53 protein-coding genes and 1 pseudogene (2 of these 54 only partly in view) are annotated in these 57,008 nt (G+C 60.2%); 16 read left to right on the plus strand and 38 right to left on the minus strand.

Annotated elements, in window-relative coordinates:
• Both repB and FHT92_RS17740 read left to right on the plus strand, forming a co-directional pair.
• On the plus strand, positions 1-97 hold the final stretch of the coding sequence (repB, locus tag FHT92_RS17735; RefSeq protein WP_183827707.1) for a plasmid partitioning protein RepB. It extends 908 nt beyond the left edge of the window; the window shows 97 of its 1,005 coding nt (coding positions 909-1,005); its start codon lies beyond the left edge, outside the window; it ends in the stop codon at positions 95-97.
• 242 nt (positions 98-339) lie between these two features.
• Positions 340-1,467: an RHE_PE00001 family protein gene (locus FHT92_RS17740; RefSeq protein WP_183827711.1), complete on the plus strand. Its 1,128-nt coding sequence runs from the start codon at positions 340-342 to the stop codon at positions 1,465-1,467.
• 149 nt (positions 1,468-1,616) lie between these two features.
• Here the strand turns inward: FHT92_RS17740 and FHT92_RS17745 are convergent, their stop codons facing one another.
• The 13 genes from FHT92_RS17745 to FHT92_RS17805 all read right to left on the minus strand — a co-directional run bounded on the left by FHT92_RS17745 (position 1,617) and on the right by FHT92_RS17805 (position 13,363).
• On the minus strand, positions 1,617-2,609 hold the full coding sequence (locus FHT92_RS17745; RefSeq protein WP_183827713.1) for a dihydroxyacetone kinase subunit DhaK: 993 nt from the start codon (positions 2,607-2,609) through the stop codon (positions 1,617-1,619).
• Between the two features lie 59 nt (positions 2,610-2,668).
• Entirely contained in the window at positions 2,669-3,079 is a 411-nt protein-coding gene (locus FHT92_RS17750) for a hypothetical protein (protein ID WP_183827715.1), read from the minus strand.
• A 1-nt stretch (position 3,080) separates the two neighbouring features.
• Complete coding sequence (locus FHT92_RS17755; protein WP_183827718.1) at positions 3,081-4,661, minus strand: putative PEP-binding protein; 1,581 nt, start codon at positions 4,659-4,661, stop codon at positions 3,081-3,083.
• Positions 4,645-4,989, minus strand: a complete 345-nt coding sequence (locus FHT92_RS17760) for an HPr family phosphocarrier protein (protein ID WP_183827721.1) — start codon at positions 4,987-4,989, stop codon at positions 4,645-4,647. The genes FHT92_RS17755 and FHT92_RS17760 overlap by 17 nt, the downstream gene beginning before the upstream one ends.
• Positions 4,989-5,387, minus strand: a complete 399-nt coding sequence (gene dhaM, locus FHT92_RS17765) for a dihydroxyacetone kinase phosphoryl donor subunit DhaM (protein ID WP_183827724.1) — start codon at positions 5,385-5,387, stop codon at positions 4,989-4,991. Before dhaM ends, FHT92_RS17760 begins: the two co-directional genes overlap by 1 nt.
• Complete coding sequence (gene dhaL, locus FHT92_RS17770) at positions 5,384-5,998, minus strand: dihydroxyacetone kinase subunit DhaL (protein WP_183827727.1); 615 nt, start codon at positions 5,996-5,998, stop codon at positions 5,384-5,386. Before dhaL ends, dhaM begins: the two co-directional genes overlap by 4 nt.
• A 24-nt stretch (positions 5,999-6,022) precedes the next feature.
• Complete coding sequence (locus FHT92_RS17775; RefSeq protein ID WP_183827730.1) at positions 6,023-7,663, minus strand: dihydroxyacetone kinase subunit DhaK; 1,641 nt, start codon at positions 7,661-7,663, stop codon at positions 6,023-6,025.
• Positions 7,664-7,711: 48 nt separating this feature from the next.
• Positions 7,712-8,719, minus strand: coding sequence for an ABC transporter ATP-binding protein (locus FHT92_RS17780; protein WP_183827733.1), 1,008 nt, complete (start codon positions 8,717-8,719; stop codon positions 7,712-7,714).
• A complete protein-coding gene (locus FHT92_RS17785; protein ID WP_183827736.1) occupies positions 8,712-9,809 on the minus strand; it encodes an ABC transporter ATP-binding protein in 1,098 nt (365 codons plus the stop codon). Before FHT92_RS17785 ends, FHT92_RS17780 begins: the two co-directional genes overlap by 8 nt.
• A gap of 3 nt (positions 9,810-9,812) precedes the next feature.
• The gene (locus tag FHT92_RS17790; protein ID WP_183827739.1) at positions 9,813-10,025 is read right to left on the minus strand and encodes a hypothetical protein; all 213 of its coding nucleotides are present in this window, start codon (positions 10,023-10,025) and stop codon (positions 9,813-9,815) included.
• Positions 10,022-10,975 carry a carbohydrate ABC transporter permease gene (locus FHT92_RS17795; protein WP_183827742.1) on the minus strand — a complete coding sequence of 318 codons (954 nt, stop codon included), beginning with the start codon at positions 10,973-10,975 and terminating at the stop codon, positions 10,022-10,024. The genes FHT92_RS17790 and FHT92_RS17795 overlap by 4 nt, the downstream gene beginning before the upstream one ends.
• The gene (locus tag FHT92_RS17800; RefSeq protein WP_183827745.1) at positions 10,972-11,937 is read right to left on the minus strand and encodes a carbohydrate ABC transporter permease; all 966 of its coding nucleotides are present in this window, start codon (positions 11,935-11,937) and stop codon (positions 10,972-10,974) included. Before FHT92_RS17800 ends, FHT92_RS17795 begins: the two co-directional genes overlap by 4 nt.
• A gap of 100 nt (positions 11,938-12,037) precedes the next feature.
• Positions 12,038-13,363 (minus strand): ABC transporter substrate-binding protein, encoded by a 1,326-nt coding sequence (locus FHT92_RS17805; protein WP_183827748.1) that lies wholly within the window; start codon positions 13,361-13,363, stop codon positions 12,038-12,040.
• Positions 13,364-13,644: 281 nt separating this feature from the next.
• Here FHT92_RS17805 and FHT92_RS17810 point away from each other — a divergent pair.
• A pseudogene (locus FHT92_RS17810) lies at positions 13,645-14,036 on the plus strand (mismatch-specific DNA-glycosylase); the annotation flags it as partial.
• A 245-nt stretch (positions 14,037-14,281) separates the two neighbouring features.
• On the opposite strand, the gene FHT92_RS17815 reads toward FHT92_RS17810, so the two are convergent.
• From FHT92_RS17815 to FHT92_RS17825, 3 genes are all read right to left on the minus strand, one after another.
• The gene (locus FHT92_RS17815; protein WP_183827752.1) at positions 14,282-15,112 is read right to left on the minus strand and encodes a DMT family transporter; all 831 of its coding nucleotides are present in this window, start codon (positions 15,110-15,112) and stop codon (positions 14,282-14,284) included.
• Positions 15,109-15,702 carry a TetR/AcrR family transcriptional regulator gene (locus FHT92_RS17820; protein WP_312858775.1) on the minus strand — a complete coding sequence of 198 codons (594 nt, stop codon included), beginning with the start codon at positions 15,700-15,702 and terminating at the stop codon, positions 15,109-15,111. The genes FHT92_RS17815 and FHT92_RS17820 overlap by 4 nt, the downstream gene beginning before the upstream one ends.
• Positions 15,703-16,248: 546 nt before the next feature.
• A complete protein-coding gene (locus tag FHT92_RS17825) occupies positions 16,249-16,452 on the minus strand; it encodes a cold-shock protein (RefSeq protein WP_183827755.1) in 204 nt (67 codons plus the stop codon).
• 345 nt (positions 16,453-16,797) lie between these two features.
• On the opposite strand from FHT92_RS17825, the gene FHT92_RS17830 reads away from it, so the two are divergent.
• From FHT92_RS17830 to FHT92_RS17855, 6 genes are read left to right on the plus strand one after another with little or no spacing between them, the layout of a single operon-like run.
• The gene (locus FHT92_RS17830; RefSeq protein WP_183827758.1) at positions 16,798-17,859 is read left to right on the plus strand and encodes a LacI family DNA-binding transcriptional regulator; all 1,062 of its coding nucleotides are present in this window, start codon (positions 16,798-16,800) and stop codon (positions 17,857-17,859) included.
• Positions 17,856-18,806 carry a substrate-binding domain-containing protein gene (locus FHT92_RS17835; RefSeq protein WP_183827761.1) on the plus strand — a complete coding sequence of 317 codons (951 nt, stop codon included), beginning with the start codon at positions 17,856-17,858 and terminating at the stop codon, positions 18,804-18,806. The genes FHT92_RS17830 and FHT92_RS17835 overlap by 4 nt, the downstream gene beginning before the upstream one ends.
• A complete protein-coding gene (locus FHT92_RS17840) occupies positions 18,803-19,612 on the plus strand; it encodes an ATP-binding cassette domain-containing protein (protein WP_183827764.1) in 810 nt (269 codons plus the stop codon). Before FHT92_RS17835 ends, FHT92_RS17840 begins: the two co-directional genes overlap by 4 nt.
• Positions 19,609-20,613: an ABC transporter permease gene (locus tag FHT92_RS17845; RefSeq protein ID WP_183827767.1), complete on the plus strand. Its 1,005-nt coding sequence runs from the start codon at positions 19,609-19,611 to the stop codon at positions 20,611-20,613. Before FHT92_RS17840 ends, FHT92_RS17845 begins: the two co-directional genes overlap by 4 nt.
• Positions 20,613-21,683: a phosphotriesterase gene (locus tag FHT92_RS17850; RefSeq protein WP_183827770.1), complete on the plus strand. Its 1,071-nt coding sequence runs from the start codon at positions 20,613-20,615 to the stop codon at positions 21,681-21,683. The genes FHT92_RS17845 and FHT92_RS17850 overlap by 1 nt, the downstream gene beginning before the upstream one ends.
• Before the next feature lie 30 nt (positions 21,684-21,713).
• Complete coding sequence (locus FHT92_RS17855) at positions 21,714-22,484, plus strand: glutamine amidotransferase (protein ID WP_183827773.1); 771 nt, start codon at positions 21,714-21,716, stop codon at positions 22,482-22,484.
• A gap of 4 nt (positions 22,485-22,488) precedes the next feature.
• On the opposite strand, the gene FHT92_RS17860 is transcribed toward FHT92_RS17855, so the two are convergent.
• Positions 22,489-23,391, minus strand: coding sequence for a PfkB family carbohydrate kinase (locus tag FHT92_RS17860; RefSeq protein ID WP_183827776.1), 903 nt, complete (start codon positions 23,389-23,391; stop codon positions 22,489-22,491).
• A 26-nt stretch (positions 23,392-23,417) separates the two neighbouring features.
• Here FHT92_RS17860 and FHT92_RS17865 point away from each other — a divergent pair, with 26 nt between their 5' ends.
• The 3 genes from FHT92_RS17865 to FHT92_RS17875 are packed head-to-tail and all read left to right on the plus strand — an operon-like array spanning position 23,418 to position 26,166.
• Entirely contained in the window at positions 23,418-24,260 is an 843-nt protein-coding gene (locus FHT92_RS17865; protein WP_183827778.1) for a BtpA/SgcQ family protein, read from the plus strand.
• A gap of 5 nt (positions 24,261-24,265) precedes the next feature.
• Entirely contained in the window at positions 24,266-24,910 is a 645-nt protein-coding gene (locus FHT92_RS17870; RefSeq protein WP_210278520.1) for a TenA family protein, read from the plus strand.
• A gap of 11 nt (positions 24,911-24,921) precedes the next feature.
• Positions 24,922-26,166 (plus strand): Zn-dependent hydrolase, encoded by a 1,245-nt coding sequence (locus tag FHT92_RS17875; protein WP_183827781.1) that lies wholly within the window; start codon positions 24,922-24,924, stop codon positions 26,164-26,166.
• Between the two features lie 133 nt (positions 26,167-26,299).
• Here FHT92_RS17875 and FHT92_RS17880 read toward each other — a convergent pair whose 3' ends face one another.
• The 14 genes from FHT92_RS17880 to FHT92_RS17940 form a co-directional block, all read right to left on the minus strand.
• Positions 26,300-26,941 carry a CDP-alcohol phosphatidyltransferase family protein gene (locus tag FHT92_RS17880; protein WP_183827785.1) on the minus strand — a complete coding sequence of 214 codons (642 nt, stop codon included), beginning with the start codon at positions 26,939-26,941 and terminating at the stop codon, positions 26,300-26,302.
• Positions 26,938-27,333 carry a hypothetical protein gene (locus FHT92_RS17885; RefSeq protein WP_183827788.1) on the minus strand — a complete coding sequence of 132 codons (396 nt, stop codon included), beginning with the start codon at positions 27,331-27,333 and terminating at the stop codon, positions 26,938-26,940. Before FHT92_RS17885 ends, FHT92_RS17880 begins: the two co-directional genes overlap by 4 nt.
• Positions 27,333-28,280, minus strand: coding sequence for a phosphatidate cytidylyltransferase (locus tag FHT92_RS17890; RefSeq protein WP_183827791.1), 948 nt, complete (start codon positions 28,278-28,280; stop codon positions 27,333-27,335). Before FHT92_RS17890 ends, FHT92_RS17885 begins: the two co-directional genes overlap by 1 nt.
• Positions 28,277-28,921: a lysophospholipid acyltransferase family protein gene (locus FHT92_RS17895; protein WP_183827794.1), complete on the minus strand. Its 645-nt coding sequence runs from the start codon at positions 28,919-28,921 to the stop codon at positions 28,277-28,279. The genes FHT92_RS17890 and FHT92_RS17895 overlap by 4 nt, the downstream gene beginning before the upstream one ends.
• A 1,098-nt stretch (positions 28,922-30,019) precedes the next feature.
• Entirely contained in the window at positions 30,020-30,142 is a 123-nt protein-coding gene (locus FHT92_RS29650; protein WP_281413030.1) for a hypothetical protein, read from the minus strand.
• A 288-nt stretch (positions 30,143-30,430) separates the two neighbouring features.
• Positions 30,431-31,147: a Bax inhibitor-1/YccA family protein gene (locus tag FHT92_RS17900; protein WP_183827797.1), complete on the minus strand. Its 717-nt coding sequence runs from the start codon at positions 31,145-31,147 to the stop codon at positions 30,431-30,433.
• A 20-nt stretch (positions 31,148-31,167) separates the two neighbouring features.
• Entirely contained in the window at positions 31,168-31,935 is a 768-nt protein-coding gene (locus tag FHT92_RS17905; RefSeq protein WP_183827801.1) for an anti-sigma factor, read from the minus strand.
• A complete protein-coding gene (locus tag FHT92_RS17910; RefSeq protein ID WP_183828493.1) occupies positions 31,922-32,461 on the minus strand; it encodes a sigma-70 family RNA polymerase sigma factor in 540 nt (179 codons plus the stop codon). The genes FHT92_RS17905 and FHT92_RS17910 overlap by 14 nt, the downstream gene beginning before the upstream one ends.
• A gap of 149 nt (positions 32,462-32,610) precedes the next feature.
• Positions 32,611-33,861 carry an oxalate decarboxylase family bicupin gene (locus tag FHT92_RS17915; RefSeq protein WP_183827804.1) on the minus strand — a complete coding sequence of 417 codons (1,251 nt, stop codon included), beginning with the start codon at positions 33,859-33,861 and terminating at the stop codon, positions 32,611-32,613.
• 31 nt (positions 33,862-33,892) lie between these two features.
• Positions 33,893-37,015: an efflux RND transporter permease subunit gene (locus FHT92_RS17920; RefSeq protein ID WP_183827807.1), complete on the minus strand. Its 3,123-nt coding sequence runs from the start codon at positions 37,013-37,015 to the stop codon at positions 33,893-33,895.
• Between the two features lie 3 nt (positions 37,016-37,018).
• On the minus strand, positions 37,019-38,206 hold the full coding sequence (locus FHT92_RS17925) for an efflux RND transporter periplasmic adaptor subunit (protein WP_183827810.1): 1,188 nt from the start codon (positions 38,204-38,206) through the stop codon (positions 37,019-37,021).
• A 321-nt stretch (positions 38,207-38,527) separates the two neighbouring features.
• Positions 38,528-40,144, minus strand: a complete 1,617-nt coding sequence (locus tag FHT92_RS17930) for an MFS transporter (protein ID WP_183827813.1) — start codon at positions 40,142-40,144, stop codon at positions 38,528-38,530.
• Positions 40,141-41,292: an HlyD family secretion protein gene (locus FHT92_RS17935; protein ID WP_183827814.1), complete on the minus strand. Its 1,152-nt coding sequence runs from the start codon at positions 41,290-41,292 to the stop codon at positions 40,141-40,143. Before FHT92_RS17935 ends, FHT92_RS17930 begins: the two co-directional genes overlap by 4 nt.
• Before the next feature lie 8 nt (positions 41,293-41,300).
• Positions 41,301-42,134: a formate/nitrite transporter family protein gene (locus FHT92_RS17940; protein ID WP_183827817.1), complete on the minus strand. Its 834-nt coding sequence runs from the start codon at positions 42,132-42,134 to the stop codon at positions 41,301-41,303.
• A 525-nt stretch (positions 42,135-42,659) separates the two neighbouring features.
• Here FHT92_RS17940 and FHT92_RS17945 point away from each other — a divergent pair.
• Positions 42,660-43,130 carry a DUF992 domain-containing protein gene (locus FHT92_RS17945; protein WP_183747658.1) on the plus strand — a complete coding sequence of 157 codons (471 nt, stop codon included), beginning with the start codon at positions 42,660-42,662 and terminating at the stop codon, positions 43,128-43,130.
• A gap of 40 nt (positions 43,131-43,170) precedes the next feature.
• Here the strand turns inward: FHT92_RS17945 and FHT92_RS17950 are convergent, their stop codons facing one another.
• A complete protein-coding gene (locus FHT92_RS17950) occupies positions 43,171-43,467 on the minus strand; it encodes a hypothetical protein (RefSeq protein ID WP_183827820.1) in 297 nt (98 codons plus the stop codon).
• Here FHT92_RS17950 and traA point away from each other — a divergent pair.
• Positions 43,461-46,769 carry a Ti-type conjugative transfer relaxase TraA gene (gene traA, locus FHT92_RS17955; RefSeq protein WP_183827823.1) on the plus strand — a complete coding sequence of 1,103 codons (3,309 nt, stop codon included), beginning with the start codon at positions 43,461-43,463 and terminating at the stop codon, positions 46,767-46,769. The genes FHT92_RS17950 and traA overlap by 7 nt on opposite strands.
• 94 nt (positions 46,770-46,863) lie before the next feature.
• On the opposite strand, the gene FHT92_RS17960 is transcribed toward traA, so the two are convergent.
• Entirely contained in the window at positions 46,864-47,754 is an 891-nt protein-coding gene (locus FHT92_RS17960; protein ID WP_183827826.1) for a LysR family transcriptional regulator, read from the minus strand.
• Positions 47,755-47,832: 78 nt separating this feature from the next.
• On the opposite strand from FHT92_RS17960, the gene FHT92_RS17965 reads away from it, so the two are divergent.
• On the plus strand, positions 47,833-48,162 hold the full coding sequence (locus FHT92_RS17965) for a helix-turn-helix domain-containing protein (RefSeq protein WP_183827829.1): 330 nt from the start codon (positions 47,833-47,835) through the stop codon (positions 48,160-48,162).
• A gap of 287 nt (positions 48,163-48,449) precedes the next feature.
• On the plus strand, positions 48,450-48,743 hold the full coding sequence (locus FHT92_RS17970) for a hypothetical protein (RefSeq protein WP_183827832.1): 294 nt from the start codon (positions 48,450-48,452) through the stop codon (positions 48,741-48,743).
• 63 nt (positions 48,744-48,806) lie between these two features.
• On the opposite strand, the gene cueR is transcribed toward FHT92_RS17970, so the two are convergent.
• The 5 genes from cueR to FHT92_RS17995 form a co-directional block, all read right to left on the minus strand.
• Positions 48,807-49,199 (minus strand): Cu(I)-responsive transcriptional regulator, encoded by a 393-nt coding sequence (gene cueR / locus FHT92_RS17975; RefSeq protein ID WP_183827835.1) that lies wholly within the window; start codon positions 49,197-49,199, stop codon positions 48,807-48,809.
• A gap of 10 nt (positions 49,200-49,209) precedes the next feature.
• Positions 49,210-51,765 (minus strand): heavy metal translocating P-type ATPase, encoded by a 2,556-nt coding sequence (locus FHT92_RS17980; RefSeq protein WP_183827838.1) that lies wholly within the window; start codon positions 51,763-51,765, stop codon positions 49,210-49,212.
• A 109-nt stretch (positions 51,766-51,874) separates the two neighbouring features.
• The gene (gene treY, locus FHT92_RS17985) at positions 51,875-54,484 is read right to left on the minus strand and encodes a malto-oligosyltrehalose synthase (RefSeq protein WP_183827841.1); all 2,610 of its coding nucleotides are present in this window, start codon (positions 54,482-54,484) and stop codon (positions 51,875-51,877) included.
• Positions 54,485-54,543: 59 nt separating this feature from the next.
• A complete protein-coding gene (pbpC, locus tag FHT92_RS17990; RefSeq protein ID WP_183827845.1) occupies positions 54,544-56,625 on the minus strand; it encodes a penicillin-binding protein 1C in 2,082 nt (693 codons plus the stop codon).
• Positions 56,622-57,008, minus strand: the final stretch of a protein-coding gene (locus FHT92_RS17995; protein ID WP_183827849.1) for an alpha-2-macroglobulin family protein. 5,094 nt of this gene lie beyond the right edge of the window; 387 of the gene's 5,481 nt are visible here — the last part of the coding sequence; its start codon lies beyond the right edge, outside the window; its stop codon occupies positions 56,622-56,624. The genes pbpC and FHT92_RS17995 overlap by 4 nt, the downstream gene beginning before the upstream one ends.

A 57,008-nucleotide genomic window follows, 5' to 3' on the forward strand; every position in this document is an offset into this window, starting at 1 on the left:
TGACGCACCGGATTTTGGCACCTATCTTTCAAGCCGCCTCGACGAGCTTTATGAGGCCTACAAGGCCGAGAAGCAAAAGACAGGGGATACGCTGTAGCGCGGCGCGGCGAACCAGAGCGGGAAGCGGCTAAGCGCAAGGTCGATGGCCGGCTCCAGCTGATAGGCGGAGCGATTGTTCCGCCCGTACTGTCGTCGATACAGCAATGATCCCTAGAAAATACCGGCTTAAAAGGTTGAGCCTTCGGGAAACTGCGTTGCCCGCATGTTTTCACCATGCGATAACCGACGGAAGCGAATGCGGGTCTCGCTTCCTTTGACAAGAATCCATTAAGCCGAACAATGCGCTACGATATTGACGCCACCACGCTCCAGACGCTGCTTCCGGCCATTGCTGGGGCCGAGGATGCTTTGGCGCGGCTCGATGAGCGGGTAGCGCGCTCGCCGATAGGGCAGGGCTTTGCGGCGCGCAGTCATTTCTTCGATTCAGCCGGCGCGCTGTGGGTGGCGGGGGAACTTGTACATGTCGAGGATCTCGTCCTGCACGATGCGCATATGGACAGCCGCGCGCCGAGCCATGAGCTGACGATTGCCCATTCCGTTCTGCGGACACGGCGGCGGATCGAAACCGCCGATCCTGGCTGGGCGCTCTCACCGGCAGGCCTCGGCGCGCTGACCGCCAGCACGTTGGAAGGGGAGGAGAGGGCGCCGGGGGCGGGAACGAACGCGCCCATCGGAGAGGCTGGCGACGAGGATGACCAGGCGCCGCTTGCCGCCGAAATCGCCGAGCTCGACGCCCTGCTAGCCCGCTCGCAAAGACTTCTCGACCGGCATGTGGGGAAGGCCGTCGTGGAACCGCCGACCGAGGCCGCGCCCTCGCAGCGCAATGACGACCCGTTCGGCCTGTTCGGTGACGACGAATGGAACGAGGAAGAACGGATTCAGGAATGGCGTGGTCTGATCCCGCTCGTAGAGGAACTGCCACCTACCCTGGCGACCGCCATCCTCTTCGACGCCTGGGAACAGATCGAGCCGCTGCGCCGCCAGCATTGGCTGAGCGGCCTGCTGATTGCCAGCAGCCTGCGGGCGCGAGGCAAGGTCGCCTCGCATCTCTTTTCTTTTTATACCGGGTTGAAGCAGATTCGTCATGAGCGCCGGCGGGCGCGTAATCGCGTCACGCGCCTGCAGGCCTTTCTTGATGCCATGCGGGAGAGTGCCGTCATCGGCCTCAAGGAGATCGACCGCCTGTCGTTGGCGCGCACGCAGATGGAGCTGCGCTTTCGCGGTCGCCGCTCGAATAGCAGTCTGCCGCAGCTTGCCGATTTCATCCTGTCGCGTCCGATGGTGTCGGCCGCCATGGTCGCGCGTGAACTTGGCGTCACGCAACGCGGCGCGCTCAATCTGATCAATGAGATAGGCATCCGCGAAATCACCGGTCGCGGCCGCTATCGTGCCTGGGGCATAATCTGATCCGCGTGGGCCAAAGCCGCGGGCCGACGCCTCCATTCGCTACGCGCATGAGCTCTGCTGGGAAAGAGCATGAGCCTGCATCCGCTCGATCGGTTCGCGCCTTTCAAACCGAGGACTTACCGCCAGAAGAGCGGCCGATGACGAGATGCCTAGCACCGCCAGCGCAATGCAGCGGTAGCGACGGGCGAATCCCATAGAGAAAGCTCCTCGTCAGTGAGGAAGGCGAGCGTGATCGAAAGCCCCTGCATGTCGAGTGAAGTGGCATAGGTGCCAACAAGCGAGCGCTCGACTCGCAGGCTGTACTCCGCCATGATTCGAAGGGCAGAGTTGTAGGCAAGATAGAGTTCAGCGGGCGGCGTGCCGCCAAGTCCGTTCACCAGGAGCAATGTTTTATCTGTGCTTCGGCTGGTTTCGTTGAGGATAGTCTCGCTGAGATACCTGACAATAGTGTCAGCGTCGGAGAACCGCTCTCTCGAATGACCCGGCTCTCCATGAATGCCGACGCCCATCTCTACCTCGTTCGGCTCAAGCACGAAGGTTGTGCGCTGGGTGTCCGGCACCGCGACACCGGTCAGGGCAACGCCCATCGACCGGATGCGTGAGGAGAGGCTATCGCCAAAGGCTTTTAGTTCTGAAAGGGATCGACCCTGCTCGGCAGCCGCTCCGAGGAGCTTTTCAATGATAAGCGTACCGGCAACCCCGCGTCGCCCACGACCGTCGTCGCCCCTCGTCGTTTCGATGTCGTCGCAGGCAAGGACCATTTCAATTCTATGCCGGTCTGACGCCATTTCTGACGCCATTTCGAAGTTCATGACGTCGCCATCGTAGTTCTTGACGACGAGCAGGCAGCCAGCACCGGTGTCTGCTTCCTCTATCGCACTGACGATCTGGCTCGGCGTGGGCGATGTGAAGATATATCCGACACAGGCCGCATCGAGCATGCCGCGACCGATGAAGCCGATATGCATCGGCTCATGGCCCGCCCCGCCGCCAGAAATGATGGCGACCTTGCCGGGAACCAGCTCACGGCGGCGTATGCATTTGCGGCCTGCGCCGAACACAACGAACTCCTGATGGGCGCGCACGAAGCCTTCGATACTCTCGGCGACCATAGTCTCTGCCGTGTTCATGAATTTCTTCATCAAGCCCCTCCCAAGGCGATGATCATGCCAATCCTTCTGCGTCTGCCACAAGGGCTTGCTTAATCCGGCAGCCCAGAAATTGCTGCGATCTTCTGCACCAGATCGCCAATCGCTTCCTCAAGCAGCCGATTGCGTCTCTCGTCGCCGAAATCGGGTACCATCAGCGAAAGATGCCGCAGTTTTTCCGAGGCGCCAAGTTCCGGCAGCTTGCCTGGATGTGCGGCTTGATAAGCATTCAGAAAGCGCTCCTGTTCAGCAGCACTGAAGTGGCACACCCTGAAGACCGTCGCGAGATGCCGGGCAGGAAGCGGCGTTGCATAGGTCGGGCTTGTTATCTGCGTGACGAAACTGCGATGTTTGCCAAGTTCCGTCGCGAGCCTCTGGCGTGTTCCGGAAGGCCTGTTGTCGATGATTTGCGCCAGAATGGATTTGTAGGCGATAATGGCGCCCTCGGTGTCTTCGCGCGCCATCCTATTCTCCGGCTGCCTTTGTCCCATCTGCCTTCAGGCCGACGATTGCCGATCTTATCGCGGGAAGCCGAGCGGGTGCCACGGAAAAATGCCGTATGCCTGCGGCAAGCAGATCCGCAGTCAGGGATGGATCCCCGGCCATGTCGCCGCAGATGCTGACTGGTTTTTTTCCGGCCAGTCTTATGGCCTGGGTCAGCAGGCGCAGGACGGCCGGCACCGCCTTGGCCTGGTAAAGCGCGAAGTCGGCATCCTCGCGGGGCGATGCGACGAGATATTGCGCAAGATCGTTCGTCCCAAACGAAAAGAAGTCTGCGCTTTCGAACTCGTCCAACATGAGCGCGGCGGCCGGGACTTCTACCATCATCCCGACGGGAGGCATGCGATGCGGCACGCTCCGTCTGGAGAGCGCGTCGGATTCTTCGCGATAGATCTGCCTGATATCATCGACGTCGGATGGAAACATCACCATCGGCAGCATGATCTGAAGATTGCCGAAGACTGCCGCACGCAAAAGCGCGCGGGCTTGAACACGCACGATCTCCGGCCGGGCAAGCAGAAGACGGATACCGCGCAGCGAGCCTACGTCGGTCAGTCCGGCGAGCGGCTTGTCGCCGCCTATATCCAGCATGCGAATTGTCGTTGACCGGCCATCTGCCCAATCCAGCAGACGGCGGTAGATTGCAAACTGCCTTTCTTCATTTGCGGCATCCCCAAGCGACGTCAGGGCGAATTCTGAACGCATCAATCCGATGCCGGCGGTCGTCGCAGCGTCGATCGCATCGATTTCCTCGGGAGCGTTGACATTGATGGCCAGCAGGACCTCGCAACCATCTGCAGTGTGCAAAATGCCGTTGTCGGCTGCCGATGCCATCCCTGTCAGGCGATGGTCGAGCGGAGCCGTCGTCGCGCTCTGCTTGGCTAGCTGAAGCATGATGATACCAGAATCGCCATCAACGCCAATGTGTTGTCCTTTCTCTGTTGTGAAGCGACCGGCGCCAATGACCATCGGAACCGAGCGAGACCTGGCAAGCAGTGCCACATGGCCGACTGCGCTGCCCGCATAAAGAGCGATACCCCCACCTGCCGACCAGTCATGCGCGAGGAACCGGCTGGGCTCCATGTCTTTTCCAACATAGATGGAGCCGGCCGGAAAGTCGTCGATCGGCGTACCGGTAAGGATCGACAGGACACGATTCTTGACGTCGAGAATGTCGACGGCACGTGCCTGCAATTGGTCTTCCTCCGCGCATTCCAGTTCGCGAATATAGGCATCGAGTGTCCCGACCCAGGCAAACACTATATTCTCACCCGCATCGATCCGCGCGCCGGCCATCTCCATCAAGGTCGGGTCCTGGAGCACTTCGATCTGAAACTCGATGATTTCGCCGCTCTCAGGGTCTGTCCCGGCCGCAAGGCCGCGCAGTTCGCGGATGGCCTTCGCGATGGCATCGCCGAGTTCGGTATGGCTCGAACGGCTTGAGGGCGGCGACGCAGCAGCCGCCATCGGCTTTGCGACATAGGCCGGTCCGGTCGCAAAGCCTGGCGATGCACTCGTGGCTTTCAGTCTAGGCGGTGCGGCCATGCTTCTTTTCCTCATCGAAGTTACGTTCGACGAGGTCCTTCAATGCGCGAATCGCTTCCTCGGCGAGGATCCCCTCGGCGCGTATCTTGAGCAACGATCCCTTGCGGATCCTGGCACCCATGATCTTGATGATGCTCTTGCCATTCAGCCAGACATCGCTGCCGCCGATCGCGACTTCGATCGAGCAGGGAAACGACTTTGCAAGCCGCGTGAATGTAACCGAGGGCCGAGCATGCAGTCCAACAGAATGCTTTACCTCGACCTCCGTCTGGCAGCTGGCATGTATCTGCTCGCCCTCACGGCTTCCCATGCGTAATCCGCCGCTCATCAGGGTGACAGCTCCTCTGCCGTCGCAATGACCTTGGTCAGCGATGCACCGCCGGAGGCCTCGGCCGCCGCGATGACAGCGCCCTCCACGACGGGCGCATTGCAGATCGTTACCTGTTTCGACCGCGGCAAGCCAAGCATCTCAACCGCCATTTCACTGTTGGTTTCGGCTCCCCCAAGATCCACGAAGACAGCGACGCCTGCGTCAGACCAGGCCTCCTCGATGGCTTTGAGAATGCCGCGTGCATCCGTTCCAAGTTCGCCGTGACTGTTGCCGCCCGACCAGGCAAGCGGCACACTGTCGCCGACCATCTGTCGCACCATATCGGCGGTACCACGCGCAACCAGAGGCGAGTGGGAAACAATCACAATCCCAACGTTAGGCCTGTTCCCATTCATGCCGATCGGTACTCCTCGAGATAGCGGCAGATCGCAGTTGTCAGCAGCGCACAACTTGAGGCGCCCGGATCGACATGGCCGATCGAACGGTCTCCGAGATAGGAGGCACGCCCGCGCATGGCCCTCATCGCAGCAGTCAGCTCGGCAGAAAGTTCGGCCTGGCGCGCGATGTCCGTCAAGGGCAATCGATGTGCAAGCGCGTCCTGGACGGGATAGAGAACATCAAGAAGCGTCTTGTCCCCGGCATGTGAGCGGCCACGACGCGCGACCGCGTTGATCGCCTGCTTCAGTGCCGACGGAAAATCCTTCTCCTCGTCTGGGGCACGGAGCTCGCGGCCCATCTCCATGAGCAGCGTCCCGTAAAGCGGGCCGGCTGCACCGCCGATATTCATCACGAGCGTCAGGCCAATTTTCTCGAGCGCGTCAGGCAAGGGAAGAGCTGAAACGGAGGCCTCCTCGGCGCTCACCGCTTCGCAGCCGCGTCGCATGTTCGTTCCATGATCGCCATCACCAATGGCGCGATCAAGCGCGCACAGGTGCTCGCTGTTTGCCGCGATCGTCGCGCGGCAAGCTTCGATCAATCCCGTGAGAAGAACCGGTTCTGCCTGCACCCGAAACCCTCCCGCGTTCAGAGCTCATATTAGCGCTGCCGCCACTTCGAAAACGCCTGCCACGGCGACCGCACCGGGATCGGGCACGCCTTCGAGATCCTTTTCGCCAACGTAGGAGGCACGACCGGCTTTTGCCTGTCGCATCGCCCTTGTCGACTGAGCACCTGCCGTCGCCGCTCTTGCCGCGGCTGCGACGTCCCCTGATGAAAGGGCGGCAAGCGCGGGAGCCAGTGCGTCGACCATTGTGCGGTCGCCCACAACAGCGCCTCCATAGAACGTCATCCGATCAAGGCCGGCAAGCAGGGCAGCGGCGAAATCGTCCTTTTCTGCCATGGACTTGGATGCGGCCGTGAAGAAGATCGAGAGAAGGACACCGCTGGAGCCGCCCATGCTCGTGCTCAGGATCTCGCCGATGGAGGCCATCGTCGCGGCAGGATCTTTCAGTGGAAGTGCGTCGATGCGGGTAAGAATGCTGCGGGCTCCGGTCGCGACGGTCGAACCGGTATCGCCGTCACCAACCCGGCCATCCAGGTGATTAAGCTCATCCTCCAGCGAAATCAGATGCTCGCAAAGCGCAGTCAGGAGGCGACGATTGTTCCTGTTGTCGCTGGCGGGTGCCGCTTCGCTCTGTCGCGACGCCCCTTGAGGCACAGGAAGGACAGCGATCTCATGCCGTTCGGTTGCGGGCGGCCAGGCATGGGGTTCGACGGTGGCCCTAAGGGCGGCTTCACGATCGGCGTCCAGTCGAATGAGCGACAGGGAAAAGCCGTTCATGTTGAGAGCGGTCATCATCGGTGCCGGCCCGATGATAAGCCGAACCCGGTCGGCGATCTGCGACGACAGGACAGCATTGGCGATGACCGCCATTTCAAGCGGGGGCACGGCGCCGAGATTATTGATCAGCAGCGCATGATCTGCCGCACACTCGAGCTTCGCCGCCAGTCTCTCGGTCATCGTCGCGACCAGATCGGCAATCGGCTGCAGGGAAATACGCTCGACCCCGGGCTCGCCGTGAATACCGAGACCGAGTTCGCCTTCATTGGCGCCCAGTCGATCCTCATGTGTTTGGCCCGGCACGCTGCAGGTTGAAAGCGACATTCCGAGCGAAACGATGCTGCCCGCTGCGGCATTCGCCAGGTCCGCCACCGTCTTGAGCCCGGCGCCGGCCTCGGCGTGATAGCCGGCGATCTTGTGCACGAACAGCGTACCGGCAACGCCGCGGGGCTGGATGATGCCGGGGATGGCGATATCGTCGGCAACGATGACCATCTCGACATCGAAACCTTCGGCGCGCGCCTTTTCGGCAGCGAGGCCAAAATTAAGGCGATCGCCCGTATAGTTCTTGACGACCAGCAGGACGCCCTTGGGGCCGGTTACGGCGCGGATCGCCGTCAGCACCGCATCGACGCTCGGCGAGGCAAAGATTTCGCCAGATACAGCTGCGGTCAGCATGCCCCTGCCGACGAAGCCAGCATGAGAGGGCTCGTGCCCGGCCCCTCCGCCTGAGATTATGGCGACCTTAGACTTGTCCCAATCGGCCCGCAGGATCACCTTGATCTCCGGAAACGCGTCGAGACGGGCGAGACGGCCGGCGCTGCTCGTCTGGAGCAGGCCGTCCAAGGCTTCGGTGACAATGGTTTCCCGGCGGTTGAAAAAGTGTTTCATGGAGACAGATCCGTCTTTTATGCCAATGAGTTCGTTTCTTTCGGTTGCTTATCCAAGGCGCTGGCCGCTTGCGTCGAAATAGAGTGGATCGCGCAGTGTCACGCTTATTCGATCACCCGGCCGGATTGCGAGATATGGATCGGCAAGCGTGACCAGCTTGTGGTCGCGCACCTTGATGTGAAGGTGGTTCTGGTCCCCCAGATGTTCGATCCAGTCGATCTTCGCACTGGCGTTTTGGTCGACGACGATATCGAGGTGCTCGGTTCGCGCGCCGATCGTTTTCGTTCCCGGCGGCGGATTGGCGCCGGGAAGAAGATCGGCCGGCAACAGGTTGATGTGTGGCTGGCCAAGGCGCGCGGCGACATGAAGGCTGGCCGGATTGCCATAGATTTCGCGCGGCGTTCCGACTTGTAGCAGCCGTCCTTCCGAGACGATGCCGATCCGATCCGCCATGGTCATCGCCTCGACCTGGTCGTGGGTTACATAGAGCAGGGTCGAGCCGAGTTCTGTCTGAATGCGCTTCAGTTCCAGGCGCAGTTCTGCACGCAGTTTCGCATCGAGTGACGAGAGCGGCTCGTCCATCAGATAAATGGCAGGCCTGCGCACCAGCGCCCTGCCGATCGCAACGCGCTGCATTTCCCCGCCCGACAGACGCGTCGAACGGTTCTCCAGCTTGTGATCGATCCTGACCATGCGCGCAATGTCCCGGACGCGGCGGTCGATTTCTTCGCTCGCAAGCCGGCGCGCCGGGGCTCGCAGCGGAAAGGCAAGGTTGTCGTAAACCGTCATATGCGGATACAGCGAGTATTGTTGAAAGACGAAGGCGACATCCCGTTCAGCGGGAGCTTCGCTTGCGACATTGCGGCCGCCGATTTCGATGCGTCCACCGTCAGGGCGTTCCAGCCCCGCAATAAGGCGCAACGTGGTCGTCTTGCCGGCACCCGTCGGCCCGAGCAGGACGACGAATTCACCGTCACGGATGGAAAGGTTGAAATCAGCCAGAGCCTGAGTGTCGCCGAAACGCTTGTCGAGCCCCTTGAGAATGACGTCAGCCATGTTGAGCCTCCGAATAGAGTGCCGAGGCAACAGCGCGGCCCGACTTGCAGTCGAAGAGCGCGAGCTTGCGCGGATTGAATTCAAGGCCAACAGTCTCGCCAATACGGAAATCGCGGTTTGCCGGAACGCGTGCTTTGATCACCCCGCTCGATGTCTCGATTGCCACGATCTGATTGGTTCCGAGATATTCGCTGCCATAGACGGCTCCGCGCAACGGTGACGTGTCGCTGAGGCGGATATGTTCGGGCCTGACGCCGAGCGCAAGCTCCGACTCGGCCATATCCTGGTGCACCTCGGGAACGCTGACGTCGACGCCGTTGAGCGATATCGACTGCGCTCCCGACTGGAGACCCGAAGTGAAGCGCATGAAATTCATTGGCGGCGAGCCGATGAAATCCGCGACATACATGGTGGCCGGCTTGCTGTAGATTTCCTGCGGTGTGCCGAATTGTTCGATGACGCCATGGTTCATGACCGCGATCTTGTCGGCCATAGCCATCGCCTCATGCTGATCATGGGTCACGTAAACCGTTGTCGCGTGGATGCGATTATGCAGTTCGCGCAGCTCATGGACCATCACCTCGCGGAATTCGGCGTCCAGCGTACCAAGCGGTTCATCCATCAGGAAACACTTCGGACGGCGCACGATCGCGCGGCCGAGAGCCACGCGCTGGCGGTCGCCGCCAGCTAGTCCGGAGACGGACCGGTTCAAGATATGATCGATCTGCAGCAGACGCGCAGTCTCCTCGACGCGCTGACGGATCTCGGCCTTCGGCATGCCTTGCGACAGGAGCGGGAAACCGATGTTCCTGCGCACATTCATATGGGGATAAAGCGCAAAAAGCTGGAAGACGAAGGCAATGTCGCGGGCGCTGGCGCGATTGAAGGTGACGTCCTCCCCATCAAGGTAGATCTTGCCGCTGGTCGGCAGTTCCAGGCCGGCGATCATGCGAAGCGTCGTCGTCTTACCGCAGCCAGAGGGGCCGAGCAGTGCCAGGAACTCGCCGTCATGTATGACGAAGCTCGAATCCTGCACCGCCACGAAGCTGCCGAACTGCTTGCGGAGATTTTCTATCCTGATGTCCGCCATGGTTCACTCCGGAAACTTCGAGACGATGATGAACATGGCGGTGCCTGCGAGCAGCGTTACCAGCGAATAGGTATAGAGCATGAGAAAAAACGGCTGGAAGAGCATGAGGAAACCGACGGCAATCAAGGCGGTCGCGATATTCTCCATAGGCCCCCGGCGCAAAAAGAAGGGGCGCTTCGGGCGGGATGGGCGTGGGGTCTCGATGAGACTGGTCATTTGCGAACCGCTCCGAAAGTGATGCCGCGCAAGAGCTGTTTGCGCAGGAGAATGGTAAAGACGAGGATCGGGATCAGGAAGATCGTTGTTCCCGCAGCAACGGCAGGCCAGTCCTGGCCGCCTTCGCCGATGATGGTCGGGATGAATGGCGGCGCCGTCTGGGCTTCACCCGAGGTCAGCAATGCGACAAAGGCATATTCGTTCCAGGCAAAGATCAGGCAGAAGATCGCAGTCGCGGCGATGCCGGTGGTTGCCTGCGGCAGGACGACTTTCCAGAAGGCCTGCAGCCGCGTGTAGCCGTCGATCATCGCAGCCTCTTCATATTCGCGCGGGATCTCGTCGATGAAGCCTTTCAGCAGCCAGACGGCGAGCGAGACGTTGACTGCCGTGTAGAGCAGGATCATGCCCAGCGCCGTGTCGGAGAGGCCAAGCTCGCGGTACATCAGATAGATCGGTATGGCGACCGCGATGGGCGGCATCATGCGCGTCGACAGGATGAAGAACAGAAGGTCGTCGGCGAGCGGCACCCTGAAACGGGAGAAACCGTAGGCGGCCAGGGTTCCCAACGATACGGCCAGAAACGTCGAGCCGAAGGCAATCACCAGAGAATTGGCAAAGCGTGGCAGGAAATTTGAGCGACCCGCAATGACCATGTTTCGCTTGCGGGTCACCTCATCACAGGTGCCGGTCGGTGCAGGCAGGGAGGCGATGTATTCCGGCGTCTGGCGCGTTCTCGTCGTCAGCAGATTGCAGTAGCCTTCCAACGTTGGCTGGAAGATGATCTTCGGAGGATAGCTTATGGAATCCGGCGGAGATTTGATGCTGGTCAGGAAAATCCAGACGAGCGGGATCATCGTGATCAGAGCGTAGAGGATCACGATGGCGCCGGCGATCCTCTTGCTGGTCGGGCTCGGCTCGACGACCGAATGGGCTGAGGTAACCGAGCTCATCGCTGCTTCACCTTGTTGAGTGCCTTGACGTAGATGTTGGCGAGACCGAACACGGCAACGAAGAGGACGATGGCAAAGGCCGACGCCCGTCCGGTTGCCCAGCTCTCGAAGGCGGCCCGCTTCAAGGTGATGGAGGCAACCTCGGTGGTCGAGCCCGGGCCACCACCTGTCAGCAGTGTCACCATGTCGAACATCTTGAAATTCTCGATGCCGCGAAACAGCACCGCAAGCATGATGAAGGGCAGCGCCATCGGCACGGTGATCGACCAGAATTGCCGCCAGGCGGAGGCGCGGTCCACCTCGGCCGCCTCATAGATATAGTCGGGGATGGAACGCAGGCCTGCCAGGCAGATCAGCATGACGTAGGGCGTCCACATCCAGGTGTCGACGATAATGATCGCCCACGGTGCCAGCGACACGCTGCCGAGCATCTGGATGTCGGCTGTCGGGATGCCGGTGACCAGCGAAACGGCATAGGCGAAGAGACCGATCTGCGGCTCGTAGAGGAACCGCCAGAAGTTGCCGACGACGGCTGGCGAAAGCATCATCGGGATCAGGATCAGCGTCGTCCAGAAGGCGTGGCCGCGAAACTTGCGGTCGATCAGATAGGCGAGCGTAAAGCCGATGACGGTCTGCAGCAGGATCGTCCAGAAGACGAAATGCGCCGTCGTCTGCATCGCCTGCCAGATGTCGGGATCGTTGAGCACCCGCTCGTAATTGCCCAATCCGACGTTCTGGACCGGCGCGTTCGGACGGTTGGCGCGATAATTCGTGAACGACAGATAGATCGCCCAGATCAGCGGAAAGATGTTGATGGCGAGAAGCAGGATGATGGTGGGCGCGATAAACACCCAGGCGATCGCTCGATCGGACAGTCCGCGGACGCGGCGGGCAAGCGATGTCGGCGTCGCCCTGGCCGTCGCATCTGCAGCTTTCTCGACCATGGAGGAGGAAATGTTCAAGGTATCACCTGGTCCTTGCGTATGTGAGACATGTGGCGGCCCGGCAGTCTTGGCGATCCGGGCCGCCATTCTGGCAAGAAATTTGCGCATCCAGCCGGCACTAGATCTTGCCGTCGTCCTTGAAGACTTCGGTCCAGTCCTTCACCAGGCCATCAAGCGCCTCTTGCGCGGTGCCGTTGCCGGCCACCACATAATTATGAACGCGCTTCTGCATGTCCTGTAGAAGGGTCGCGTAGCTTGGCTCGGCCCAGAAATCCTTCACGATCGCCATAGAGTCCAGAAACGCCTGGGCATAGGGCTGGCTGGACGCAAAGTCAGGAGCGTTCACCACGGATTTCAGGCAGGAATAACCGCCGAGCTGCCACCATTTTGCCTGCACATCCGGCTGGGCGAACCATTTGATATATTGCAGGGCGGCGTCCTTCTTGTCGGAATAGGAAACAACCGAGATGCCCTGTCCGCCGAGCTGAGCGAAATGTTTCTTTTCAGCAGGATTGGGGAAGAAGCCAATCTTGTCTCCACCCACTTTCTCGTCCTTGTAGAGGCCAGGCCAAGTGAAGGCGAAATTCATCTGCATGGCGACCTGGCCGGATTTGAAGGCATCGGCTGACTCGACCATGTAGACATTAGAGCTGCCGGGCGGAGTGCAGCAATCATAGAGCGCCTTATAGAATTCCAATCCCTTCACCGCATTGGGAGAATTGACGAAACCTTCCATCTCATATGGCTTGTCCGGGTTGTCGTACTGGAATCCCCAGTCATACAGCACGTTGGTCACGCCCATCGTGATGCCTTCGGAACCGCGCTCGGTATAGATCGAAGCGCCGTAGACGGTCTTCCCGTCGATTTCGCGCTTCTGGAAGAACTCGGCGATCTGCTTCAGTTCGTCGTAGGTCTTGGGTGCGGCGAGTTCCCGGCCGTACTTTTCCTTGAATTCCTTCTGCAATTCCGGCCGCTCGAACCAGTCCTTGCGATAGGTCCAGCCGACCACGTCGCCCATGGCGGGCAGCGCCCAGTAGTTCGGCGTATTCTTCGGCCATTCCGAATAGCCAACCACCGTCGCCGGCACGAAGTCATCCATCTTGATGCCTTCCTTGTCGAAGAAGTCGTTGAGCTTGACGTAGTGGCCGTTTTCCGCCGAGCCGCCGATCCACTGGCTGTCGCCGATGATCAGGTCGCAGAGCTTTCCGTGAGAGTTCAACTCGTTGAGAAAGCGGTCGGCATAGCTGGTCCACGGCACGAACTCGAACTTCATGTCGGTGCCGGTTTTGGCGGTGAAGTCTTTCGAGAGTTCGACCAGCGCGTTGGCCGGGTCCCAGGCCGCCCAGCAGAGTGTCAGTTGGTCAGCTTTTGCGAGATTGGGCAGCGCCGACGACATGACGAATGCCGAGGCCAGCCCGAGAAGGGCTTTCGATTTCTTTTGCATACGTTCCTCCCAGAACCAAAGCCGGCTCCCCGCCGACATGCAAGTCCACCAATTTCAGAGACTGCCTACATGAGCTCCTCGACCCTCATGTTTAGCAATATGTTTAGTAATAGACACTTTTATAAACATTGCAAGCGACAATCTCCGCAGCCAATCATCCATCCCGTGACGATGCAGCCTGGCGGTGGCTTGATGACTTGAGGTCAGGACGAAGCTGGGCAGGAGGAAACGCGCCGGGTATGCTAAATCAATTGGAAGGGAATCGGCTGGTGTCTGCACGGATGGATCACAGCGGGGACATACAGCAGGCGACAGCCGGCCTTTCGGACGTACTCGGCCCCGGTCTGTCGGTCGTCTTTTGTGGTTTGAACCCCGCGCTCACAGCAGTCCGGGACGGCCACAATTTCTCCTCTCCCAGCAACCGCTTCTGGAGGGTACTGCACCTTTCCGGTTTTACGTCGCACCTCCTGCGCGCCGATGAAGAGCGGGAGTTGCTCCAGTATGGATGCGGCATCACTGCCGCCGTCTCGCGGGCCACGAAGAGCGCCAGCGAATTGAGACTGAACGATTACAAAGGGCAGCACCTCTGCTCGAAGCGAAGATAACCAAGTTCGCGCCGGTCAATCTAGCTCTCGGCAAGGCTGCCTTTGCGGCGACCAGCGCGCGGGCGGACTGCGTCAGACGCTGAAGATAGGTCGATTTACGGCCCGAACCATCGCAACTTAGCGCGGAATTTGCATGCGAGACGTGCTTGCTGAACCTCCCCGGATTTGAGTAGCCCGCAGATCAAAATCGTTGATGGCGCGCATTGCCTGCGTGCTGCTCTCCCATTGCCGCGCGCAGTTTGTGATCAGGAAAAAGATTGGCGAAGAAAACCGGCGAAGCGGTGGCGAGAGGTGGGGATTCTCGCGGCGGGGTTCAACTCCCGAGCAGGATCGCGCCTGCCGTAACAATAATGCAGGCTAGAATGCGCCGGGCGGTCAAGATTTCGCCAAGGAACAGCCAGCCGATCAAAACGGCGAACACAACGCTTGTTTCCCGTAGCGCCGTGACTGGGCCAGCCGGTCCGATTGAGAAGGCGGCAATCACTACACCATAGGCGATCATTGCGACCAACCCACCTCCGAGGGCCCTCCATGTGTCCAGCGCTCGAAAATCGACCCGAAGCCGCCGACGCATGCCAATGAACGCAGCAGGCAGGAACGAGCCATAGAGGACGAGCACCCACGCAGTATATGCGCCGCTCTGGCCGGCCCGCCGTACACCAATGGAATCGACCGTTGCATAGGCGGCGATGATGGCTCCTGTCGCGAGAGCGAAGAGGATGGATGAGGTGGAGGATCTGCCCTTGCCAAGGGATAGGCTCATGATCCCCACGGCAATGAGAATGACACCTGCAATCTGGAAAGGGTTTAGGCGGTCGCCCGCGACAGCGAATCCGCCTAGCGTCACGAGAAGCGGCACCGTTCCGCGAATGATCGGGTAGACCTGCCCCAGTTCCCCATAGCGATAGGCGGCGACGAGGAAGACGCTATAGCCGACCTGAAGGACGGCAGAGAGAAAGATATAGGACCATGCGGCCGGCGGTGGCAGTGGGTAGATACACAGGAACGGAAGCGCGACGACCGTGCTCGCAAAGCTCATAACGGTGACGGTCCAGAGACGATCGCCGCCGCTGCGCAGGAAGGCGTTCCATGTGGCGTGAAGGACCGCCGCGAAAAGCGCCAGGCCGATGACGGCGGCGCTCATTGTCGTCTCCTCGCCGCCAGCAGATCGGCTGCGACCTTTCGGGCATTGTCGATCGCCTCTTTCCCCTGACCCATCTGAGCGAGGAACATTGCCCCCTCGATCAGCATAAACAGGGTCATGGCGATATAGGGCACTCGACCCTCCGGCATTGATTGCGCCACGATTTCCCGAATGCGACCCTGAAGATCCTGCTTCTGGCGCATAACAGCTAGGTATACCGCGTGATCCCGCTCGGGGAACTCCGCGAGCGCATGCTGAAACAAACATCCATGAAAATCCGGACTCTCGAACCATCGTTCGTGCCAATCGAAAACCGCCATGATCATCTCATCTGGCGTCATTGCGGTTTCCGAAAGCCGGTCGAGCTGGCGTTTGAACCGATCCGTCCGCCAGTTTAGAACCTCGACAATCAGGCCGTCCTTACTCGGAAAATGCCGATACATGGTCATCTTGGCGACCTCTGCCTCGGCAATGATCCGGTCTATGCCCGTGGCATGGAAGCCGTCGCGCTTGAACAGGATGTAGGCAGTTTCAATGATGTGCTGACGTTTCTCGACGGCAATGGGGCGGGATGGCATAACCGAATCCAAGTGAGACAGACCTGTCTCACTATAAGCAAGCAGACACCTTTGGTCAATGGCGTGGGGATATCCGGGCGGCAGCAGAGTCTGATTTTCACCGCGCGTGCGCAAGGCTATCGAGCAGGCCTATGAGATCTAAGATCCGAAGGGTCAGCGGCACGGCGAGGACATGAAGCAGGAGCTGAGGCCTCCATCAGGTGCAGTGAGCGCCGAGGCGGGTGATCAGGCTGTCAGACGCCTTGATCGAAGAAGCCCGCAACCCTCGCGGTTATGCCGAAGTTGAAGGTCAAAGCAAAAACTGGAGGCGGAACGACAGTGTGCCGCACCACCGCTCCGGTACCCGCCCCCTGTCGAAAACAACAGGGCAGCAGGCGAGACACCACCACATGCAGCTCCCCGCCGCGAAGCAGTCGTTGGACCGGGAGCCGATTTGGCGTCACCCAATCCCGCTTGGCGCAATCACTTTGTCAAAAATAAAGGCCCGCAACCTGCGTCATTAAGCAGGACCGGTTGTCCTCAGTGGCTGGGAACCTGCAGGCTGGCCGACCCCCATAATCAAAGTGGTCTGACGTTTTCCGCCTTTGACTTTCCGCTCTTGCGATCCTGCCCGAGATCGTAGGAGACGCTCTGGCCTTCCTTCAATGTACCGCCATATTGGAGCGCGGAAACATGTACGAAAACATCAGGTCCGCCAGCTTCCGGCGTGATGAAGCCGAAACCCTTATCGCTGTAGAAAAATTTGACCTTGCCAGTCGCCATGAAAACCCTCGCTTGTTTGGGCTTTGTCTCATGGTAATTGAGCGATCAGCCATCGCCTGAGCAAGCCTGAGCAAGCCTGAGCAATGGCAGACGGAACATGCGTCCTTATGCACCCAGACGAACGGACCTCGCGCGGGCGCTCGATACCCCCCTTAGGCGTCAGAGTGCGCCGTGCGTGTCATTGTATCGCAGGCACCACGTTTTTCCTCACGGGCGAGATCATCGGCATCCACCGCAAGTGAAGGGCGGCCTGGAGACCAGGCCATAATCGCCCGGATGACTTGACAGCGCACTCTTGGTGATGGAATGTCAGTAAAGCGGTTTACTAAAGCGGTTTACAAGTTGATGGCGCAGCAACAAACCCCGGGCCTGAAGGATGTCGCGAAAGCGGCCGGCGTGTCGGTCACGACCGTCTCCCGCATGCTCAACGGCTCGCTGGATCTGCCCGCCCTCACCAGGCAGCGTATAGAAAATGCTATCGCTTCCCTCAAATATCAGCCGAACCCGCACGCGCGCCGGTTAAGCCGTGGTCGCTCCGATACGATTGGCCTTGTCGTCCCCGATATCGCCAACCCATTCTTCGCAACCATGGTGGCCGCGGTTGAGGAGGAGGCCAACGATCGCGGGCTTGCCGTTTCGCTTTACGCGACGCTGAACCGGACGGGGCGTGAAGTCGCCTATCTCCGGCTGCTCGAGCACAATCACGTCGACGGCCTGGTTTTCGTCACCAACCATCCCGACAACGGAGATCTCGCAACTCTCATCAATCGGACAGGCAAGGTCATCGTCGTCGACGAAGACGTTCCGCTTGCCACTGTCCCGAAGCTTTTCTGTGACAACTTCGAGGGCGGCCATCTAGCGGGACGCCATCTGGCCGAATTTGGTCATCGAAACGTGCTCTATGTGGGCGGTCCCGATGCCATGATCAGCACGCAGCGCCGTTTCAACGGATTGCATAGGGGCCTGCAGGAGCATTTCGGTAGTGATGCCTCGATCCGGCGCTACAGCGGCGAATATACGGTCGCCTGCGGGCGGGACATGGCGCGCCGCTTCCTGGAGGAAGGCAAGCCAGCGACCGCAATCTTCGCGAGCTCAGACGAAATCGCCATCGGTATGATCGAAGTCTTCAGAGAGAAGGGAATATCGATCCCTGAAGATCTTTCGATCATCGGCTTTGACGATGTCAGTCCGCTACACCTTTTTGCGCCGCCTTTAACGGCGATCCGTCAGCCGGTGCGCGCCATCGGCCGGCGTGCCCTGTCCCTTCTTCTTGAAACAAACTGGCAGGAGAGCAAATCGCTCGCCACCGAGGAACTCGTGCCAGTCGAAATCGTCGTGCGGAACTCCGTTGCGCCGCCGTCGACCCATAATAAGCAACGAGAACAAAACCAGAGGATGAGAACATGAACCAGATCAAACGTCGGGCGTTTACCGCCGCTCTTGCCTTTACCGCACTTGCCAGTGCCACGCTCGGGGCCTCACTCGCCCAGGCCGCAGGCAAGACCTATGCACTGGTGCAGATCAATCAGCAGGCGCTTTTCTTCAACCAGATCAATGAAGGCGCGCAAAAAGCGGCGGATGCTGCCGGCGACAAGCTCGTCATCTTCAACGCCAACAATGAGGCGGCCGCACAGAACAGCGCCATCGAAAATTACATTCAGCAGAAGGTCGATGGCCTGATCGTCGTCGCAATAGATGTCAACGGCATCATGCCGGCCGTAAAGCAGGCCTCGGATGCCGGCATTCCTGTCGTTGCCATCGACGCAATCCTGCCGGATGGTCCGCAAAAGTCGCAGATCGGCGTCGACAACGGTAAGGCCGGCGCCGACCTGGGCGCATATTTTCTCGACTATGTGAAGAAGAACATGGGCGGCAAGGCCAAGGTCGGCATTGTCGGCGCGTTGAACTCCTATATCCAGAACCTTCGTCAGAAAGGCTTCGAGGATGCCATCAAGAGCGACGGCATCGAGACGTCGGGGGTCGTCGACGGCCAGAACATCCAGGACAACGCGCTTGCGGCTGCCGAGAACCTGATCACCGGCAATCCCGACATGACTGCGATCTACGCAACCGGGGAACCGGCCCTCCTCGGCGCCATCGCCGCTGTCCAAAGCCAAGGCAAACAGGACAGTATCAAGGTCTTCGGATGGGATCTGACCGCGCAGGCGATTTCGGGTCTCGACGACGGCTACGTCGTTGCTGTCGTCCAGCAGGATCCTGCCGGCGAAGGCAAGGCTGCGGTCGAGGCTCTTGCCAAGCTGACAGCGGGGCAGAGCGTCGAAAAGAGCATTTCCGTTCCGATCACCATCGTGACGAAGGAAAATGTCGAGCCATACCGGGCCGTCTTCAAATGATGAGTGACAACCGGCCTGTTCATGCCGGAGCCGGGGAGGCGCAAGCCTCCCCGCATTCCTCCGGCTCGTCCGCCCGGACACCTGCTGTTTCACTGCGCGGTATCCGCAAGACTTTCGGCTCGCATCAAGCGCTGCGCGGCGTCGATCTCGACCTCTTTCCCGGCGAGTGCCTTGGTCTTGTCGGCGACAATGCCGCCGGTAAGTCAACACTTACCAAAATTATCTCCGGAACATACTTGCCCGATGAGGGAACGATTTCGCTCAACGGCGAAGAGGTCCACTTTTCTGGACCTGCCGATGCCCGCGATCGCAACATCGAAATGGTCTTCCAGGATCTGAGCTTGTGCGACCATATCGATGTCGTCGGCAATCTGTTTCTTGGGCGTGAACTCACCAGAGGTCCGTTCCTCGACCGTCAGAAGATGATGAGTGAGGCGCGCAGGATGCTGGATGCGCTTGAGATTCGCATTCCGCGTCTTTCCGCCAAGGTGGAGAAGCTGTCGGGTGGCCAGCGCCAGGCAATTGCGATCGCCCGAGCGGCGTCATTCAATCCCAAGGTCCTGATCATGGACGAGCCGACCTCGGCCCTTGCCGTCGCCGAAGTCGAAGCCGTGCTCTCTCTGATCAATAGGGTTAAGGCAAAGGGCGTGTCCGTCGTCCTCATCACCCATCGCCTTCAGGACCTGTTCCGCGTCTGCGACCGAATCGCCGTTATGTACGAGGGCACAAAGGTCGCCGAGCGTGATATCGCCAAGACCAATCTCGAGGATCTCGTCAAGCTCATCGTCGGGGGAGAAAGACATTGACCGTCTACACCGAACGCGCCAAGGGCTCGCCGATGGCAGACTTCCTGAGCGAAAACGCCCAGGTCCTGTCGATTGCCTTCTTCTTTCTGGCATGCCTCGTCTTCTTTTCGCTGACGACCACCACGTTCTTGACGACGGGTAACATCCTGAACATCGTGCGCCAGGCTGCACCGATCCTTGCCGTGGCGATCGCCATGACGCTCGTCATCGTCACCGGCGGCATCGATCTGTCGGTCGGCTCGATGTTGGCTCTGATCAACGCCGTCGCGGCCATTGCGCTCGCCACCGGCATTCCCTGGCCGGTGGTCTGCCTCGGCATGCTGGCCCTCGGCGGCATTATCGGCCTTCTTCAGGGCTGGTTCATTGCCTATCAGAATATTCCCGCCTTCATCGTTACCCTTGCCGGGCTTTCCATCCTGCGCGGCGTGGCGCTCTATCTCACACAGGGCTATTCCATCCCGATCAACAACGAGCCCGGCTTTTTCTATTTGGGACGCGGCGAACTGGCTGGCTTTCCCGTCCCGGCGCTGATCGCAATCCTGGTCGCAATCGTCGGATATGTCGTCATGGCTGTTACCAAATATGGTCGGCAGATCGTGGCGGTCGGGTCCAACATGGAGGCCGCGCGCCGGGTCGGCATGCCCGCCAAATGGATCGTCGCCTCGGTCTACCTGGTCTCAGGGGTCGCCTCGGCATTGGCCGGTCTGTTGATTGCAGCCCGCCTCGGCTCCGGCTCGTCGAATGCGGCCGTCGGCTTCGAACTGCAGGTCATCGCGGCCGTCGTGCTTGGCGGCACCTCGCTGATGGGCGGGCGCGGAACCATGATCGGGACCGTCCTCGGCACCATGACCATTGCGGTTATCGGCAACGGCCTGATCCTGATGCACATATCGCCCTTCTTCACCCAGATCGTCACCGGCGCGATCATCCTTGTCGCGATCTGGCTGAATACCCGCATCTTCACTGCCAATTTCCGCTTGGCAGGCAGGAGGAAGAGCTGATGGCGACGAATGAGCTTTCGCCGGGTCACGTGCGCTCCGGCAATGTGATGACGGTCCAGGGGCCGGTTCCGGTGTCGGATATTGGCGTAACGCTGATGCACGAGCATATCCTCAACAATTGCCGCTGCTGGTGGCATGCGCCGAAGGAACCCGAGCGGCAATATCTTGCCGAGGGTTTCGTCTGCATGGAAATCCTCGGTGAACTCAGGCAAGATCCTTTCGTCAACAAGCACAACATCACGCTCGACGACGAGAAGCTTGCTGTGACCGAGCTCAAGGATTTTGTCGGTCTCGGCGGCCAGACGATCGTCGAGCCGACCTGCCAGGGCATTGGCCGCGATCCGCTGGCCCTGCGGCGGATCGCAAACGCAACGGGACTGAACATTGTTATGGGATCCGGCTTCTATCTCGGCTCCTCGCACCCGCAAAAGGTTGCAGGGATGTCGGTCGGGCAGATCGCCGACGAGATCGTGTCCGAGGCGGTGATCGGCGCTGACGGCACCGATGTCAGGATCGGGCTCATCGGCGAGATCGGCGTGTCCTCGGATTTCACGACTGACGAGGAAAAATCGCTGCGGGGGGCTGCCCAGGCACAGGTGCGCACCGGTCTGCCCCTGATGGTCCACCTTCCCGGCTGGTTTCGCCTGGGCCATAGGGTTCTGGATGTCGTCGCCTCCGAGGGAGGCGATCTCAGGCACACGGTGCTCTGCCATATGAACCCGTCACATGACGATCTCACCTACCAGTCGGAGATCGCCGCCCGCGGCGCGTTCCTCGAATATGACATGATCGGCATGGATTTCTTCTATGCGGATCAGCAGGTGCAATGCCCGAGCGACGAGGAGGCGGCGCGCGCGCTCGTCAAACTCGTCGAGATGGGACATACGGACCGTCTTCTCCTGTCCCACGACGTCTTCCTGAAGATGATGCTCAAGCATTACGGAGGCAACGGCTACGCCTATATCCTGCGCCACTTTCTGCCGCGCCTGAAGCGCCACGGTCTTGATGACGCGACGCTCGACATTTTCATGCGCGTCAATCCGCGATCGGTCTTTCAGGCGAGCGTCTGAGTGCAAACCATAAAAAGAAATGGAAACATCATGACAAAGAAGGTTCTTCTCGTCGGCGAAAGCTGGGTCAGTTCGGCGACGCACTATAAAGGTTTCGATCAGTTCGGAAGCGTGACCTTCCACCTCGGCGCCGAACCGCTCGTCAAGGCGCTCAAAGGCAGCGCATTCGAACTCACCTACATGCCGGCCCATGAGGCGGTCGAACAATTCCCCTTCGACATGGCGGGGCTCGATGCCTATGACGCGATCATCCTGTCCGATATCGGTGCGAATTCGCTGCTTCTCCCGCCTGCGGTCTGGCTGCATTCGAAGACCGTTCCGAACCGCCTGAAACTCATCAAGGCATGGGTTGAGAAGGGTGGCGGCCTGTTGATGGTCGGCGGCTATTTTTCCTTCCAGGGCATCGATGGCAAGGCACGCTGGCGCCGCACGCCGGTCGAGGAAGTTCTGCCCGTCACTTGCCTGCCCTATGACGACCGGGTCGAAATCCCGGAGGGCACGACCCCTGTCCTCGTCAAATCCGGTCACGAGACCGTAGCCGGCCTCTCGGGCGAATGGCCGCTGCTTCTCGGCGTCAATGAGGTGGAGGTGCGCGAGCGCGACGATGTGGAAGTCATCGCGCGCCTGCCTGACGAGCAGGGCGGTCATCCGCTGCTGGTGACCGGCCGCTTCGGTAAGGGCAAGACGGCTGCCTGGACGTCGGATATCGGTCCGCACTGGCTTTCACCCGCCTTCTGCGAATGGGAAGGCTACGGGCGTCTGTGGAAGAACATCCTCGGCTGGCTGACGGAGGCGAAATGACCCCTCACGCGCCGGCAAGGATGCCGGCGAGTTCTGCCTTGCTCGGGAAGGCCGATCGCGTGCCTCGGCGGCTGACGGTGATGGCGGCGGCCGCGGTTGCGTGATGGATGGCCCTGACGTCGAGGGCGGTGGAGCGTAGCGCGGCCGAGGCAAGTGCCACGGCCATGAAAGTGTCGCCGGCGCCGGTCGTATCGACGACCTCGGTGGCCTGGGCGGGAACGGTCGCAAGCACCTGATGTCCGCTTGCCAACATAGCCCCATCGCCGCCGAGCGTCAGCACGGTCTGTGACACCCCGGCTTCGGCGAGGCGCTGGATCGCGGCCTCGCCGGAGGACCCGGTCAGGCTTTCAGCCTCGCCCCTGTTGAGAAAGGCGATGTCGATAAGCGGCCAGAGTTCGGCGAAGTAGGGCCGAAGCGGCGAGGGATTGAAGGCGGTCTTCAGGCCACGGGATCTGGCCTCGGCGAGAATGCCGCGGGTTACGTCTTCGCTGAGATTGCCCTGCAGCACGACGAGGTCGCCGCTGATGGCGTCGTCAAGCGGGGCAAGCGCCTCCGAAAGGGTCAAGGCTTCCGCCGATTCCGTCGTGGTGACGATGGCGTTTTCGCCGTCCGGCGTGGTGAAGATGATGGAGAAATCGCTGGTGCGGTTCGGGCTGCCCAATAGACGGGCATCCAGCGCCTCGCCGGCAAGCTGGTCGCGGATCGTCTGGGCGCGGAAATCTTCGCCGACAGCCGTCACGAGCGTCGTCGGAAGGTCGGTGCGGCCCATGACGATGGCCTGATTGGCGCCCTTGCCGCCAAGGTCGCGGGTTTCCTCCCGACCAAGGATCGAGGCGCCCGCTTCGGGCATGGACATTACGGAAATGGTTTCGTCGATGGCGACGTTACCGATGACATAGGCACGCATGGCTGGCTTTCGGAAAGGAAAGAAAAATGCAGCGGATATCGGATAAGGCCACAAGCGCCATACGGGAAATATTCGGCACTGACAAGGCGTTGATCGGGATGATCCATTGCCCGCCTTTTCCGGGTGCTCCGCGCTATCGGAGTGCTGCGATGGAGACGATCTACGACGCTTGCATGCGCGACGCGGATGCGCTCGTCAAAGGGGGCATCCACGGATTGATTGTCGAAAATCACGGCGATATTCCCTTTTCCAAGCCAGAGGATATCGGCCACGAGACCGCTGCCTTCATGTCGGTCGTGACCGACCGCATCGCGCGTGCCGCTGGTGTGCCGCTTGGCATCAACGTGCTTGCCAATGCGCCGATCCCGGCCTTCGCGATCGCGGCGGCGGGCGGTGCGCGCTTCATCCGCGTCAATCAATGGGCGAACGCCTATGTCGCCAACGAAGGCTTCATGGAGGGCCGGGCGGCGGAGGCCATGCGCTACCGCTCGGCTCTGCGTGCCGAGCATATCAAGGTATTTGCCGACAGCCATGTGAAACATGGCGCGCATGCCATCACCGCCGATCGCACGATCGACGAATTGACCCGCGATCTCGCATTCTTCGATGCTGATGTGGTAATTGCGACCGGCCAGAGAACGGGCAATAGCGCAACGATGGAAGAGATCGAGGAAATCGGTGCCGCCACCCATCTGCCGCTGCTCGTCGGTTCCGGTGTGACCAAGGATAATATCGTTGAAATCCTCAAGCGTACGAACGGCGTGATCGTCGCCTCGTCGCTCAAAGAGGGGGGCGTCTGGTGGAACCCCGTGGAGCCGGCCCGGGTTGTAGCCTTCGTCGAAGCCGCAAAACCCGGCCTGGAGGCGTAACGATCATGGGCGGCACTCTCTCGCAACAGATGCTCGACGAGAACCGTGACGTGTTCGAAGCCATGGTGAACCATCGTTTCGTCGAGGATATCAAGGCTGACCGCCTTTCAAACGAGGCATTCGAGCGATACCTCGTCTTTGAAGGCGCCTTCGTCGACACGGCGATTGCTATCTTCTCCTATGCCACCGCCAAGGCCGAAACCATTGCCCAGAAGCGCTGGCTGATCGGCGTTCTGGATACACTCGCGAACCAGCAGATCGTCTATTTCGAAAAGACCTTCGCAGCACGCGGCATCGACCCTTCGCGCTATGATACCGGCCGGGCCGATGTCGCGGCGTTCCGCGACGGCATGCTGGCAATTGCCCGCGACGGCGGTTTTCTCGACACGATTGCTGCCATGTTTGCCGCCGAATGGATGTACTGGACCTGGTCAACGGCGGTAAGCTCGACCGCAATCAGCGATCCCCTGCTCAAGGAATGGGTCACCCTTCACGCAGAACCGGAGTTCGAAGCGCAGGCGCGCTGGCTGAAGGCTGTTCTGGACGAAGCGGGTGAGACCATGGATCCTGCCGAACGGAAGCGGTTGAGCGCCATATTCGGGCATGCGCAACGTCTTGAGATCGACTTTCACGAAGCAGCCTATTCCTGAGAGGTCGTGCGATGATTGCGGATATAGATATCGATGGCGCGCGCCTGCTGGGTCGCCTCGACCAGTTTGCCGAGATCGGCGCGACCCCGCGCGGTGGTGTCAATCGTCAGGCCTTGACCGGACTGGATCGAGAAGCCCGCTCCCTGCTGGCCGGGTTGGCCGCCGCGCGTGGTTTCGGTGTCTTCCAGGATCCCGTCGCCAATCTCTTCATCCGCCGTTCCGGCAGGGATGACAGCGCGGCACCATTGTTGATCGGCAGTCATCTCGATAGCCAGCCAGCTGGCGGTCGTTTTGATGGCGCGCTCGGAACGCTCTCGGCCTTCGAGGTTCTCGAAAGCCTCGAGGATACGGGTATCGAAACGGAAAGGCCGGTCGAGGTCGTCGCCTGGACCAATGAAGAGGGATGCCGCTTCGCACCCGGCTGTATGGGCTCGTCCGCCTTTTCGGCGAGGGCGATCCCAGCCGCGTGGTTCGAGCTTGTTTCGGCCGACGGCGCAATGTTCGGCGCCGAACTGAAGGCAACGCTTGAGGCTCTTCCAGAGGCCACGATGCGCGATTTCGGCATGCCGGTCCATGCCTATCTCGAAGTGCACATAGAACAAGGCCCCTCGCTGGAGAAGGAGGATATCCCTATCGGCATCGTGACGGGTATCCAGGGGACGCGATGGCTGCAGGTGGAGGTGTCGGGTCAGACGGCTCATGCCGGCACGACGGCTCTTTCCTACCGCCGGGACCCTCTGCGCGCCATGATCTCGGCGCTGGACACGCTCTATTCCACTGTCATGCCGCAGGATGAAAGCGCCCGATTTACCGTCGGGCGGATTGAGGTGGAGCCGGGAGCGATCAACGCCATTCCGGAGTTGGCACGCTGCACAATTGATATCCGCCATCCCGATTCATTGGAGGTCGATCGGCTAAACGCGACGATCGAGCAATGCTTTCACGAGCGCGCCAAGGTTCAGTGCTGCGAGGTTCTGTTCAAGCGCAGTTTTGACATGTCGCCGGCAAACTTCCCCGAAAAGCTGCTGGTGGTACTGGAGCGCGCCGGCGATGTCGCCGGGCTGGCGACGAAAAGGATGGTGTCGGGCGCTTTTCACGATGCTCTCTTCATCAATCGGATCGCACCTTCAGCGATGATCTTCGTGCCCTGTCGTGATGGCCTCAGTCATAACGAAGCCGAATATACGGCGCCCGAGCATGTCGTTTCAGGAGCGAGAGTGTTGCTGCAGTCGACAGTCGAGCTTGCCAAAGGCTGAGAAGGGCAAGATCTCAGGCGCCACTGCTGTAGGCGCCTGACGACTGATGAGGCCAGCGTCGCCATACATAAGAAAGTGGGTCTCGTTCACTTCCTCCCTGTAGAGAACTTGGCGTCGACCCAAGACCGCCTCGTCAGCGGCGCTTGAGGCGCGAGACCAATGTCATCGAGCGGCGGATGGCCGTGAGTGCTGCTCCCACCGCAATTACGCCGAGACCGATCGTCAGAATCTGATTCTGCCCGCCCCATAGTGGCTCGAGAAGGGATGCCAATCCCGCCGCCGTGATCGTCGCCATCCGGTGCTGCTTGGCCATCGGGCCGGAGAAGTCGCTGGGATTGCCGGTGGCGCGGCCGAGTTCGCGGACATAGGCCGTCAGCACGGCGAAGGCTCCGGCCGCCCAGCCAAGCCCCGGCATGCCGATGCCATAGCCGACGCCGGCGAATATCATCAGGTCGGCGATGCGATCCGGAAACTCGTTCCAGAAAGGACCGTCAGCCTCTCCCTTTCCGCCTTCGACGGCGACCATGCCGTCGAATAGATTACAAAGAAGGCGTGCCTGGCAGAATAGAACCGCCAGCAGCAGACAGCCCGCACGCGGCAAGCCTGTCGCCTGTCCGGCCAGATAGAAAGTGCTGCCGGCGATGACTGCCGCCAGCATGCTGGCTTGCGAGATCTGGTTCGGCGTGATGGCTCGCGCGGCCATCCATCGGGCAATTGCGCCCGCCCAGCGCGTATTGCGGCTCGCCAGCGGTCTCCTGTCTCCCGTCTCCATCATGTATCGAAACCTCGTCTTGTGGAGATCGAATAATTGTAGATCGCTGCATAAGTCGTCGACACCAGCAGCGGCAGCGCGATGGTCTTGATTATCTCCGGTGTGCCGCTCGCCGCATGGAACACCACGAGAATGCTGGCCGAGCCAAGGCAGGCAATCAGTGGCGGCGCCCAAAATCGTGTTGAACCGCTGAAGCGGCTGGTAAGCCAGTCGATCACCGATTTCAGGAAAAGCGTCAGGCAGGCGGATATCGTCCCCTGCACGAGACCGGCGTAGAGCGGCGCCGGCATGTCATGAGCGCGATTGGCGAAGACGGCCCAGATGCCCATCGCCAGAAAAGCGAACAGGACGTGGACTACTCCGCTGCGCAAAAGGCGTTGCAGCACGACAGGCATCAGAGCGACCACCAGTAGCGGGTAAGATGGAAGAAGATGGGTGCCGAGAAGACAACGGAATCCAGCCTGTCGATCAATCCGCCGTGGCCTTCGATGAGATTGCCCCAGTCCTTGACACCGCGGTCACGTTTGATCGCCGACATGACCAGGCCCCCGAAGAAGCCCATCAACGTGATGACAAAGGCGAGAAGCCCTGCCTGAAACGGTGTGAAGGGTGTAATCCACCAGAGGCCCGTTCCAATCAGGGTGGCGCTGATGATGCCGCCGACAAAGCCCTCGACCGTTTTCGATGGCGACAGTCTTGGCGCAATCTTCGTGCGTCCGAGCAGTTTGCCCCAGACATATTGTAGGACGTCGCTGAGCTGGACGACGATCACCAGAAAGGCGATCAGCAGCACATTGCGGCCCTCATACCCCGGTATCTTCAAGGTCAGCAGAGCGGGCACATGGGAGGCGCAGAAGACGCAGATCATCAAGGCCCACTGGACTTCCGCGATGCGAACGAGAAAGCGCTCGGTGTCGCCTCGGAGTACCGAAATGATCGGCATCAGCAGGAAGGCATAGACCGGGATGAAGATCGAAAAGATGCCGTATTGTTCAGCCCAGAGCAGAAAATACTGGATCGGAACGACGACGAAGAAGGCTGCCGCAAGCGCCCAGTGATCGGCCCTTCTTGTATTGATGAGGGTTATGAATTCGCGAAGTGCCGCGAATGAACAAAAGCCAAACAGGGTCAAGACGCCAATACGGCCCGCGATGAAAGCAAGGCCGATCAGAATGACCATGACCCACCACGCCTTGATCCGGGCGTTGAGATTTTCGACGGCCGCATTCGAACCGTTCGGCGAGAAGCGTTGCTGCAGTATATAACCGATGACTGACGCAACGATCAGAACACCGAAGATCCCAGCAACAAGCGTCATGAGATCGGAATTCGCGCCACTCATTCACCACCGCCCACAGAGTTCGGAGCCAACGCCAGGAGAGCGGCCTGCATCCGTTCGAGAAAAATATCCTTGCTTTCACCCGGCGCGATCTGCAAAGCGCTGCCGAAGGTAACTGTGCAGATCAGCGGTATCGGAACGATCTCACCCTTTGGCATGACGCGGTTCAGATTGCTGATCCAGACCGGCACAAGATCGATATCAGAGCGCGCTGCAGCCAGGTGGTAAATCCCGCTTTTGAACGGGAGGAGTTTTGCATCCGACTGGTTTCGGGTTCCCTCCGGAAAGAGAATGAGGGACGAACCGGCATCGATGGCCGAGACCATCTGCGTGACGGGGTCTTCCGTACGCTTGTCCCGCTCCCTCGCGATCAGCACCGCATTGAAGACATCGCTGCCGACGAAGCGATTGAGCGAGGACTTCAGCCAGTATTCGGCCCCCGCGACCGGACGAGTCCGATGACGCAGTCTTGGCGGCAATACCGTCCAGACCAGCACAAAATCGCCGTGGCTGGAGTGATTGGCGTAATAAACGCAGGGGCGGGAAGGCAGCCCCGCCTCGGGCCATACGGCGCGGACCGCCGTGACTGCGCGGGCGAACAGGACAATTACCGTCGCCGCGGCCGTTGTAAGCAAAGCCTTCATTCACCGCTCTGTCGATGTTAGCCGGATCATTAATCCAAACTGTAGCATTGTCATCGCCCGAAGAAAGGGGCTTTGCACGTTGTCAGTCAAAAGGCGTAGACGGGTTGGAGGGCTCCGGCCGAAGTGAATGGACAACACCAAAAGCGATGAAATAAATGCGAGCTTCACTTGTTCTGGAACTTTATGAGAAACAGGGCAAGGCTCTAAAAAACGCTTCCAGACCAGGATCCACTAATGTACGGATCGTACAAGATAGATAAATCCAGTAATAGCAAGATGTTCGACAGGTATGGATTTATGTTAGATGTCGACAGATACGATTGCTTTGCGGGTATAGGCAAATTTCATCGGGACATCCCGATTGCAATCTCATCGTCTCGTCGGAGGACGATGTCTTCGCCAATATTGTTTGATCATACGATAGTATATTACGAAAATAAGTCCTGATGATGATTTCCGCAAGGCGTTACTTCCGAGTATATTGGTCCCTTCTTTGGCGATTTTGGGTGACCGTATTCCCGATAGGGACTGCATTTAATATTATTACCGCCAGACCTCAATTTGACCTATTCCGGGAATGGCTTAGGTCAGAGTACTATTTTGATCAGGCAATTCGAGAGGCCCTATTCGAGCCGACGCTCAGAGCGATATCTTTTGCCGCAGTCTTTATCACGTTTGCCATTTTCCGAGCGCTTCCGCGATCACTTCTCAAGGAGGAGGGTTCATTATTTTCAAGCCGCCAGTGGTCTACAATATATGTGTTGTTTGCTATTTGGGAGTTGCTCCTGGGATCACTGAATCTTCTGTTTATAATCCAAGGCTCAATGGCGATTTGGCTATTATTCTGGAACTCCGGGATGGTGTTGCTTGTGAACTGTATGTTCCTCGCAGCTCTCACTTTTGTGTACATCAACAGGAGCAGAGTTGACGAAAAAGTTCAGAGTTTGGAAATGCCAAGCGTCGTTCCCAAAGGTGAATGGCAATATGAGGAGGTACCATCAGCGGAGGGGTCTGCGCGAAAACTTGCCGACTTTTCGCCGATAAACATGGAAGTCAACATCCCCGGCGGTTTGGTCGTATCGACGAAGGCAGTCCAGCCTAAGGATCGGCATGAGGCGAACGGCGACCGTCTCCGGCAGCCGCATAGTGATCACGCGTCGCCGGCTGGTTGATCAGCGGCAAGATCGGCATTTCCATCTCGTCCGGCAGGGATACGGTCATTTCCGCCTCCAGGTTTCAGGCTGGCGACAACGACCAACGCCGATCTCGACATCCATTCCGGCGGCAATCTCATCGTCTCGGGCGGCGGATCACCAGGAAAGCGAACGCCCGATTGGAAACGCCCTTTAATCGGTACGCTGAGTGTCATCACGGATCTATCAACGGCGCGAAAGCGGCCGGGCATCACGCCCGGCCGCTCCCCATTAGGGTGAGCACCCGGCCTGCCATCCTGTCACAGATCGCAGACCAGGCGCCCTTGCGCTTCCATTGCCCCCAGAAGCGCAGTCCTTATTCCCGCTCGCCCGTAAAATTGAGCAGAAGCTGGAATATATTGACGAAGTTCAGGTAGAGCGAGAGAGCGCCGAAGACGGCCAGCTTCTGGTTCGATTCCTGATCATAGTTTTCAGAATATTGTTCCTTGATATTCTGCGTGTCGTAGGCGGTGAGGCCGACGAAGACGACGATGCCTATGACCGAGATCGCGAATTGCAGGGCAGACGAGCCAAGGAAGATGTTGACGATACCGGCAATGATGATGCCGAACAGGCCCATCATCAGGAACGAACCCATCTTCGAGAGGTCACGCTTCGTCGTGTAGCCGTAGAGGCTGATCGCGCCGAACATCGCAGCGGTGATGAAGAAGGTCTGCGCGATGCTCGTCTTGGTGAAGACCAGGAAGACGGAGGCGAGCGACAGGCCCATCACGGCGCAGAAGGCCCAGAAGGTCATCTGTGCGGTGCTCGACGACATCGACTGGATGCGGAACGAGAAGAAGAAGACAAAGGCGAGCGGCGCCAGCATCACCACCCACTTGAGCGGCGTCTGGAAAATCGGCACGTAAAGCGCCGGCGTCGAGCCGACGATGAAGGCGACGATGCCGGTAATGACGAGGCCGAGCGCCATGTAGTTGTAGACGCGCAGCATGTGCTGGCGCAGGCTTTCGTCGAAAAGGACCTGGGTATTGGCGGCGGAGCCGGTACCATAGCGGGGATTGATCGGATTCATGACTGATCTCCTCGGTTAAACTAGTAGAGTGATCGGGCAAGCCGTTCGGCTGCCTGATCGAGATTGGTGCCGCTGTTGTCTGCGATCAGCGCGTAAGCGACCTCGCCGATCTGCCAGTAGGCGGCTTCCGTCTTTTCAAGGGCGATATGGCTGACCGGCTGCACCTCGAAGGCGCCAGGCCGGACGGCGAAGAGCGACAGGCGCTTGCCGTCGGCTTCCTCGATTGCCATTTCGACACTCGGCCCGAATTGCGACGGGAAGATCTGCACATCGGCAACCTTCCAGTCCTTGGGCAATTCGGGCATCACGATTGCGGTCGCAGCACGGATTTCCTCGGCGCTGTAGGCCGGAGCCGTCTGCGACGGAATGGTTTCACGAAGGGCTGCCGTGCGATAGGCGCGCACCGCATCCTCGACATAGGCCGGTGCCGGAACCGATGCATTGACTTCCGTTGCCGTGAAAGCGCCGAAGGAATTATGCGCCACCCAGCCAGCAGCCAGGAGAATACCAACAGCCGCGATACGCTGCACCGAGTGCAGGATGCGGCCGTAGGAAAGACCGCGTTCCAGCCTGCGGGCGGCATCGCGTGTCTCGGCGCGGCCAAAGGCGCTTTCGCCTGCCAGCGCCAGGCGCAATTCGCCCTTCATACTGAGATCGGCCATTACCTTGGCGGCAATCGCCGGGTTCTCGGAAAGATAGGATTCCACCTGAATGCGCCGTGCGACATCAAGCTCGCCGTCCACATAGGCGTCGAGATCGGCATCGATGATCGGGTCAATCGCCTTCATTGCCGTTCCCTCCAATTAGTCTCAGATGCGAGGCGCGCGGTGCCTTCTCCTCGAACTCGCGCAGCTGGGCGCGGGCGCGGGAAATGCGCGACATCAGCGTGCCGACCGGAATGCCGAGCGCATTGGCCGCTTCCTGGTAGGAAAGGTCCTCGATCGCCACGAGGTGCAGCGCTTCGCGCTGCTCTTCCGGCAGGTCGAAAAAGGCATTTCGCACCTGCTGCAGGCGTACCGCATGTTCCTGTGCGGCCGGCAAGGCCTGTTCCGCCTCGACTGCCGCCTCATCATGGCGGCGTGTCAGAGAGCGGGCCTGTCGCACGCGGTCGATATGGGCATTGTGCAGGATGGAAAGCAGCCAGGTGCGCAGGTTTCCGCCGCTGCGGAAGCTCTTGCGCTTCTCGAAGGCTCGGACCAGCGCATCATGCACCAGATCCTCCGCCTCGTCCGAATTGCGCACCAGGGAGCGCGCGTAGCGACGAAGCGCTGCGAGCTGACCGATGACATCGAAGGGGCGTTCTTTCCGTTCCATGATTGAGTATACGAAAGCCTCGCAGATTTTATTCCGTGCCATGCAGATTTTTTGGAATCGGCCGGAAGAAAGCCCGTCATTTGTGGCAAGGGCAGAATTTCCGCCGTTCGCCACGGCGGAAGTGGTGTTTTGCCGGCTCGACACAAGTATCAGGCCTTGGGCATGATCCCCGGCTGATCGGCAGGGAATTTCGCAATATCCTGGACACTGATATTGAGGTGCTGGGCAACGAGTGCTGCCGGCGTATGGGTCAGCCACGATGAAAGCCCGACTTCCTGATATTCGGCGACCTTGAACACAGCGACGAATTGCAGGTCGGTCTTGCCGGTATTCTCGATGATATGGCCCTGGCTCCTTTTGACATAGCCGATATCGCCGGGCCGGAAATCGGCGGTCTGGCTGCGCGGGCCGGCATCGAACACCGTCATGCGGCCTTCGCCCTTGATCCAGTACTGCCATTCGTCGGCATTCGGATGCCAGTGCATTTCGCGCACCGCACCCGGCTTGATCGTCTCGATCGCCGCAGCGATCGTCTTGGAGACCTTGAAGCTGGAGCTGTCGGCCAGCTGGATCGTGCCCGACGCGTTCTGCTTCAGCGGCGCCGATGCCGTCAGCCTGTAGGTGAAGGGGTAGGGCGGCAGGCCCGCGGAAGAAACGGCTTCCTGGTCGGCTGAAAGCGGACCCGGTTCCTTGCCCTGAAAGATCCAGAGGTCCTGCAACGGGATGTTCTTGAAAGTGTCCTGCGGCACGCCGAAGTTCTTGGCAAGCAGCTCAGGCGATGTGTGCGCCAGCCAGTCGGTCAAGAGCAGCGTGCCATATTCGGACTGGTCGCCCTCGTCGAAGACGATGACGAATTCGCAGCCTTCGGGTCCAAGGCCCTGCAGGGAATGCGGGTAACCGGCCGGAAAATACCAGAGATCGCCGGCCTCGACGTCCTGGACATAGGCGCGGCCCTGCGGATCGAGCACGGTCACACGGCAGCGGCCGTTGGTCATGATCGCCCATTCGGCAGCCCGGTGCCAATGCATCTCGCGGATGCCGCCGGGGCCGAGCCGCATATTGACGCCAGAAACCGCCTCGGAGATTGCGAAATCGGACTTGGTGACCTGCCGTGCCCAACCACCGTTCTGGATGCGCTTAGTCGCATTGTTGAACGATCCCCAGAAGAGCTGCATATCGCCGACGTCGGTTGCAGGCGGGTTTTCGAAGGAAGGAAACTGGTCGTTGATGGCGGGGTTCTTCGGGCCGGGATCGGAAAGCCCGGCGGGATTGGCATTGACAGCACCCTCAGCCGGCTGGTCGGGCTTGCCGAAGCTTGCTGCGCGGGCGGCACCCGCCGCAAGGGCCGTTCCACCCATCGCTCCGAGGGCAAGCACGGTGCGTCTCGAAAGAGGTTCCATGATTTTATCCTTTCACGTCGATTAAGAGGGATTATTCCGGTTGGGCTTGGACTTGGGTTTGGGTTGGGGCGCTGGCAGGCCGTCGTCGGCTGACGAATTGGCTCAGCTTTTCCAAGTAGAGGTAGACGACCGGGGTGGTGTAGAGCGTCATCACCTGGCTGATGAGCAGACCGCCGACCATGGCGTAACCGAGCGGTTGGCGCAGCTCCGAGCCTGTGCCGTGGCCAAGCATCAGCGGCAGGCCAGCAAGAAGTGCTGCCGATGTCGTCATGATGATCGGGCGGAAGCGCAGGAGGCAGGCCTGGCGGATCGCGTCTTCCGGCGACAGCCCTTGCTCACGCTGGGCGGCGATCGCGAAGTCGACGATCATGATGCCATTTTTCTTGACGATGCCGATCAAGAGGATCACGCCGATCAGCGCGATGACGGTAAAGTCGAAGCCGAAGGCCCAGAGCATGGCGAGAGCACCGAGACCGGCAGAGGGAAGCGTCGACAGGATCGTCAGCGGATGGAAATAGCTCTCATAGAGCACGCCGAGGATCAGATAGATCACGGCAATTGCCGCAAGCACCAGCAGCGGCTCGCTTGCCAGCGAGCTTTGATAGGCCTGCGCATTGCCCTGGAAGGTGCCGATGACGGTTGCCGGCTTGCCGAGATCGGTCTCCGCCTTGCTGATCGCGGCAACCGCCTGACTGAGTGCGGTGCCCTTTGCGAGGTTGAAGGAGAGCGTGACGGCCGGGAACTGGCTTTGGTGGTTGACGGTAAGCACGGCCGTCGGTTCCGTCGTCTGCTGGACGAGCTGGTTTAAGGGAACCTCTTCGCCGGTCAGCGGCGATTTGATATAGAGGCCGTTGATCGCCAATGGCGAATTCTGGAACTGCGGAGCAAGTTCAAGAACCACATGGTAGCTGTTCAGGTCGGTGAAATACTGGGTGACCTGGCGTTGGCCAAAGGCATCATAAAGCGTGTTGTCGATCGTCTGCGGCTGGATGCCGAAGCGCGATGCCTGGTCGCGGTCGATTGTAAGCGTCACGGTGGCGCCGCCATTCTGCTGGTCGGTGGCGACATCGGTGAGCTCCGGCAGCGTCTTGAACTTGGCAAGCAGCTTGGCCGCCCAGTCGTCGAGTTCTCCGACGTCGCCGTCCTGTAACGTATATTGGAACTGCGTGGCTGATGCCCGACCGCCGACATTGATATCCTGCGCCGGCTGCAGGAAGAGTTCCGCACCCTGCATTTGAGCGAGCTTCGGGCGAAGCCTATTGATGATCTCGCTTGCCGAGGCATCACGCTGTTCCTCAGGTTTCAGCGTGATGAACATACGGCCGGTATTGCCCGTTTGGCCGGCTCCACCGCCGACGGCCATGCCGACGCTTGCAACACCCGGATCGCTTGCGACGATGTTGCCAGCCTCGATCTGATGGCGCGACATTTCTGCGAAGGAAATATCCTGAGAGGATTCGAGGATGCCGGTGATGAGGCCGGTATCCTGGATCGGGAAGAATCCCTTGGGAATATTGATGAACAGGAAGGCGGTTGCCGCAAGCGAGGCGAGGAAGGCTGTCATCGTCAGCCGGTGGTGGCGCAGCGCTAGAGCGAGTGTGTAGCGATAGGCGGCAAGAAGCCCGTCGAACGCCTTTTCGCTGATGTTGTAGAGACTGCCATGGCGGGCGTCTTTTTCCGGCTTCAGGAAGCGGGAGCTCATCATCGGCGTGATGGTCAGCGAGACGAGGGCCGAGACGACGATCGTCATCGTCACGGTGATTGCGAATTCCCGGAACAGCCGGCCGACGATACCGCCCATTAAGAGCAGCGGAATGAAGACGGCGACGAGCGAGATGCTGATCGAAATGATGGTGAAGCCAATTTCACGCGCGCCGTCGATCGCCGCTTGTTTCGGCGTTTTGTCCATCTCCATATGGCGATGGATGTTCTCGACCATGACGATCGCATCGTCGACGACGAAACCGACAGCAATACTCAAGCCCATCAGCGAAAGGTTGTCGAGGCTGAAGCCCGCGACATACATCAGTGCCAGTGTGGCAAGAAGTGCCAAGGGCACTGTCACGCTCGGGATCACCGTCACCCAGACGTTGCGCAGAAAGATGAAGATCACCATGACGACGAGAGCGATGGTGATGACGAGCGTCGTCTCGACGTCTGCTACCGATGCGCGGATCGTGGTCGTCCGGTCGCTGAGAATGGAGAGATGGATGGCGGCCGGCGCGATCGCCTGCAGCTGCGGCAGTGCAGCCCGGATCGCACCGACCGTATCGATGATATTGGCGCCCGGCAGCTTGAAGATCGGCAGGAGGATTGCCCGCTTGCCGTCGGTCCACGCGGCCAGCTGATTGTTTTCCGGCCCGTCGATCGCCTGGCCGATATCGCTGATGCGCACTGGCGCGCCGTTGCGATAGGCGACGATCGCGTCGTTCCACGGGGCCGCCTTTAAGAGCTGGTCGTTGTCATAGATCGTATAGGTGTGTTCCGCACCCTGCACGCTGCCCTTCGGCGCGTTGCTGGTGATGCCTGTTACGGCGCTGCGGATGTCCTCGAGCGAAAGCCCCATCTCGGCGATCTTGCCGGGATCGATCTGCAGGCGCACCGCCGGCTTCTGCTGGCCGAAGACAAGAACCTGCGAAACGCCATCGAGCTGACTGATATGCTGGGCAAGCACGCTCTCGGCAAAGTCGTCGACTTGAGTCAGCGGCAGCGTGTCCGATGTCATGGCGAGCACCATGACCGGCGGATCGGCGGGATTGACCTTGCGATAGGTCGGCGGCGAAGGCAGGCCCGTCGGCAATTGCCCGCCGGCTGCGTTGATTGCCGTCTGCACGTCCTGGGCGGCACTATCGACGTCGCGCGAGAGGTCGAATTGCAGGGTGATCGCGCTCGAGCCGAGCGTGCTCGTCGAGGTCATCTGGGTGACGCCGGGAATCTGGCCAAATTGCCGCTCCAACGGCTGGGTCACGGCAGATGCCATGGTCTTCGGATCCGCACCGGGAAACTGCGTCGAGACCTGGATTGTCGGGAAATCCACCTGCGGCAGGGGTGCCACCGGTAGCAGAGGATAGGCGACGATGCCGATCCCGAAGAGGGCTGCCATCAGTAGTGAGGCGGCGATAGGCCGTTCGATGAACCAGGAGGAGATCGACATGGCCTACTCCTTAGTGACGGCTTTCGAAGCGGCCGCCTGTTGGATGCTGACAGGGGTGCCGACATCCAGGCGATACTGTCCTGATGTGACGACCCGTTCGGTGCCTGCAAGGCCATTTTCGATGACGGCGCGGCCACTCTCGATCGGGCCGGGTGTGACCTTGCGTATGGCAGCGGCGCCGGTGGCATCAATGACGTAGACGAAGAAACCGTTTTCGCCGCGCTGAAGTGCTGCAGAGGGAATGGTCACGGCCTTTCGCAGTGTCTGCTGCTTGACCCTCAGCATCACGAACTGGCCCGGCCACAGTGCATCGTCCTTGTTTTCGAAGGTCGATTTGATGCGGATCGTGCCGCTTGCCTGATCGATGACGTTGTCGATCAGCGAGAGGGTGCCTGAGGCCAGCTCTCGTGACCGATCCATTGACATGGCCGTCACCTCGACCGGGCCGGCCTTCAGCGCGGCGCGAACTGCGTCGAGATCGTCTTCCCGCAGCGTGGAGACGACCGTGATCGGCTGTGTCTGCGTGATGGTGACGATCGGTGTCGTATCGGTCGTGTGGACCTCGTTGCCGGCGTCGATCCGACGGATACCAGTGCGGCCGTCGATCGGTGAGCGGATCTGCGTATAGGACAGCGAAACGTCGGCATCCTCTTTGGCGGCCTGATCTTGCGCAAGCTGGGCCGCAGCACTTGCCACTTGAGCCTGCTGCTCTTCCAGTGTTTCCTGCGACACGATCTGCTGCTGCGAGAGCCTCTGATCCTTGGCGAGCAGATATTGGGCATTGGCGAGGTCGGCCTGGTCCTGCTTGATCTTGGCGGCAGCCTGATCGACCGCGGCCTGGAAGGGGCGCGGATCGATAATGGCGAGAAGATCATCCTTCTTGACGGCCTGTCCCTCGTCAAACATCACGCTCTGTAACTCGCCGTCGACGCGCGTCGTGATATTGACCGTATAGTTGGCCTGCACCGTGCCGAGGCCGTCAAGATAGACAGGCACGTCGGTGATGGAAGGGGTGGCGACATCGACCGGGACGGCCGGCGTGCCGGGCTGCGAGGCGGCAATGGTCGGCTCGGTCCCTGCCAACCAGAAGGCTGCGGCCGATCCGCTCGCAATGGTGAGAATGGCTGCGGCAGCTAAGATCGCCGGTATGCGGCGACGACGGGGTTCAATCACGGTGCGGATGGATGTCACTGCCGGCTCCATGGTTAAGAGTTGATCGCGCGATGAGGCCGCCGGCCGGGGCGGCCTGTATCGGTTTGCTGAATTGGCGGGCTGGCATGAAAGCCTCAGGCTGCTGATTGTCTGCAGGCTGAGCGGCTTACCTGTCTCCGGCCGATCAATTCTGGTGGGAGAAGGCTATGTCCGGGCAGGCATCGGCGCATCTATACGCAGGTCTAGTCACCGTTCCCCATTGGTATGGGTCAGGGAGAAGCCGGCGCGGAAAAGCCGACGCGAAGAACCATTCGCCCCGGGTTTCCCTGGCCATTCGAGAATAAATCGAGTGTCGTCCGGTCAGCCGGTTATGGCCGGCTGCGGCTCGGCGACCGGCGGTTTCTGGCGGAAATCGGGATGCAGCGGCCCGAAGGGCATGGCGCCCATGCAGGTGACAAGGGCAATGCCGGCAATCGCAAAGGAGAAGGACAGGATGAAGACATCCGCGTAGGCAAGTATGCTCGCCTGGGCATGGACTGCTGTTGCGACGGTGGAGAGAGCCTTCACGCTCCCATGATGATCGGTGCCGAATAGCGTCTCGAGCTTTGACAATACGTCGTGGAGACTGTCCGAGGACGTGGAGATCGGACCGGTCAGAATATTGGAATGGTATTGCTCACGCTGCCGCAGCCAGGTGTTGAGAAGGCTCTGCGCCAGCTCGACGCTGCCGAGCCGTACGACCTGGATATAGGCGGAAACCGCTGTGGAGCGTTTCGGGTCGGAATTGGCAATCAGGTAGACGACCGTCGCGAAGAAGGCGAAGGATTGCCCGGCCGTGTGCAAGAGCACGACCGGCAGAAAATTAAAAGGCGCCCATGCTTTCGTGAGGCCTGATCCCCAGAGCGAGCCGAAGGCCATCGCAGCCAGTCCCATCATGATGACGAGGCGCGCATCGATCCGGCGCAGCAGGAAGATCGCAAAGGCGATGAACAGGAAGACCGGGATGACCGCGCCGAAGATGTAGAGCTCAGAGATGGCGATCGGCCGCAATCCGACGACCGTTTGCAGGAAGCCCGGAACGGAAATCGCGGCGCCGGAACTGGAAAAGGTAAAAGCGATGATGATCGCATAGCCGATGCCGATGTTGCGCGACAGGATCACGCTTGCATGCGCCCAGGGATTGGCAACGACGCTTTCGTTGATAAGGAAGCCGATGAAGAGGATCGTGCCGCCTGCGAGCAGTGAAGTGACGGTGCCGGAATTGAACCAATCCAGCCGGTTGCCCTGATCGAGACCTACGTAAATCATCGTCATCGAACAACCGAGCAGCATCATGCCGCCCCAGTCTGCGCCTTCGAGCAGATTGACATTGATCTCTTCCTTGGGAGCACCGATGACGAGGAGGAGCGCGATGATCGGCGTGACGATCACATCCTGCCAGTAGACCCACTGCCAGCCGAGATAATCATCATAGATGCCGACGAGGACGAAGCCGAGATTCTGCGATAGCGGAACCCGAAGCGCGTAGATCGAAAGGCCGATCAGCCAGTATTTCATGTCGAGATTGCGAAAGATCACCATGATGGTGGCCGGAATGAAGACGCCGAGCAGAAGGGCTCTTGCCGCATGCAGCGCAAAAAGTGCGCCGCCGTCATGGACCATCGGAATCATGAGCGAAATGCCGGCATAGACCAATGTCGTCGGGATCATCACCCGGCGCACGCCGAAGACGGTGGCGAGCCAGGCGACCGCCGATGAAATGAGGATCTGCGGGGCGTTCGCGACAGTGCTGAGCCAGGACGCCTCGTCGAAGCCAAGCGAATAGGCGCCGCGGATATCCGGCAGGCCGACCGCGAAAACGCGCGTGTCGAAGCCGACGACGAAGGAGGCGAGTAACAGTGCCGCGACGATGAGGAGCGGGTGGTTGGTCGTCGTGCCACGGGTCAGCGGACCGAAGGCGCGGGGAGCCGTGCTCATCGGTCCAGGTCCGGCTTGGTATCGACCGTCACGACAGCCGACATTCCAGGCTTCAGTTGGTCAACCAGCGGCTGGCCAGGATCGAAGACGATCTTGACCGGCATGCGCTGGACGACCTTGGTATAGTTTCCGGTCGCATTGTCGGGCGGCAGCAGCGCAAAGATCGATCCACTTGCCGGAGACAGGCCGATAACCTTGCCGTGCACCGTTTGGCCGGGGAAGGTATCGATGGTTACGTCCGCAGATCGGCCCGGCGTGATCCGGGAAAGCTGCGTCTCCTTGAAATTGGCGGTGATGTAGACGCTCGGAAGCGGAACTTCCGACACAAGGTTCGTGCCGGGCGCCACGAAATCGCCTTCGTGGACGAGCCTGCGGCCGATGACGCCGTCGAAAGGCGCATAGATCCTGGAATAGCCCTGATGGATCAGGGCAGTATCCAGCGAAGCCTGGGCAGCATTGACCTGCGCCTGCAGCAGTGGATATTGCCCGTTCAGAACGTTTAGCTGGGCCTTTTGCTGCTCGATCGAGGCTGCCGTCGATTTGACTGAGGCCTGCGCTTGCAGATAAGCGGCCTGCGCCTGCTGCAGCAACTGTTGCGAGGTCGCTCCGCCAAGGCTGGTCTGGCGGTGAAATTCCTGTTCGGTCTGGGTCTCTTGTGCGAGCGCCGACGCGTTCTGCGCTTCCGCCACCTGCACGACGGCCTTTTGCAATTCGATCTGGTTTGCGAGATTGGCAAGTGAAGCGTTTGCGGCGGCAAGATTGGCCTTCGAGACGCCGACTGCCGCATCATATTCCCGCGGATCGATTTCGGCGAGCAACTGGCCCTTGGTCACCATCTGATAGTCGGTGACCGGGGTGCTCTGGACGATCCCGCTGATCTGGGCGCTGAGCGTCGAGACATCGGCGCTGACCACCGCGTCGTCGGTCGATTGATGTGATGCGCCTGCCACCCAGCGGTTCCAGTCGACGCTGACGATGGCCACGCCGCCGCTCACGAGCGCGATGGCGAGAAGGGGAATGGCAAGCCGCCTCAACGACACTACGGCTGCCGGGGAGGGCGCAGCCGGTGCAGCAGGGGCTTCCGGTTGCTGAGGCGAACGGACCGGGTCGGACGGGCTGAGGCTGGTGATAGCGATCTGATTGGTCATGGCGAACCTCACTTCTTGCTACGGTGGGCGGCGATTTTTGCGCGGACGCGAACCGGGACCGGCGTGAACGACACGTGGCCGGTGCCATGGACCTGCAGCCAATAACCAAGCGCCATAAAGATAGCGCCGCCGATGAGATTTCCGAGCGTCACCCAGAGAAGATTATGGACGGCGGCAGCAAGTGTGATGTTTGCGGGGTGCTCGCCCATCAGCGCCATCGAGAAGGTGAACATGTTGGCGACGCTGTGTTCGTAGCCGGCGGTCACGAAGATGGTGATCGGCCAGAAGATCAGCATGATCTTGGCTGCTGCATTATCCGTGCGTCCGGCCATCCAGATCGCCAGGCAGACCAGCCAATTACAGAGAATGCCGCGGGCGAGAAGCTCCAGCGATCCTGCAGACATCTTGGCTGAGACGGTAGAGAAGAACGCCTGGCTTCCGTCGCCGAGCAGAACACCGCCGCCGGCGACATGGAAGAGGCCGGCAAGCATCATGGCGCCGATCAGGTTGCCGATCCATGCCACGACCCAGACAAGCAGCATATCGGTAGCACGGCTGCGTCGAGTCAGAACCGCAAGCGGCATATACATCGCCGTTCCTGTAAAGAGTTCACTGCCGGCAAAGACGACGATCGTCAGGGCAGAGGAGAATACCACCCCCATGACGAGATGCGCCCAGGCGGGATCGGCATGCGCGCCGGCGGTAAACATGATGATATCGCCGAAACCGATATAGGCGCCGGCCATCGCCGCCCCGATCAGGAAGGCAGGAAAGTGGCTCCGGACCTCTTCGGCTTTCTCTTCGCCGGACTGGGCAAAGTGATTGATCGAATCCTGATACATGGCAGCACCTCGCATCTTTACATGATCGAACCGAGCTCTTCCCGGATGCTCGAGACGTTAGTCGCCCACGCTGCATGACTGAATCATACCTACGTCTAGGCTGGCCTGCCGGTCGGTTCAGCTTGTGCCTTGCAGCGCTGGCAGCCGAGGCGCTTGTGCCCCGCCTGCGATTGCTGATCGCCGCAAAAAAAAGGCCGCCTCCGAAATCCGGAAGGCGGCCAGATGCGGATCAATCCGCGGCTTCCGGCGGAGGGGAGGGACACCGGGAAGCCGTAACCGAGACTTTTATCGCCTGTCAGGAGGAGGCCCCAGGCGATGGAGAGGAAGATACGCTGATTGCGAAGCCCGCGGAACTAAACTTACGTATTGGCCCGACTAAACCAGCAGGTGATTTTATCCCGTCGGGCTGCATCCCTATTCTTTTCCTCGATCGGCGAGCCCTCGCCGACGACATCAGGCGGAATCCGGCTCCTCCCAACTGGGCTGCGCCGCCGATAGCGATCTTCAACCCGAATAGGACCTGTCATGAAAATCACTGTTTTTTCCCTCATCGCAGCCGGCATGCTGGCCGCCCCTGTCGTCGCAAACGCCGCCCAGGCCGATGTCGGCAAGCTGGATTGCGACGTTTCCAAGGGCATTGGTGTCATCGTCGGCTCCAAGCAGGACGTCGACTGCACCTTCACCCCGAGCGCTGCCGGCGACGCCAGCCAGCATTACGTCGGCACGATCACCGATTTCGGGCTCGACGTCGGTACCGTCGAAAAAGGCCGGATGGTCTGGCTCGTCTTTAACGCCACGCGTCAACCGGTTGCCGGCCTGGCGGGTAATTATGCCGGTCTGACGGCCGATGCCAGCGTCGGCATCGGCGGCGGTGCCAATGTGCTGGTCGGCGGAACGAGCAAGACCATTTCGCTGCAGCCGGTTTCGCTTGAAGGCGATGTCGGCGTCAATCTCGCCGTTGGGGTTACGTCTTTGAAGCTGCAGCTGGCAGAATAACTGCAATCGGGTTGGTTTTTGCCGCTGGGCAAAAGCGACCTCAGATATGCTGATAAATCAAATCGTCCTTCACCTTGGCCAATCTGACGCTTGGCACCCATGGACGATCCTTGTGCCTTTCATGCGGCTCCTGCTTTCGAACTGATGAAAGGCGCAAGCCTTGGCGCTGATCTACTAGCAAATGTGCGAGTTGGCGCACCCAAAAGCTTTGCGCATGATCCTGGCCGTTCTCAAGGGGCGGAGCATGGGGCGCGCAAGAGATCGACTTCGTAAGCCGCAATTGTGCTTCCGCCTTCGACGAAACCATCGATTTCGCGAGGAGCTTGCGCTGTGGCATCGCATTTCTCGGTCAGAATTGTCGCGCGCGGTTCGGGCCGCAGCGCGTTGCATTTGGCAGCCTATTGCCATCGTACGCGGATGGAATTCGAACGAGAAGCGCGAATTGTCGATTATTCCCGTAAGAAGGACCTCCTGCACGAGGAATTTGCTATCCCGCCAGATGCGCCGCAGTGGCTGCGGTCGATGATTGCCGGTCGGTCGGTCTCTGGCGCGTCTGAGGCCTTCTGGAACGATGTTGAATCCTCCTCGAAGCGAGCAAATGGGCAGCTCGCAAAGGAGATTACAATCGGTTTGCCAATCGAGCTCTCGGCGGCGCAGAACATCGCACTGATGCGCGATTTCGTGGCGACTTACGTCACGTCGAGGGGCATGGTGGCAGATTGGGTGTATCATAACGCGCCCGGCAATCCGCATGTGCATCTGATGATAACGCTGCGGCCGCTGACGGAAGACGGCTTTGGCCCAATTTTGGTTCCAGTCCTCGGAGATGACGGTCAACCGCTCCGCTACGGTGCGGGCAAAATCGTCTACGAGCGCTGGGCAGGCGGCGTTGAGGAGTTCAATACTTTCCGAGACGGTTGGTTTTCCGAGCAGAACCGTCATCTCGCTCTTGCCGGGCTCGACATCCGGGCCGATGGCCGTTCCTTCGAAACGCAGGGAATTGAGTTGGTACCAACCATCCATCTCGGCGTTCGCACCAAAGCGATTGAAAGAATAGCCGCTATATCAGGTCAGCCCGTTTCGCTCGATCGGGTCGAGTTGCAAGAAGAGCTGCGCGCTGAGAACGCAAGTCGCATCCGGCGCCGTCCCGAACTCGTGCTTGACCTGATCACTCGAGAAAAAAGCGTCTTTGATGAACATGATGTCGCCAAGGTGCTGCATCGCTACATCGACGACGATCGCCTGTTCCGAAGTCTAATGGTGCGGATTGAGCAGAGCGCGAATATTGTCAGACTCGACCAGGAACGAATTGACCTTGGGACGGGGCTGCGTACTTCGGCCAAATACACCACGCGCGAGATGATCCGGCTGGAAGCGGAGATGGCAAGCAGAGCGATCTGGTTGTCGCAGCGCACGTCGCACGGCGTCATGGAAAAAGTTCTGGAGGCGACTTTTTCGCGGCACGCGCTGCTGTCAGACGAGCAGAGGACGGCGCTCGAGCATATTGCCGGGAATGAACGGATCGCCGCGGTGATCGGGCGCGCCGGCGCCGGCAAGACGACCATGATGAAAGCCGCCCGCGAGGCGTGGGAAGCAGCCGGTTACCGTGTCATAGGGGGTGCGCTCGCCGGCAAGGCGGCGGAGGGACTGGAGAAAGAGGCCGGCATCGGCTCCCGCACCCTCTCTTCCTGGGAACGGCGCTGGAGCCAAGGGCGCGATCAACTTGATGACAAGACGGTTTTGGTTCTCGACGAGGCCGGCATGGTATCGTCAAGGCAAATGGCGTTTTTCGTGGAAGCGGCAACCAGAGCCGGCGCGAAACTCGTGCTTATTGGCGATCCCGAGCAGCTCCAGCCGATCGAGGCGGGTGCCGCCTTCCGGGCGATCACCGACCGCATCGGCTATGCCGAACTCGATACGATCTACCGCCAGAAAGAGCAATGGATGCGCGACGCCTCGCTCGCCCTTGCTCGCGGCAATATCGGTAGGGCCCTCGATGCTTATCGCGCCAATGACAAAATCATAGGCTCTGAGTTGAAGGCGCAAGCCGTCGCCAGACTGATATCGGACTGGTCGCGAGACTACGATCCGGACAAGACGTCGCTCATTCTGACGCATCTGCGTCGCGACGTCCGCGCCCTGAACGAAAAGGCGCGCGCCGCCTTGATCGGACGCGGCATCGTCGCCGATGGTCTGCCGTTCGAGACGGCGGACGGCAAACGAAATTTCTCCGCCGGCGACCAGATCGTCTTTCTGAAGAACGACAGCGCGCTCGGTGTTAAAAACGGCATGTTGGGCAAGGTGGTAGAGGTCTCGGCCGGGCGCATCGTCGCCAGGTTTGGTGTGGGGGCCGATCTCCGACAGGTCGTCGTGGAGCAGCGCATCTATGGACATATCGACCATGGCTACGCCACGACCATTCATAAGAGCCAGGGTGCCACTGTCGATCAGGTCAAACTGCTCGCCTCGCTCTCGCTCGATCGGCATCTGACCTATGTGGCGATGACGCGCCATCGCGAGGATCTCAGCCTCTATTATGGCCGTCGTTCGTTCGAAAAAGTCGGCGGATTAGAGGCCATCCTGTCGCGCATGAACGCGAAGGAGACGACGCTCGACTACGACGGAGGCCCCTTCTACCGGCAGGCGCTTCGTTTTGCCGAAAGCCGTGGTCTGCACCTCGTTCGGGTCGCAAGATCGCTCCTTCACCATCGGCTCGATTGGATGGTCAGGCAGAAGCAGACGCTCATGAGCCTCGCAACTCGTCTGTCCTCCATCGGTGCAAGGCTTGGTGTCGCAAGAACCGAATCGACGGCTCACCTCGTTAGGGCAGACACAGCAGCAAAGCCGATGGTATCCGGTATAACGATCTTCCCACAGTCGATGGCACAAGCCATAGAGGCCAGGCTCAGGGCCGATCCCGGCCTTCAGACGGAGTGGGAGGATGTTTCGTTTCGGTTTCGTCTCGTCTATGCGCAGCCGGAGGGTGCACTCAAGTTGGTCAATATCGACGCGATGGTCCAGGACGCGCGCGTGGCTGGGAATACCATATCGAATATCGCGAACGCCGCGGAACTATATGGCGCTCTCAGAGGCAAGACGGGCTTGTTGGCCAGTAAGAGCGACAAGCGTGATCGGCAAACCGCTCTTCTCAATGTTCCCGCCCTGGCTCACTCTCTGGAGCGCTTTGTGAAGATGCGCGTTGAAACGGCGCGAAAGGCCGAGATGGCAGAGTACGCACAACGCAAGAAATTGTCGGTTGAAATCCCAGATCTGTCGCCGAATGCCAGGGCTGTTCTTGAGCGCGTTCGCGACGCGATCAATCGAAACGATCGCTCCGCCGCATTGGAATATGTGCTTGCGGACAGAGCCGTAAAGGCAGAACTCGAAGGGTTCGCACGTGCCGTTTCTCAACGGTTCGGAGAGCGTACCTTTCTCGGAATAGCGGCGAAGGATGCTGACGGCGAAACATTCAAGATCTTAACCGCCGGAATGAGTAATGCGCAAAAGCTGGAGATTACGGCCGCTTGGGCCTCGATGCGGACCGTCCAACAACTGTCTGCGCATGAGCGTACTGTCGTGGCACTCAAGCAGGCGGAGGCAATGCGGCAGACGAAGAGCCAAGGGCTATCCCTGAAATAGCGTATCACTGGGTGCAGTTTGTAAAGCCAGTTCATGGCCATCTTAGTGGACTCAACTGAAACTTCGACCATCACCATAGTGATTGACCGTTATTTTATCGTCCCGGCCGCGCCAATGACCGTGCGATATCGATGATGTCATCACGGCCGGCGGTCGGATCCTCGCGGTTCCAGGCGACACCGAGGCCGATCTTGAAATCGACGCCCCTCACCTTCTTCAGCTCAAAACCGCGGTTCGGCAGATCCTGCGTCCATTCCGGCACGAAGCCGATGCCAAGACCGGCAGAGACCAGCGACACCAGCGAGAAGGTGTCGTCACAGGTATAGGTGACATTGTCGGTGAGATCATGCTCCTCGAACTTTTCCGCGAAATAGCGCTCGCTGTAGGAGAGGTTCTGACGGGAAAACGAGATGATCTTTTCGCTTCTCAGATCCTCCAGATCGATCTCGCTCTTCAATGACAGCGGGCTCTGTTTGGCGACCGCCAGCAGGTAGCGTTCATGGGCAATCGAGAAGAAGCGCAACGAGCCGATATTCTCCACCGGCCTGATGAAGCCGAGATTGATGCGGCCTGCCTCGATATGGCGGATGATGTCATCGGTGGTGCCGCTTTCGATATGCATGCGGATATCGGGATACTTGCGGCCAATGCGTGACAGGAAGGACGGCAGCACGCCGATCGTGGCGGGATAGACGGTGCCGATCGCAATCCTGCGCGCCGACCTCCCGCCAACCGAGCGGGCGATCTCGGTGGAGAGATCGATCTCGCTGAGGATCCTCACCGCCCGCTCGTAATAGGCTGCCCCTGCCCGCGTCAGTTCCACCCGTCTCGTCGAGCGGATGAAGAGCTGCACGCCGAGTTCCTTCTCCAATGCCAGGATCGCGTCCGAGAGGCCAGGCTGGGTGATGCTCACCTTGGCTGCGGCTCTGCCGAAATGCAGCTCCTCGGCCACCGCAACGAAGTAGGATAGCTGGCGTAGTTCCATATGCACCACGTTTTGTCGGTCAAAAACACAACGTATTGTACATGGACCCGTGGTCTCTGTCATGAACAAAATGTGGTCATGGAGACCTTCTCTTCGAATCTCAAACGACGGGCTGAACAGCTCGGTATTTCAAATGCCGAGGTCGCTAGACGCGTTGGTTTGACCGAACGTAGATATGGCAACTACATATCGGGAAGAAGAGAGCCGGATCTCGCTACGCTTGTAAAAATTTCGTCGGTACTAGTAACGCCTCTCGACGAATTGCTTTCATCTAACCTCGAAAAATCGCAAAAAAGTGCCAAACGCAAGCTCCAGGACCGGATCCTATCCGCCGCTCAAGCGCTTGATGAGGACGATCTAAAACGCCTGGCTATTATGGTTGATGCCTTGGCCGCTTCGCGTGCATAGCTCGCTCTAAATAATCTCCCACCGTTCTCGCAGTTGGATGGCCTACTCGATAGGATCGCTTGAATTTGTTGCAGCTGCCCAGGTACACGCAAAGCGGCATAAGGTAGCGTCGTCCCTTCATGGCCTCCAACGATACCTACGCTGTCGTCCTATGGCCCGCAGGAAGGGCGTACGCGCAGGATCGTCGCTTTTTCTCGGCTGCTGTTATCGACATAACGTGTCCGGCGGTTGTTTATGACAATTGCAAGACAGACTATGAGCCTGCTGATTTGCGGGGAACATAGAAGATGAAAGAGAAGAAGCGGGTCTACGAGGCTCTCGTGGACGGCGCCATGGAAGGCCTGGTGGGTGTTGCGCTCTATGATTTCGTCCGCAGGCGCTGCCCGAAGGCGTCCAGCAGGAAGATCGTTCGTGCCTCTCTGCTGGCGCTCAGCGATCCGCATCTAAAGGATCGCAATATCCTCGATGTCATCTATGCGCTGGCCATTAAGTACCGGCTGGATGACACAACCACGGAAGATGAACATGACGAGGAGGCCGTGGTGCCGGAGACGTTCTCCGAGGCGGCCAGAAAGCACTAGCCGCGGGGTTCTTGATATCGCGGGCACGAGGATTGGCGGGGACCTCGAAAGGGCACGATCTCTTCAGGTGCCGCTATCGGAAAGCTCTTCGAGAATCGGGCAGTCGGGGCGATCATTGCCGTGGCAGGCATGAACGAGATGCTCGAGCGTGCGCCGCAGTTCCGTTAGTTCACGGATCTTGCGATCGATTTCGGAAAGTTTCGCTTCGGCGATCCCCTTGACGTCGGCGCTTTCTCGGTTCTTGTCTTCGTAGAGTGCCAGCAGCTGACGGCATTCTTCCACCGAGAAGCCGAGCCCGCGTGAGCGCTGCAGGAAGCGCAGCTTGTGGACGTCGGAGGCCGCATAATCACGGTAGCCGTTTCCGCCCCGGTCGGGGCGGATCAGGCCAATATCCTCGTAGTAGCGGATGGTCTTTGACGGCAGGCCGGACCGTTCTGAAGCTTCACCTATATTCATCACCTGTTCCTTACAGTTTTTCCACCTTCAGCCGCAGTGCATTGCCGATGACGGAGACGGACGAGAGGCTCATGGCGGCCGCCGCAATCATCGGCGAGAGCAGCAGGCCGAAGACCGGGTAGAGCAGGCCAGCGGCCACCGGGATGCCGAGCGCATTGTAGCCAAAGGCAAAAGCGAGGTTCTGGCGGATGTTGCGCATTGTCGCCTCGGCGAGCCGCCTTGCGCGGACAATGCCGTTGAGATCGCCCTTCACCAATGTAATGCCCGCACTTTCCATCGCAACATCGGCGCCCGTGCCCATGGCGATGCCGACATCGGCGGCTGCAAGTGCAGGCGCATCATTGACGCCGTCACCGGCCATGGCAATGAAAGCGCCTTTGGCCCGGAGTTCATCGACGAGCGCCTTCTTGTCCTCGGGAAGGACGTCGGCGCGCACCTCATCGATTCCAAGGCTTTTTGCGACCGCGCGCGCCGTGCGTTCATTGTCGCCGGTCGCCATGATGATCTTCAGGCCGCTGTCGTGCAGCGCCTTGATGGCGGCTGCCGTTGTCGGCTTGATGCGATCCGCAACGGCAACGAGGCCTGCCAGCTTGGCGTCGAGGGTGACGAACATGACGGTCTTGCCGTCCCCACGCAGCGCCTCGGCCTTATCGGATAGGGGCGATCGATCGATGCCGAGATCGGCGAGCATGGCGGCGTTGCCGAGCGCCACAGACGTGCTGCCGACCATGCCCTGCACGCCTTTGCCCGTCTTCGCCTCGAAACCTGTCACGGCGGTCAAGGCAAGGCCGCGCTCTTCCGCGCGCGAGACGATTGCCTCGGCGAGCGGGTGTTCGGAGCCCCGTTCAAGGCTTGCGGCAAGGGCCAACAGATGCGCTTCGTCAACATCTGATGCCGGCGCCACATCGGTCAGCCTGGGCTTTCCTTCGGTCAGCGTGCCGGTCTTGTCGACGATCAACGTATCGACCTTGGAAAAACGCTCGAGCGCTTCCGCATCCTTGATCAGAACGCCTTCCTGCGCGCCGCGCCCGGTCGCGATCATGATCGACATCGGCGTTGCAAGGCCGAGCGCGCAAGGGCAGGCAATGATCAGAACAGCGACGGCGGCAAGCAACGCATTGGCGAGCCGCGGCTCCGGCCCGACAAAGGACCAGACGAGGAAGGCTGCGACGGCGGCGGCGACGACGGCCGGAACGAAGATCGCCGAAACACGGTCGACCGCGCCCTGGATCGGTGCGCGCGAACGCTGCGCCTTCGCCACCATGTCGACGATGCGCGAGAGTGTCGTATCGGCGCCGACCTTTTCCGCAGTCATGATCAGCGAGCCGTTCTTGTTCATCGTGCCGCCGGTCAGTGCGTCGCCCTTTGCCTTTTCAACCGGAAGCGGTTCGCCCGTGATCATCGATTCATCGACGGTCGATTGCCCCTCGGTGACCGAACCATCGACAGGCACGCGTTCGCCGGGGCGCACACGCAACCGGTCGCCGGTCGCAATCTCGTCGACGGGCACGTCGCTCTCGCGGCCGTCGGCATCGATGCGGCGTGCGGTTTTCGGCGCAAGGTCGAGCAGGGCGCGGATCGCCGAGCCCGTACGTTCGCGCGCCTTCAATTCCAGCACCTGTCCGACGAAAACGAGCGCCACGATGACAGCGGCTGCCTCGAAATAGACAGGGACGGAGCCGCCGTGACCGCGAAAACTATGCGGAAAGAGCTCAGGTGCGAGTGTCGCAACGACGCTGTAGAGATAGGCCGTGCCGACGCCGAGGCCGATCAGCGTCCACATGTTCGGGCTGCGGTTGACGAACGATGCGAGGGCCCGGCGGAAGAAGGGAAGCGCTGCCCAGAGCACGACCGGTGTTGCCAGAAGCAGCTCGACATAGCTCGCGATCGGTTCGCCGAGCGCTTCACGCGGCAACGAGAGGTCGAGCATCGGACCCATGGTGAGGACGAGAAGCGGGATTGCCAGAATGACACTGATCCAAAGCCTGCGGGTGAAATCGACAAGTTCCGGATTGGGACCTTCATCTTCAGGCGGAATGCCCATCGGCTCCAAGGCCATGCCGCATTTCGGGCAGTCGCCGGGACGGTCGCTGACGACCTCGGGGTGCATCGGACAGGTGTAAAGTGTGCCCTTCGGCATGGCGGCTGCCGCAGGCTTCTTTCCTTGGCGATAGGTTTCGGGATCGGCCTCGAACTTCGCCTTGCAGCCGGCCGAGCAGAAGTAGAATTTTTCGCCCTCGTGCTTCAGGAAATGTTTCGCGCTCGAGCGGTCGACAGCCATGCCGCAGACCGGATCCTTGGCGGTCAAATAATCCTGCGGTGCCGCCTCGAATTTCTTGCGGCAGCCCTCGCTGCAGAAGTGATAGGTGTGACCGTGATAATCGAGAGAAGGTTTTCCGGCGTTCGGATCGACCGTCATGCCGCAGACGGCGTCGCGCACCACCACGTCTGCAGCCTTGTCGTCGTGGCCGCAACCGCACTGCGTGCCGACGGCGTGGCGGTGGGGGGCGTGACCATGCCGACGATGATCGTGGTCGTGATGATGATGATCGTGCTTGTTATCCATAAAGCTGCGCCTTTCATGCCTTTCTGGCATCCGGACGGCTTTATGAACCTTCCAGCAACTGGAAGGTCAACAGGTTTTTGTTCGTCGGTGCAGATTTTTCCGGTTGCCCTCAGACGGGTACGATCAGTGCCGCCGGCTGGTCTCCGAGAAGCGCCGCAAGCGAGATATTCGTTCCAGGCTCCAGCATCTTGCCGGTCAGGAGATCGGCCTTGAGGCCGTGAAGGGGAGCGGGCACGACAATGACCGTATCCCCCCAGAATTCCGGTCCGGCAAAGAGCACGCCGGGGTCGAGCCAGCCGAACATCAGCCGAGGCACGACAGTTATCGAGAAGTTGTCGTGATGCAGGCGGGCAAAGGCGACGACATGGTCACTCCTGATGCCGTCGACGGCAAGCGGCAGATAATCGCCTTCGGCAAAAAGCCGGCCCTGCTCCATCCGCAGGCGCAGGCCAAGCTGGATGACGCGTTGTTTGAGCGCCTCTGCCTGCAGCCGCGCGAGCGCGCCGCCTTCGCCAAGCCAGCCGCTCAACGTCTCGAAGTCCGGCAGACGCCTGTTATCGGGATCGACGAAACTGAAATCGAAACCTTCTGCTCCCTGATAGATGTCGGGAACACCGGGCGCCGTCAGTTTGATCAGCGTCTGCGACAGGCTGTTGACGTAGCCGGCCTCAACGAAGGGCTGCAGGACACGAGCAAAATCCTCGGTGAATGCGTCGTTGTCGACCGAGACCAGTGCTGCCGCATAGGCGCAAACGGCGTCTTCGTAAGCGCTATCGGATGAGGTCCAGTCTGTGCGAAGCTTGGCCTCGCGAACGGCCTTTTGCGTATAGGCGGTGAAACGCTCGCGCAGCGCTTCCGCATGGCGGCGGTCGAAATCTTCAGGCCAGGCGCCGGCAAGTGCCTGATAGAGCATCCATTCGAGATTGGGCTCGGGGGCTGGACCATCCGACAAATCCACGCGGTGGCTTTCATTCAGTCTTTGCCACTGTTCCACGGCGTCGGCAAAGACCCCGGCGCCCTCGCTCAAGGCATAGAGCCTGGCACGGGCGTCCTCGCCGCGCTTTGTGTCATGCGTCGATGTTGTGGAAAGACCCGAAGGCTGCGAGCGCGCGCGCGCTTGCATGAAGTGGTGAAACGCTTCGACGCCGCCCGACAAACGATCCGGCTCGCCGCCGACCTCGTTGAGCGCCAGCAGCCGGTTGAAGCGATAGAAGAGCGTATCCTCCATCGCCTTGGCCATGATAGGGCCTGAGAGCTGCTGGAAGCGAAGACGCAATTCGCGGGCTGCCTCGCTTGCCACCCCGCCGTCAAGAACGGTCCGGATACTTTCGAGCGGCTGCGCGTGGTCCAGATGGCTGGCCGCTGCCACAGCGGCCATTTTGAGACGGTCGGCGTCGCTCGCATCGAGCGGGCCGTCGGTGCCGTAGGTGCGGTAGACGGAAAAGGCAATCAGCAGCTCCTGGATCGCCTCGGTGATTTCCTCGGCCGTCAACTCAGAAAAGATGCCACTGGCAATTTTTGTCAAACGGGATACCTCGCCGGCGAAGTTCTGCTCGACCATCAGTCGCTTGGCCGCACGGCGCCCTTGTGTAAAATCACCGTTGTCGCCGGCAAGATTGCGATAGGCATCGTCGAGCTTTTGCAAACCCTCTTTATCGACGAAAAGATCGCTGAGGCCGGTAATGAACTCATAGCCGGTCGTCCCCTGCACCGGCCAATCGGTCGGCAGCTCCTCTCCGGCGCCGAGGATCTTTTCGACGACGATGTAGGTCTCGGTTCCGACAGCCTCTCGCAACCGTCGCAGATAGGGCCCTGGTTCGGCCAGTCCGTCGATATGATCGAGGCGCAGGCCCTGCACCTGGCCCTGCCGCACCAGATCGAGCACCAGCTGATGGGTCGCCTCGAAAACGTTCGGATCCTCGACCCTGAGGCCGACCAGTCCCGTCACTTCGAAGAACCGGCGATAGCTCAGATGTCGGGCTGCCTCCTGCCAGGGCTGCAGCTGCCAGTGCTGCGCTGCATGGAGACGCATCATGAACGCATGATCCTCGGAGAGGGTGGACAACCTGTCCTTCAGACGGGAGACGTCGCCGGCCTCGAAGATCATATCGCGCAAGCCACGATGCAGGTCGCTGCCGCCAGAGGAGCCGGCAAACTCGGCCATGCCGATCAGCATCGGATCGTCCAGTTGCTCGGCCAACAGGGGGTAGCTTTGCATGCTCAGCGGGAAAAGCGTGTCGTAGTAGCCGATCGCGAGGTTGCCGTGGGTCTCGTCGATTGCAATTTTAAGCTCGCCATCGGCAAGGCACGCGTCGAAGCTTTTGCCAAGCTGCGGCAGCGTCAGCTGTTCGCGCCAGTCGATATCGAAATAGCGTGCAAACGGGCTTTGTTCCCCGAACTCGAGGGCGCTTCGCCACCAGGCATTTTCGAGCGAGGCGGCCATGTGGTTCGGGACGATATCGAGGATCAGGCCCATGCCTGCCTGCGACAGCGCTGCCGTCAGACGATCAAAGCCCGCCCTGCCGCCAAGCGCCGGATCGATCTCGTTGGCGTCGGTCACGTCGTAACCATGGGTCGATCCCGCCGTGGCAGAAAAGATTGGAGAGGCGTAGAGATGGCTGATGCCAAGCGACTTCATATAGGACACCAGTCCGCAGGCGCGGTCGAAGGTCATGCCATTGCGGAACTGGACCCGGTAGGTCGCGGAGGGAACGGTCATGGGTCACTTGCCGTCTGGAGGGGACATCTTCCAACGGTTGTGAGGCGCTTTTGTTCCCGTCAGTCGACGAAGACGCCCACACTTGCTGCCCGGCCCATGGAATCGATCACCGTCAGCTTGGAATAGCCGCCCCCGTCGGGCATCCAGCTTTGCGTGCGCCGGCGGGAAAGATCGGGCAGCGGCTTGCCATTGGCAAGCCAGCGGAAAGGCGCGCGGCCACCCTGCAGTTTGAGCATCAGGGGCGACAGATCGCCCGCCTTGGCGCCAAGATCGACATGGGCGCCCTCCGGCGGATAGACAATCTGCGGTGATGGCTCGCGGCCGGAGGCGACGAGCAGCCCGTTGGCATTGACGGCAAAACGCCGTTGGCTGATCGGCAGATCGGTCTGAGCGATGCGCACGGCTCCCGCCGGCGGTCGCGGCAGCGGTGTCGTGGCGATGCCGGATTTCGCAAGCGCCTCGAAGAGGATAGGTGCGGCCGTGCCATAACCCGTCAAACCGGGTACGGCGCTGTTATCGGGTCGCCCGACCCACACACCGAGCACGTAGCGTCCGTCATAACCGACCGACCAGGCATCGCGATAGCCATAGCTCGTGCCGGTCTTATAGGCGATGCCGCGCTGCGGCGCGCCGGCCGGCGGTATGACGCCCGACAGTATGTCGGCGACATTCCAGACGGCGACCGGCTCCAGCAACGGCTCGCCGTCGATCTTGCCGGGCATGTTCGTCACACCATCGCCGATCCTGACCGGCTGGCCGCGGTTGGCAAGCGCCGTATAGAGCTGCACCAGATCTTTCAGCGTGATGCCGACGCCACCGAGGCCGATCGCCAGACCCGGGGTCTCGTTGGCCGGCAAGATCGGGTGGACCTCGGCGCGGCGGAACCGCACCATCAGCCGCGAGGGACCAACCGCATCGAGCAGCTTGACCGCCGGCACGTTGAGGGAGAGCTGCAACGCCTCGCGTACAGTCACGTCGCCCTGGTAGCTCATGTCGAAATTGCGCGGCCGGTAGCCGAAGAAATCGGCCGGCCGGTCCTCGATGATAGTCTCCTGGCTGACGAGCCCCTGCTCGAAGGCAAGACCATAGATGAAGGGTTTAAGCGTCGAGCCAGGCGATCTGGTGATGCGCGTCATGTCGATCCAGCCCGAGCGGCTGGCATCGAAATAATCAGCCGAACCGACCTCACCGACGATTTCGCCGGTGCCGGCATCCGCCATCACCATGGCGAGCGACAGTTTTGGTCCGAGCTTCATCGTCGCGGCGCGCGCGACGGATTCGAGGCCGGTCTGGACCTGCTTCTTCAGCGTCGTCTGGTGCTGGATCGCTTTCGGATCCTTGCGTAAGGCGGCTTCCGCGACATGGGCGGCGAGGGCTGGAAGCTGCAACCTGCGGGCGGGAATGGCGACACCTTCGGCGCGCTCGGCCTCGCCATCGCCGACAACCTCGGCGACGGCAATCCGGTCGAGCACTCGCTTGCGCGCCGCCTCTGCCGCTTTCAGATTCCGGTCCGGGCGACGCTTTTCGGGCAATTGCGGCAGCGCGACCAGAAGTGCTGCTTCGGCCACCGTCAGCCGCTTTGGCTCCTTGCCGAAATAGGCAAGGCTTGCGGCGCGCACGCCTTCGAGATTGCCGCCATAGGGCGCATGGGTGAGATAGAGATTGAGGATTTCTGCCTTCGAGAGCCGTCGCTCGATCTGTACGGCGCGGGCGATCTGCAGCAGTTTTGCCGAAAACGACCGGTTCTCGCGCGGCTCGATCAGCCTTGCCGCTTGCATGGAGAGCGTCGAGGCGCCGGACACGATGCGGCCGTTGCTGACGAATTGCAGTGCGGCGCGTCCGAGCGCCCAGACATCGATGCCAGAATGCTCGTAGAAACGCTGATCCTCATAGGCGACCAGCATGCGGACGAATTGCGGATCGACGTCGGAGACGTCGGTCTTCAACCGCCAGCGCCCTTCGGGTGTCGCAAAGGCGCGCAGCAATTGCCCGTCCGCATCGAGTACTTCCGGCGAGACGGCTTCTGCCTGCTCAAGCGGAGGCGGAAAGGTTCTATCTGCGGCATCGAGCGCAAAGAGGCCTGCGCCGGCAATGACGATGCCGGCCGCAGCTCCGATCGCAAATTTCTGCCACCGCCTCATTGTTGAGCCGCAACGACCTCCATCTTGCCAGTCGCAGTACGGGCCGACAGATCGGGACGGTACATGTCCTCGACGGTTGCTGCCGGATGGTCATAGACGCCGGGGGTGACGGCGCGCACGACATAGGCGACGTTGAAGTCCCGCGCTGAATTTTCGTCACGGTTGAAGGCGGCGACGAAGCGGTCGTAGCGGAATTCCGTATGGGCGGCGGACATCTCTCCGACCCAGTCGAAATTGGTCATCTGGGCGCTGTCGACGAGGCTCGGATTGTCGATTTCGAAGCCGGCCGGCAGGAGATCGGTGATGACGATGCGCGAGGCCCAGTCGTTCTGCTCGGTCACATGCAGAACCACGACATAGCGCTCGTTCTGCTGCGCCTCGCT

It is taken from the genome of Rhizobium sp. BK377 (assembly GCF_014193935.1).
In the GTDB taxonomy this organism is placed as follows: domain Bacteria; phylum Pseudomonadota; class Alphaproteobacteria; order Rhizobiales; family Rhizobiaceae; genus Rhizobium.

Bases quoted from the DNA above. Each gene is read 5' to 3' on its own strand.
- FHT92_RS17740 (WP_183827711.1), top strand. From the start codon at position 340: ATGCGCTACGATATTGACGCCACCACGCTCCAGACGCTGCTTCCGGCC.
- FHT92_RS17745 (WP_183827713.1), bottom strand. From the start codon at position 2,609: ATGAAGAAATTCATGAACACGGCAGAGACTATGGTCGCCGAGAGTATC.
- FHT92_RS17750 (WP_183827715.1), bottom strand. From the start codon at position 3,079: ATGGCGCGCGAAGACACCGAGGGCGCCATTATCGCCTACAAATCCATT.
- FHT92_RS17755 (WP_183827718.1), bottom strand. From the start codon at position 4,661: ATGGCCGCACCGCCTAGACTGAAAGCCACGAGTGCATCGCCAGGCTTT.
- FHT92_RS17760 (WP_183827721.1), bottom strand. From the start codon at position 4,989: ATGAGCGGCGGATTACGCATGGGAAGCCGTGAGGGCGAGCAGATACAT.
- dhaM (WP_183827724.1), bottom strand. From the start codon at position 5,387: ATGAATGGGAACAGGCCTAACGTTGGGATTGTGATTGTTTCCCACTCG.
- FHT92_RS17775 (WP_183827730.1), bottom strand. From the start codon at position 7,663: ATGAAACACTTTTTCAACCGCCGGGAAACCATTGTCACCGAAGCCTTG.
- FHT92_RS17780 (WP_183827733.1), bottom strand. From the start codon at position 8,719: ATGGCTGACGTCATTCTCAAGGGGCTCGACAAGCGTTTCGGCGACACT.
- FHT92_RS17785 (WP_183827736.1), bottom strand. From the start codon at position 9,809: ATGGCGGACATCAGGATAGAAAATCTCCGCAAGCAGTTCGGCAGCTTC.
- FHT92_RS17790 (WP_183827739.1), bottom strand. From the start codon at position 10,025: ATGACCAGTCTCATCGAGACCCCACGCCCATCCCGCCCGAAGCGCCCC.
- FHT92_RS17795 (WP_183827742.1), bottom strand. From the start codon at position 10,975: ATGAGCTCGGTTACCTCAGCCCATTCGGTCGTCGAGCCGAGCCCGACC.
- FHT92_RS17805 (WP_183827748.1), bottom strand. From the start codon at position 13,363: ATGCAAAAGAAATCGAAAGCCCTTCTCGGGCTGGCCTCGGCATTCGTC.
- FHT92_RS17815 (WP_183827752.1), bottom strand. From the start codon at position 15,112: ATGAGCGCCGCCGTCATCGGCCTGGCGCTTTTCGCGGCGGTCCTTCAC.
- FHT92_RS17825 (WP_183827755.1), bottom strand. From the start codon at position 16,452: ATGGCGACTGGCAAGGTCAAATTTTTCTACAGCGATAAGGGTTTCGGC.
- FHT92_RS17830 (WP_183827758.1), top strand. From the start codon at position 16,798: ATGGCGCAGCAACAAACCCCGGGCCTGAAGGATGTCGCGAAAGCGGCC.
- FHT92_RS17835 (WP_183827761.1), top strand. From the start codon at position 17,856: ATGAACCAGATCAAACGTCGGGCGTTTACCGCCGCTCTTGCCTTTACC.
- FHT92_RS17840 (WP_183827764.1), top strand. From the start codon at position 18,803: ATGATGAGTGACAACCGGCCTGTTCATGCCGGAGCCGGGGAGGCGCAA.
- FHT92_RS17850 (WP_183827770.1), top strand. From the start codon at position 20,613: ATGGCGACGAATGAGCTTTCGCCGGGTCACGTGCGCTCCGGCAATGTG.
- FHT92_RS17855 (WP_183827773.1), top strand. From the start codon at position 21,714: ATGACAAAGAAGGTTCTTCTCGTCGGCGAAAGCTGGGTCAGTTCGGCG.
- FHT92_RS17860 (WP_183827776.1), bottom strand. From the start codon at position 23,391: ATGCGTGCCTATGTCATCGGTAACGTCGCCATCGACGAAACCATTTCC.
- FHT92_RS17865 (WP_183827778.1), top strand. From the start codon at position 23,418: ATGCAGCGGATATCGGATAAGGCCACAAGCGCCATACGGGAAATATTC.
- FHT92_RS17870 (WP_210278520.1), top strand. From the start codon at position 24,266: ATGGGCGGCACTCTCTCGCAACAGATGCTCGACGAGAACCGTGACGTG.
- FHT92_RS17875 (WP_183827781.1), top strand. From the start codon at position 24,922: ATGATTGCGGATATAGATATCGATGGCGCGCGCCTGCTGGGTCGCCTC.
- FHT92_RS17880 (WP_183827785.1), bottom strand. From the start codon at position 26,941: ATGATGGAGACGGGAGACAGGAGACCGCTGGCGAGCCGCAATACGCGC.
- FHT92_RS17885 (WP_183827788.1), bottom strand. From the start codon at position 27,333: ATGCCTGTCGTGCTGCAACGCCTTTTGCGCAGCGGAGTAGTCCACGTC.
- FHT92_RS17890 (WP_183827791.1), bottom strand. From the start codon at position 28,280: ATGAGTGGCGCGAATTCCGATCTCATGACGCTTGTTGCTGGGATCTTC.
- FHT92_RS17895 (WP_183827794.1), bottom strand. From the start codon at position 28,921: ATGAAGGCTTTGCTTACAACGGCCGCGGCGACGGTAATTGTCCTGTTC.
- FHT92_RS29650 (WP_281413030.1), bottom strand. From the start codon at position 30,142: ATGACCGTATCCCTGCCGGACGAGATGGAAATGCCGATCTTGCCGCTG.
- FHT92_RS17900 (WP_183827797.1), bottom strand. From the start codon at position 31,147: ATGAATCCGATCAATCCCCGCTATGGTACCGGCTCCGCCGCCAATACC.
- FHT92_RS17905 (WP_183827801.1), bottom strand. From the start codon at position 31,935: ATGAAGGCGATTGACCCGATCATCGATGCCGATCTCGACGCCTATGTG.
- FHT92_RS17910 (WP_183828493.1), bottom strand. From the start codon at position 32,461: ATGGAACGGAAAGAACGCCCCTTCGATGTCATCGGTCAGCTCGCAGCG.
- FHT92_RS17915 (WP_183827804.1), bottom strand. From the start codon at position 33,861: ATGGAACCTCTTTCGAGACGCACCGTGCTTGCCCTCGGAGCGATGGGT.
- FHT92_RS17920 (WP_183827807.1), bottom strand. From the start codon at position 37,015: ATGTCGATCTCCTCCTGGTTCATCGAACGGCCTATCGCCGCCTCACTA.
- FHT92_RS17930 (WP_183827813.1), bottom strand. From the start codon at position 40,144: ATGAGCACGGCTCCCCGCGCCTTCGGTCCGCTGACCCGTGGCACGACG.
- FHT92_RS17935 (WP_183827814.1), bottom strand. From the start codon at position 41,292: ATGACCAATCAGATCGCTATCACCAGCCTCAGCCCGTCCGACCCGGTC.
- FHT92_RS17940 (WP_183827817.1), bottom strand. From the start codon at position 42,134: ATGTATCAGGATTCGATCAATCACTTTGCCCAGTCCGGCGAAGAGAAA.
- FHT92_RS17945 (WP_183747658.1), top strand. From the start codon at position 42,660: ATGAAAATCACTGTTTTTTCCCTCATCGCAGCCGGCATGCTGGCCGCC.
- FHT92_RS17950 (WP_183827820.1), bottom strand. From the start codon at position 43,467: ATGCCACAGCGCAAGCTCCTCGCGAAATCGATGGTTTCGTCGAAGGCG.
- FHT92_RS17960 (WP_183827826.1), bottom strand. From the start codon at position 47,754: ATGGAACTACGCCAGCTATCCTACTTCGTTGCGGTGGCCGAGGAGCTG.
- FHT92_RS17965 (WP_183827829.1), top strand. From the start codon at position 47,833: ATGGAGACCTTCTCTTCGAATCTCAAACGACGGGCTGAACAGCTCGGT.
- FHT92_RS17970 (WP_183827832.1), top strand. From the start codon at position 48,450: ATGAAAGAGAAGAAGCGGGTCTACGAGGCTCTCGTGGACGGCGCCATG.
- cueR (WP_183827835.1), bottom strand. From the start codon at position 49,199: ATGAATATAGGTGAAGCTTCAGAACGGTCCGGCCTGCCGTCAAAGACC.
- FHT92_RS17980 (WP_183827838.1), bottom strand. From the start codon at position 51,765: ATGGATAACAAGCACGATCATCATCATCACGACCACGATCATCGTCGG.
- treY (WP_183827841.1), bottom strand. From the start codon at position 54,484: ATGACCGTTCCCTCCGCGACCTACCGGGTCCAGTTCCGCAATGGCATG.
- pbpC (WP_183827845.1), bottom strand. From the start codon at position 56,625: ATGAGGCGGTGGCAGAAATTTGCGATCGGAGCTGCGGCCGGCATCGTC.